The 55,783-nt window shown below is 51.8% G+C and carries 64 protein-coding genes (1 of these 64 cut by a window edge); 54 read left to right on the top strand and 10 right to left on the bottom strand.

Annotated elements, in window-relative coordinates:
- The 9 genes from EVJ30_RS11320 to EVJ30_RS11280 form a co-directional block, all read left to right on the top strand.
- Positions 1-395 carry the 3' portion of an SIMPL domain-containing protein gene (locus tag EVJ30_RS11320; protein WP_131469159.1) on the top strand. 256 nt of this gene lie to the left of the window's left edge, so only the last 395 of its 651 coding nucleotides appear in the window; its start codon lies beyond the left edge, outside the window; the stop codon is at positions 393-395.
- Positions 392-814: a hypothetical protein gene (locus EVJ30_RS11315; RefSeq protein ID WP_131469157.1), complete on the top strand. Its 423-nt coding sequence runs from the start codon at positions 392-394 to the stop codon at positions 812-814. Before EVJ30_RS11320 ends, EVJ30_RS11315 begins: the two co-directional genes overlap by 4 nt.
- A gap of 134 nt (positions 815-948) precedes the next feature.
- On the top strand, positions 949-1,419 hold the full coding sequence (locus EVJ30_RS11310) for a flavodoxin family protein (protein WP_070328611.1): 471 nt from the start codon (positions 949-951) through the stop codon (positions 1,417-1,419).
- 112 nt (positions 1,420-1,531) lie between these two features.
- On the top strand, positions 1,532-1,933 hold the full coding sequence (locus EVJ30_RS11305; protein WP_131469155.1) for a hypothetical protein: 402 nt from the start codon (positions 1,532-1,534) through the stop codon (positions 1,931-1,933).
- Positions 1,934-2,015: 82 nt separating this feature from the next.
- Entirely contained in the window at positions 2,016-3,128 is a 1,113-nt protein-coding gene (locus EVJ30_RS11300; protein ID WP_131456582.1) for a M14 family metallopeptidase, read from the top strand.
- A 91-nt stretch (positions 3,129-3,219) separates the two neighbouring features.
- Complete coding sequence (locus EVJ30_RS11295) at positions 3,220-4,020, top strand: alpha/beta fold hydrolase (protein WP_131456584.1); 801 nt, start codon at positions 3,220-3,222, stop codon at positions 4,018-4,020.
- 272 nt (positions 4,021-4,292) lie between these two features.
- Complete coding sequence (locus tag EVJ30_RS11290; RefSeq protein WP_016510664.1) at positions 4,293-4,721, top strand: CBS domain-containing protein; 429 nt, start codon at positions 4,293-4,295, stop codon at positions 4,719-4,721.
- A 99-nt stretch (positions 4,722-4,820) separates the two neighbouring features.
- Positions 4,821-5,324 carry a cupin domain-containing protein gene (locus EVJ30_RS11285; RefSeq protein ID WP_131469153.1) on the top strand — a complete coding sequence of 168 codons (504 nt, stop codon included), beginning with the start codon at positions 4,821-4,823 and terminating at the stop codon, positions 5,322-5,324.
- A complete protein-coding gene (locus EVJ30_RS11280) occupies positions 5,321-6,211 on the top strand; it encodes an aldo/keto reductase (protein WP_131469151.1) in 891 nt (296 codons plus the stop codon). Before EVJ30_RS11285 ends, EVJ30_RS11280 begins: the two co-directional genes overlap by 4 nt.
- A gap of 44 nt (positions 6,212-6,255) precedes the next feature.
- On the opposite strand, the gene EVJ30_RS11275 is transcribed toward EVJ30_RS11280, so the two are convergent.
- Positions 6,256-7,950, bottom strand: a complete 1,695-nt coding sequence (locus EVJ30_RS11275) for a M3 family oligoendopeptidase (RefSeq protein ID WP_131456588.1) — start codon at positions 7,948-7,950, stop codon at positions 6,256-6,258.
- Positions 7,951-8,156: 206 nt separating this feature from the next.
- Between EVJ30_RS11275 and EVJ30_RS11270 the strand changes: the two genes are divergently transcribed.
- Together EVJ30_RS11270 and EVJ30_RS11265 are read left to right on the top strand one after the other, a co-directional pair.
- Complete coding sequence (locus EVJ30_RS11270) at positions 8,157-8,657, top strand: PTS sugar transporter subunit IIA (protein ID WP_131456590.1); 501 nt, start codon at positions 8,157-8,159, stop codon at positions 8,655-8,657.
- Between the two features lie 89 nt (positions 8,658-8,746).
- Complete coding sequence (locus EVJ30_RS11265) at positions 8,747-9,346, top strand: helix-turn-helix domain-containing protein (RefSeq protein WP_016509316.1); 600 nt, start codon at positions 8,747-8,749, stop codon at positions 9,344-9,346.
- 43 nt (positions 9,347-9,389) lie between these two features.
- Here the strand turns inward: EVJ30_RS11265 and EVJ30_RS11260 are convergent, their stop codons facing one another.
- The 3 genes from EVJ30_RS11260 to EVJ30_RS11250 all read right to left on the bottom strand — a co-directional run bounded on the left by EVJ30_RS11260 (position 9,390) and on the right by EVJ30_RS11250 (position 11,952).
- Positions 9,390-9,815, bottom strand: a complete 426-nt coding sequence (locus EVJ30_RS11260; protein ID WP_070328620.1) for a hypothetical protein — start codon at positions 9,813-9,815, stop codon at positions 9,390-9,392.
- 63 nt (positions 9,816-9,878) lie between these two features.
- Entirely contained in the window at positions 9,879-11,072 is a 1,194-nt protein-coding gene (locus EVJ30_RS11255) for an ABC transporter permease (RefSeq protein WP_131469149.1), read from the bottom strand.
- Positions 11,062-11,952 carry an ABC transporter ATP-binding protein gene (locus tag EVJ30_RS11250; protein WP_131456594.1) on the bottom strand — a complete coding sequence of 297 codons (891 nt, stop codon included), beginning with the start codon at positions 11,950-11,952 and terminating at the stop codon, positions 11,062-11,064. Before EVJ30_RS11250 ends, EVJ30_RS11255 begins: the two co-directional genes overlap by 11 nt.
- Positions 11,953-12,072: 120 nt before the next feature.
- Between EVJ30_RS11250 and EVJ30_RS11245 the strand changes: the two genes are divergently transcribed.
- Entirely contained in the window at positions 12,073-13,017 is a 945-nt protein-coding gene (locus tag EVJ30_RS11245; protein ID WP_131456596.1) for a VOC family protein, read from the top strand.
- Positions 13,014-13,613 (top strand): alpha/beta hydrolase, encoded by a 600-nt coding sequence (locus EVJ30_RS11240; protein ID WP_131469147.1) that lies wholly within the window; start codon positions 13,014-13,016, stop codon positions 13,611-13,613. Before EVJ30_RS11245 ends, EVJ30_RS11240 begins: the two co-directional genes overlap by 4 nt.
- Before the next feature lie 5 nt (positions 13,614-13,618).
- Here the strand turns inward: EVJ30_RS11240 and EVJ30_RS11235 are convergent, their stop codons facing one another.
- Positions 13,619-14,107: a restriction endonuclease subunit S domain-containing protein gene (locus tag EVJ30_RS11235; RefSeq protein WP_070328625.1), complete on the bottom strand. Its 489-nt coding sequence runs from the start codon at positions 14,105-14,107 to the stop codon at positions 13,619-13,621.
- A gap of 250 nt (positions 14,108-14,357) precedes the next feature.
- Here EVJ30_RS11235 and EVJ30_RS11230 point away from each other — a divergent pair, with 250 nt between their 5' ends.
- The 6 genes from EVJ30_RS11230 (at position 14,358) to EVJ30_RS11205 (ending at position 19,139) form a co-directional block, all read left to right on the top strand.
- A complete protein-coding gene (locus EVJ30_RS11230; RefSeq protein ID WP_131456598.1) occupies positions 14,358-14,909 on the top strand; it encodes a hypothetical protein in 552 nt (183 codons plus the stop codon).
- A gap of 94 nt (positions 14,910-15,003) precedes the next feature.
- Positions 15,004-16,059, top strand: a complete 1,056-nt coding sequence (locus EVJ30_RS11225) for an acyltransferase family protein (protein ID WP_131456600.1) — start codon at positions 15,004-15,006, stop codon at positions 16,057-16,059.
- 90 nt (positions 16,060-16,149) lie between these two features.
- The gene (locus EVJ30_RS11220) at positions 16,150-16,467 is read left to right on the top strand and encodes an Asp23/Gls24 family envelope stress response protein (protein WP_236633343.1); all 318 of its coding nucleotides are present in this window, start codon (positions 16,150-16,152) and stop codon (positions 16,465-16,467) included.
- Positions 16,468-16,668: 201 nt separating this feature from the next.
- Positions 16,669-17,334 (top strand): beta-phosphoglucomutase, encoded by a 666-nt coding sequence (pgmB, locus tag EVJ30_RS11215; protein WP_131456602.1) that lies wholly within the window; start codon positions 16,669-16,671, stop codon positions 17,332-17,334.
- A 218-nt stretch (positions 17,335-17,552) separates the two neighbouring features.
- A complete protein-coding gene (locus tag EVJ30_RS11210; RefSeq protein ID WP_131456604.1) occupies positions 17,553-17,966 on the top strand; it encodes a Rok-like winged helix domain-containing protein in 414 nt (137 codons plus the stop codon).
- 120 nt (positions 17,967-18,086) lie between these two features.
- Positions 18,087-19,139 carry a glycosyltransferase family 4 protein gene (locus tag EVJ30_RS11205; protein WP_131456606.1) on the top strand — a complete coding sequence of 351 codons (1,053 nt, stop codon included), beginning with the start codon at positions 18,087-18,089 and terminating at the stop codon, positions 19,137-19,139.
- A 57-nt stretch (positions 19,140-19,196) separates the two neighbouring features.
- Here EVJ30_RS11205 and EVJ30_RS11200 read toward each other — a convergent pair whose 3' ends face one another.
- Entirely contained in the window at positions 19,197-20,198 is a 1,002-nt protein-coding gene (locus EVJ30_RS11200; RefSeq protein WP_131469145.1) for an LCP family protein, read from the bottom strand.
- A gap of 41 nt (positions 20,199-20,239) precedes the next feature.
- The gene (locus EVJ30_RS11195; protein WP_131469143.1) at positions 20,240-20,881 is read right to left on the bottom strand and encodes a YigZ family protein; all 642 of its coding nucleotides are present in this window, start codon (positions 20,879-20,881) and stop codon (positions 20,240-20,242) included.
- 174 nt (positions 20,882-21,055) lie between these two features.
- Here EVJ30_RS11195 and EVJ30_RS11190 point away from each other — a divergent pair, with 174 nt between their 5' ends.
- The 17 genes from EVJ30_RS11190 (at position 21,056) to EVJ30_RS11110 (ending at position 35,955) form a co-directional block, all read left to right on the top strand.
- On the top strand, positions 21,056-22,180 hold the full coding sequence (locus EVJ30_RS11190) for a sensor histidine kinase (RefSeq protein ID WP_201738337.1): 1,125 nt from the start codon (positions 21,056-21,058) through the stop codon (positions 22,178-22,180).
- Between the two features lie 22 nt (positions 22,181-22,202).
- A complete protein-coding gene (locus tag EVJ30_RS11185; RefSeq protein WP_131443248.1) occupies positions 22,203-22,898 on the top strand; it encodes a response regulator transcription factor in 696 nt (231 codons plus the stop codon).
- A gap of 95 nt (positions 22,899-22,993) precedes the next feature.
- Complete coding sequence (locus EVJ30_RS11180; protein ID WP_131469141.1) at positions 22,994-23,842, top strand: DegV family protein; 849 nt, start codon at positions 22,994-22,996, stop codon at positions 23,840-23,842.
- A gap of 15 nt (positions 23,843-23,857) precedes the next feature.
- Entirely contained in the window at positions 23,858-24,601 is a 744-nt protein-coding gene (gene treR / locus EVJ30_RS11175; protein ID WP_131469139.1) for a trehalose operon repressor, read from the top strand.
- Positions 24,602-24,804: 203 nt separating this feature from the next.
- A complete protein-coding gene (gene treP / locus EVJ30_RS11170; protein ID WP_131456618.1) occupies positions 24,805-26,253 on the top strand; it encodes a PTS system trehalose-specific EIIBC component in 1,449 nt (482 codons plus the stop codon).
- An 82-nt stretch (positions 26,254-26,335) separates the two neighbouring features.
- A complete protein-coding gene (treC, locus tag EVJ30_RS11165) occupies positions 26,336-27,970 on the top strand; it encodes an alpha,alpha-phosphotrehalase (RefSeq protein WP_131469137.1) in 1,635 nt (544 codons plus the stop codon).
- A 124-nt stretch (positions 27,971-28,094) separates the two neighbouring features.
- Complete coding sequence (locus EVJ30_RS11160; RefSeq protein WP_131469135.1) at positions 28,095-29,249, top strand: DEAD/DEAH box helicase family protein; 1,155 nt, start codon at positions 28,095-28,097, stop codon at positions 29,247-29,249.
- A complete protein-coding gene (locus EVJ30_RS11155; protein WP_131469133.1) occupies positions 29,246-29,914 on the top strand; it encodes a ComF family protein in 669 nt (222 codons plus the stop codon). Before EVJ30_RS11160 ends, EVJ30_RS11155 begins: the two co-directional genes overlap by 4 nt.
- 58 nt (positions 29,915-29,972) lie before the next feature.
- Positions 29,973-30,317: a flagellar protein gene (locus EVJ30_RS11150; protein ID WP_131456626.1), complete on the top strand. Its 345-nt coding sequence runs from the start codon at positions 29,973-29,975 to the stop codon at positions 30,315-30,317.
- A 24-nt stretch (positions 30,318-30,341) separates the two neighbouring features.
- Positions 30,342-30,593, top strand: a complete 252-nt coding sequence (locus EVJ30_RS11145; RefSeq protein ID WP_131456628.1) for a flagellar biosynthesis anti-sigma factor FlgM — start codon at positions 30,342-30,344, stop codon at positions 30,591-30,593.
- 110 nt (positions 30,594-30,703) lie between these two features.
- Positions 30,704-31,060, top strand: coding sequence for a flagellar export chaperone FlgN (flgN, locus tag EVJ30_RS11140; protein ID WP_070328643.1), 357 nt, complete (start codon positions 30,704-30,706; stop codon positions 31,058-31,060).
- A gap of 12 nt (positions 31,061-31,072) precedes the next feature.
- Positions 31,073-32,578, top strand: coding sequence for a flagellar hook-associated protein FlgK (gene flgK, locus EVJ30_RS11135; RefSeq protein ID WP_201739078.1), 1,506 nt, complete (start codon positions 31,073-31,075; stop codon positions 32,576-32,578).
- 6 nt (positions 32,579-32,584) lie between these two features.
- A complete protein-coding gene (gene flgL / locus EVJ30_RS11130; protein WP_131469131.1) occupies positions 32,585-33,535 on the top strand; it encodes a flagellar hook-associated protein FlgL in 951 nt (316 codons plus the stop codon).
- 6 nt (positions 33,536-33,541) lie between these two features.
- Positions 33,542-34,117, top strand: coding sequence for a DUF6470 family protein (locus EVJ30_RS11125; protein ID WP_131469129.1), 576 nt, complete (start codon positions 33,542-33,544; stop codon positions 34,115-34,117).
- Positions 34,118-34,132: 15 nt separating this feature from the next.
- Positions 34,133-34,570 (top strand): flagellar assembly protein FliW, encoded by a 438-nt coding sequence (gene fliW, locus EVJ30_RS11120; protein ID WP_131469127.1) that lies wholly within the window; start codon positions 34,133-34,135, stop codon positions 34,568-34,570.
- A complete protein-coding gene (gene csrA / locus EVJ30_RS11115; RefSeq protein WP_016509303.1) occupies positions 34,570-34,797 on the top strand; it encodes a carbon storage regulator CsrA in 228 nt (75 codons plus the stop codon). Before fliW ends, csrA begins: the two co-directional genes overlap by 1 nt.
- A gap of 159 nt (positions 34,798-34,956) precedes the next feature.
- Entirely contained in the window at positions 34,957-35,955 is a 999-nt protein-coding gene (locus tag EVJ30_RS11110) for a GGDEF domain-containing protein (protein ID WP_236636084.1), read from the top strand.
- A gap of 30 nt (positions 35,956-35,985) precedes the next feature.
- Here the strand turns inward: EVJ30_RS11110 and EVJ30_RS11105 are convergent, their stop codons facing one another.
- Positions 35,986-36,900 carry a YitT family protein gene (locus EVJ30_RS11105; RefSeq protein WP_236636083.1) on the bottom strand — a complete coding sequence of 305 codons (915 nt, stop codon included), beginning with the start codon at positions 36,898-36,900 and terminating at the stop codon, positions 35,986-35,988.
- Between the two features lie 120 nt (positions 36,901-37,020).
- On the opposite strand from EVJ30_RS11105, the gene EVJ30_RS11100 reads away from it, so the two are divergent.
- Positions 37,021-37,317, top strand: a complete 297-nt coding sequence (locus tag EVJ30_RS11100) for a putative quinol monooxygenase (RefSeq protein WP_131469123.1) — start codon at positions 37,021-37,023, stop codon at positions 37,315-37,317.
- A gap of 33 nt (positions 37,318-37,350) precedes the next feature.
- Here EVJ30_RS11100 and EVJ30_RS11095 read toward each other — a convergent pair whose 3' ends face one another.
- A complete protein-coding gene (locus EVJ30_RS11095) occupies positions 37,351-37,845 on the bottom strand; it encodes a hypothetical protein (RefSeq protein ID WP_016509305.1) in 495 nt (164 codons plus the stop codon).
- Positions 37,846-38,003: 158 nt separating this feature from the next.
- Here EVJ30_RS11095 and EVJ30_RS11090 point away from each other — a divergent pair, with 158 nt between their 5' ends.
- From EVJ30_RS11090 to EVJ30_RS11025, 14 genes are all read left to right on the top strand, one after another.
- Positions 38,004-38,489, top strand: coding sequence for a hypothetical protein (locus EVJ30_RS11090; RefSeq protein ID WP_236635493.1), 486 nt, complete (start codon positions 38,004-38,006; stop codon positions 38,487-38,489).
- A 58-nt stretch (positions 38,490-38,547) separates the two neighbouring features.
- Complete coding sequence (locus EVJ30_RS11085; protein WP_131456642.1) at positions 38,548-39,375, top strand: GNAT family N-acetyltransferase; 828 nt, start codon at positions 38,548-38,550, stop codon at positions 39,373-39,375.
- Between the two features lie 22 nt (positions 39,376-39,397).
- Complete coding sequence (locus EVJ30_RS11080) at positions 39,398-39,709, top strand: hypothetical protein (protein WP_370250884.1); 312 nt, start codon at positions 39,398-39,400, stop codon at positions 39,707-39,709.
- Positions 39,710-39,969: 260 nt separating this feature from the next.
- Complete coding sequence (tnpA, locus tag EVJ30_RS11075; RefSeq protein WP_131469119.1) at positions 39,970-40,371, top strand: IS200/IS605 family transposase; 402 nt, start codon at positions 39,970-39,972, stop codon at positions 40,369-40,371.
- 4 nt (positions 40,372-40,375) lie between these two features.
- Positions 40,376-41,452 carry an RNA-guided endonuclease InsQ/TnpB family protein gene (locus tag EVJ30_RS11070; protein WP_131469117.1) on the top strand — a complete coding sequence of 359 codons (1,077 nt, stop codon included), beginning with the start codon at positions 40,376-40,378 and terminating at the stop codon, positions 41,450-41,452.
- Between the two features lie 168 nt (positions 41,453-41,620).
- Positions 41,621-42,910, top strand: a complete 1,290-nt coding sequence (locus tag EVJ30_RS11065; protein ID WP_131469115.1) for a methyl-accepting chemotaxis protein — start codon at positions 41,621-41,623, stop codon at positions 42,908-42,910.
- Between the two features lie 124 nt (positions 42,911-43,034).
- Entirely contained in the window at positions 43,035-45,632 is a 2,598-nt protein-coding gene (locus tag EVJ30_RS11060) for a UvrD-helicase domain-containing protein (RefSeq protein ID WP_131469113.1), read from the top strand.
- Positions 45,629-46,273 carry a hypothetical protein gene (locus EVJ30_RS11055; protein ID WP_131469111.1) on the top strand — a complete coding sequence of 215 codons (645 nt, stop codon included), beginning with the start codon at positions 45,629-45,631 and terminating at the stop codon, positions 46,271-46,273. Before EVJ30_RS11060 ends, EVJ30_RS11055 begins: the two co-directional genes overlap by 4 nt.
- A gap of 269 nt (positions 46,274-46,542) precedes the next feature.
- On the top strand, positions 46,543-47,385 hold the full coding sequence (locus EVJ30_RS11050) for a flagellin N-terminal helical domain-containing protein (protein WP_131469109.1): 843 nt from the start codon (positions 46,543-46,545) through the stop codon (positions 47,383-47,385).
- Between the two features lie 150 nt (positions 47,386-47,535).
- Entirely contained in the window at positions 47,536-51,003 is a 3,468-nt protein-coding gene (locus tag EVJ30_RS11045) for a DUF7743 domain-containing protein (RefSeq protein WP_131469107.1), read from the top strand.
- 184 nt (positions 51,004-51,187) lie between these two features.
- Positions 51,188-51,544, top strand: coding sequence for a flagellar protein FlaG (locus EVJ30_RS11040; RefSeq protein ID WP_131469105.1), 357 nt, complete (start codon positions 51,188-51,190; stop codon positions 51,542-51,544).
- Between the two features lie 12 nt (positions 51,545-51,556).
- A complete protein-coding gene (gene fliD, locus EVJ30_RS11035) occupies positions 51,557-53,233 on the top strand; it encodes a flagellar filament capping protein FliD (protein WP_131469103.1) in 1,677 nt (558 codons plus the stop codon).
- Positions 53,234-53,247: 14 nt separating this feature from the next.
- Complete coding sequence (gene fliS, locus EVJ30_RS11030) at positions 53,248-53,622, top strand: flagellar export chaperone FliS (RefSeq protein ID WP_131469101.1); 375 nt, start codon at positions 53,248-53,250, stop codon at positions 53,620-53,622.
- Positions 53,619-53,972: a flagellar protein FliT gene (locus EVJ30_RS11025; RefSeq protein WP_131469099.1), complete on the top strand. Its 354-nt coding sequence runs from the start codon at positions 53,619-53,621 to the stop codon at positions 53,970-53,972. Before fliS ends, EVJ30_RS11025 begins: the two co-directional genes overlap by 4 nt.
- A gap of 34 nt (positions 53,973-54,006) precedes the next feature.
- On the opposite strand, the gene EVJ30_RS11020 is transcribed toward EVJ30_RS11025, so the two are convergent.
- Positions 54,007-54,390 carry a DUF3021 family protein gene (locus EVJ30_RS11020; RefSeq protein WP_131469097.1) on the bottom strand — a complete coding sequence of 128 codons (384 nt, stop codon included), beginning with the start codon at positions 54,388-54,390 and terminating at the stop codon, positions 54,007-54,009.
- Positions 54,391-54,548: 158 nt separating this feature from the next.
- On the opposite strand from EVJ30_RS11020, the gene EVJ30_RS11015 reads away from it, so the two are divergent.
- From EVJ30_RS11015 to EVJ30_RS11010, 3 genes are read left to right on the top strand one after another with little or no spacing between them, the layout of a single operon-like run.
- A complete protein-coding gene (locus EVJ30_RS11015; protein WP_016508670.1) occupies positions 54,549-54,734 on the top strand; it encodes a hypothetical protein in 186 nt (61 codons plus the stop codon).
- A complete protein-coding gene (locus EVJ30_RS15180; protein ID WP_161568838.1) occupies positions 54,735-54,890 on the top strand; it encodes a hypothetical protein in 156 nt (51 codons plus the stop codon).
- Positions 54,887-55,528, top strand: coding sequence for a DUF4352 domain-containing protein (locus tag EVJ30_RS11010; protein ID WP_131469095.1), 642 nt, complete (start codon positions 54,887-54,889; stop codon positions 55,526-55,528). The genes EVJ30_RS15180 and EVJ30_RS11010 overlap by 4 nt, the downstream gene beginning before the upstream one ends.
- Positions 55,529-55,783 lie beyond the last annotated feature (255 nt).

Raw genomic sequence — 55,783 nt, 5'->3', positions numbered from 1 at the left:
TCCGTGGCTATGTGTGTGAGCAACGAACAAAACTTGAGTTTGACCTCGACACGAAACGCTTGTCTGACGTCATTCAAAGCGTCACGAATTCAATGGCAGATCCGAAACTGTCCATCAAGTTCACAATTAAAGATTCAGATGTGGTTAGCGATGCACTCCTCGCCAGCGCGGCGGAGAGTGCGTTGCATCGGGCTGAATTGTTGACGAAAGCGGCCGGTGCGAGGCTTGGGGAATTGAAACGGATTGACTATACGTGGGGCGAGCTCCATCTTTACTCGCCAACGAATTTAGTATTCCATGAAGAGGTGTTCCATTCACAGGCGTCGATGCCAGAGCTTCAGCCGGACGATATCGATTTAAGCGATACGGCGACGTTCGTCTGGGCGATCGAATGAAACGAGTCGTCTGGCTGGTGGTGTTGCTGCTGTCCGTCTCAATGTCGGTTCACGCCTTGTCCTGGGCGTATGCGTTCGTCGTCTTGGACGGACGGGTGTATGAAGTGACGGACGAAGTCGTCGCCGAGGCGGATCTTGGTGAGGTCGTAGGAGAGGTCGAGACGTTGGCTGACGATATGACCGGCGACTATTATGGGGACGCCTCGAACATGTATCCGATCGGCACGGAATATCGTCAAGTGGAGGGGGAGTCGGTCGAAGACGTGCTCGCGGTCGAGGATGAGACGGAGTGGAAGCGGGCCAAATTCGTCCATGAGGCGCCGTTTGACAGCCGAAATCATCTAGACGTGATCGCCTATGCCGCCATCGGCTTGGGAATCGCCGTATTTTTGGGCACTAGGCTGAGGAAACGTCGATGAACTTATATAATTTTGAAGAACAGATTTCGAATCGGATTATAGAGAAAAGAGTGGATACATGATGAGCGGTCCATCATTAAGGGAATAGTCCCATGTAGACATAAGAAAGTTTTCGCTTAATGGAGGGATACGTCATGAAAATCCTCATCACTTTTGACTCGATGTACGGATGCACAGAAAAAGTCGCCCACGCCATCAAAGACGGATTCGGCGAGCTTCATCAAGTCGAGGCGGTTCACATCAGTCATATCGGCTACGGGGATCTCGCCAACCTCGATTTACTCGTCGTCGGATCACCGACACACGGCGGACGCGAGACCGAGGACGTGAAGACGTTTCTCGACGGACTGTCGGATCATGCGCTCCGCGGAGTGCGGGCCGCAGCGTTCGATACGAGCATGGCCGAAGAAGACCAAGGCTTTTTCGTCGGGAAGATCGTCAAATGGTTCGGCCACGCCGCGACCCGGATCGAACGGGCGCTTACGGAAAAAGGAGCAGAGCCGGTGCTTCAAGAATCATTCCTCGTCCTCGACAAAGAAGGACCGCTCAAAGAGGGAGAGCTCGAGCGGGCCCGTGACTGGGCGAGCCATCTGTTCGATAAGTGAACGAAGACGCGTTCCTGATGGGATGCGTTTTTTGTTGTGTTGTATGACCGAACAGCACGAGAAACGGGTAAATACAAGTGTAGCTCTTTTTCTAAAGAATGGAGGGAGAAGGATGAAAAAATGGGAACGAGATGTGCTTGTCGGGTGGATCGTCGTCTTGCTTGTGTTGATCGCCCATTACGCGATCACCGTGTCGCTCGGCAACACCTATTTTGCCGAATCGACGTTGAATCGGATGCTCTGGTTCAGTAGCTTCCCGGCCTTTTTGATCGCGTTTATCGCAGCACTCTTCCAAAAAACGAACACGATCACCCTTGCCGTCCGGCGCGCCGTCATTTGGACAGCCGAGCTCGTCGTCGGGTTTTCAGTTGTCGCCTTGTTCTTCCGCGCGTTCGAACCGTTGTTCGCAAGCCCCGGTGCGTATTGGCTGTTCGGTGCCGTCTTGCTCGCCCCGCTCGTCTACTTGTTTGCGTTCCGCCGCCAAGACCGCAGCACGAAAGCCGGAGCCCATTAATCGAAACGCCTTCCTCGGGAGGCGTTTTTAGCTTGCCTCGAAATGGGAAAGGGGTACAGAAGACATGAATGGAGGGAATCATATGAGTACTTATTTTTCATCATCTTACGACGAGTCGCGCGAGAGGTTTCTCGATTTGCTCGACACCGTCAAACAATACTACCCGAGCGCGCGGACGATGTCGCATTCAATCGGAGAAGATACAATCGACGTGATCATCGGCGAACCGGCCGGGTCACGTGAGGCGATGCTGCTCATGACGATCGGCGAGCATGGGATCGAAGGCTACGCCGGTGCGGCCGTGACGCAGCAATTCATCGAGACACAGCTCGGCAACGTCCGCCATGACGTGACAGGTGTCTGCTTCATCCATGCGGTCAACCCATGGGGGATGAAACATTTCCGGCGCGTCAACGAACATAACGTCGATTTGAATCGAAACTACGTCGTCGACCGGGAATCGCTGCCGCGAAACGTCAATAAAGAGTATGAGGTGATGCGCCACTTGTTCGTCCCGGACGGTGTCATCGACGACTATCACGAGGCGCGCGAACACATTTATTCGTTCCTCGGCTCTGGCATCAAGCTCGACGGGTTCGACGCGATGAACGAGGCGAAAGGGATGGGCCAGTACCAATTCCCGAAAGGCGTCTATTATGGCGGGGACGCCGACGAACCGTCCGCCGTCTTCATGAAAGAGATCCAGCACGATCTTCTCGACCGTTACGACCGGGTCGTCCATATGGACTGGCACACCGCGCTCGGGCCGACGAACGAAGTGACGATGCTCGTCAGCGAGCGGGACGGACGCAGCGCCGAGCAGTTAAAACAGACGTATGGGTTGAAGAACATCAAGACGTACAATCCGGATGACGTGCTTGGCGACTCGACGAACCATTTCTATTACGTCCGCGACACGCAGTATCCGGACAAGCAGCTCGTCTCGGCCTTGTTCGAATTCGGGACGTTCGGCACGTCGACGAAAGCGCTGATCCGTGAATTTTTGACGATCATTTTAGAGAATCGTCTCTATTTCGAAGGCACGAAAGACCCGGAGGCACGCAACGGCATCAAAAAAGAATTCATGGCCATGTTCTACCCGGAAGATGAGACGTGGAAGACGTCCGTGTTACGAGAAGGCGCGCAAGCGGTCGAGCATATCTTGAAGGCCGAATCGCTCTGGCGCGATGGTTGACAGGTTTTCAGTTCGCTCAAACGGGAACAGATGGGTTGTGGGCAAACGTACGGCGCACAACGCTCAACAATACGATTGGGGGTTTTGAATGATGGGGAATTACATTACAGCACATGACGGGACGTCTATTTTTGTCGAGGACGTCGGAACGGGCGACGCGGTCGTCTTCTTGCACGGCTGGCCGGCGAACAACAACATGTTCGAGTATCAGAAGAACGCGCTCTTGGAGGCGGGCTATCGCTACGTCGGCATCGATTACCGCGGTTACGGGAAGTCGGACGCACCGGCTACGGGCTATGACTACGAGACGATGGCGTCTGACGTGAACATGGTCGTCAACGGCCTCGGTGTCAAAGATTTCACACTCGTCGGCTTCTCGATGGGTGGGGCGATCGCGATCCGTTATGCGGTCGATTATCCGGACGGTGGTTTGAAAAAACTCATCCTCGCCGGCGCGGCGGCACCGGTGTTCACGCAACGGCCGGACTATCCGTACGGGATGACAAAGGAAGAAGTCGACGCCTTGATCGAAGATACGATGAAAGACCGGCCGAAGATGCTCGAAGGGTTCGGCGAGATTTTCTTCGAGAAAGAACACTCGAAACCGACGCAAAACTGGTTCCACAGCTTGTCGCTCATCGCCTCGAGCCACGGGACGATCGCCTCGGCGAAAGCGCTCCGCGACGAGGACCTTCGTGAAGACTTGCCGAAAGTCGGCGTCGAGACGCTGATCATTCATGGCGTGCACGACAAAGTCTGTCCGTTCGAGTTTGCCCTAGAGATGGAAAAAGGCATCCCGAACGCGCGCATCGAGCGTTTCGAGGAGAGCGGTCACGGTACCGTGCTCGATGAGATGGAGAAGTTCAATCAAACGATGTTACATTTTATCTGATTAGACGAGACGCCTTGATCGAAAGGCGTCTTTTTTAATGGACTCGGATGGGTAGAATCGATGCGTACAGGGTATAAATAATTGGAGTTACTTTCCAGTTTTCTGTTGATGACGTGTCACGCCGGTCCTGTTCTTGTAAAGGACTTTTTTCTGTGACAGCAACTGATGAAAGGAGGGTGAAATAATTGTGGGGTGTGGTCAACTATTGCGGTCAACCCTATGATTCATGGTACAATAGCGTGGTGGATTAACAGATTGAGGAGAGATTATATATGAACATCGCTTTCTTTTTATATCCGAAAGAAGACGTCAAATATTTAGACCCGGAGTCGACGGTGCGGCAAGCGCTCGAGAAGATGAAGCATCATCGCTTCACCTCGGTGCCGCTCGTATCCGAGAATGGCTTTTACGCCGGTACGATGACGGAAGGAGATTTACTGTGGGCACTCGCCGAACAACTTCGCGGGGAAGAAGATTACGAGAAAGTGCTCCGGACTCGCCTGAAAGACATCAAACAACGCATACGCTATAAACCGGTATCGATCACGGCCCAAATCGAGGAGCTCGTCGATGCGATCACCGACCAAAACTTCGTGCCTGTCGTCGATGACGGCAAGTATTTCATCGGCATCATCCGACGCCGTGACATCATCGAGTACTACTCGACGAAGTTGAAACAGCTCGAGAGCGAAGTACGCTAACTCAGTGGCTCGGCCCTTATTAAAGGGTCGGGTCATTTTTTTGTGTCGATTATATCCTCTATAAGTCGGGTACAGTGTCAGAGACAAGGAGGCGATCACATGGACATGTCCACATATCGGTTTAAAGATGACGGCTCGATACCGAACAACCCGTATTACCCGGTGCTGTTATACCGCCGCGTGTTCGATGAGGCGGACGGCATCCAGGCGACGTTCGAGCATAACGGTTGGGGCAACAGTTGGGTGAACGGTGTGTTCGACTATCACCACTATCACAGCAACACGCACGAGGTGCTCGGGGTGAGGTCAGGCCGTGCGACCGTTCAACTCGGCGGCGCGACCGGCGATCTCGTCTCGTTGAATGCGGGTGACGTGTTGATCCTGCCAGCAGGGACGGGACATCGTCGACTCGAGGCGAGCGATGACTTCGAAATCGTCGGGGCGTATCCGGAAGGACGCGACTATGACACGTTGACGGGTAAGCCTGAAGAACGCCCGGACAACGTCCATCGAATCGAACGCGTCGACAAACCGGCGACCGATCCCGTCTTCGGGACGACAGGGCCGTTGCACGATCAATGGATCAAGGAGGAAACAACATGAATCGAATTCCACACACACTGATTTTGGCGGCATTGAAACAACACGTGGTCAAATTGCCGGACGGGCGCGAGATGCGTGCCCTCGGTCAAGGCACGTGGCGCATGGGCGATGACGCATCAAAACATGACGCGGAGATCGAGGCGTTACAGACAGGTCTCGACTGCGGATTACACGTCATCGACACGGCCGAGATGTACGGGGAAGGCAAGTCGGAGACACTCGTCGGCGAAGCGATCCAAGACCGTCGCGAGGACGTCTTCCTCGTCTCGAAAGTGTATCCACATAACGCCGGGGGCGACAAGCTCGTACAGGCGTGCGATGCGACGCTCGAGCGGCTCGGCACCGACTATCTCGATCTTTACTTGTTACATTGGCGCGGCGACATCCCGCTCAAGGAGACGGTCGACGGGCTCGAACAGCTGAAAGCAGACGGGAAGATCCGGGCATGGGGCGTCTCAAACTTTGACGTCGACGACATGAAAGAACTGCTCGCCTTGCCGAATGGGAAGCATTGCGCGGTCAACCAAGTGTTGTACCATCTCGGCAGCCGCGGCATCGAGCACGACTTGTTGCCGTTCCTAGAAGAGCAGCGCATCCCGGTGATGGCCTATTCGCCGCTCGCCGAAGGCAGCGACGTGAAAGAGAAGATCTTCAACGACGAGACGGTGAAACGGATCGCTGAGGCGTATCATGCGTCGGTGGCTCAAATCCTGCTTGCGTGGACGGTCCGGAGCGGCAACATCATCGCCATCCCGAAAGCGGGGCAGAAAGCGCACGTCGAAGAGAACGGGGCGGCGCTGCTCCTCAATCTGACTGAAGAAGATTTCAAAGCGCTCGACGAGGCGTTCCCGCCGCCGAGCGGGAAAGAACCGTTAGATGTGATTTGAGGACAAAAAGGGTGAGCCCATGCGGACTCACCCTTTTTCTATCTTCAGTTCGCTAACGGGTGCTTCAATAGATAGTCTTCAATCTGTCCGAGCGTTTCTTTTAACACACCGTCTTCGAACGGTGACTTGAGTCCGGCCAGTTCGACGAGCTCGAGGAACGAGCGGCTGCCGCCGGCCTGACAGAGTGTGAGGTAATCGCTCCACGCCGACTCACGGTCCTCATGCATGCGCACCCAGAACTGGAAGGCACACACTTGGGCGAGCGTGTAGTCGATATAGTAGAACGGGCTCTGGAAGATGTGGCCCTGTTGATGCCACCATGCGCCCGACTCGAGGTAGTCGTTCGTCTCGTAGTCGCGGTGCGGCAAGTACACCTTCTCAAGGTCACGCCACGCCTGACGACGTTCTTCTGCCGTCATGTCGGGCTTCCGGTAGACGATGTGCTGGAACTCGTCGACGAGGACGCCGTACGGGAGGAACGTGACGCTTCCGGCCAAGTGGTTGAACTTGTACTTGTCGACCTGGTCGCCGAAGAACAGCTCCATCCACGGCCAGCAGAAGAACTCCATCGACATCGAGTGGATCTCGCACGCCTCGTACGTCGGGAACGCGTATTCCGGTGTCGTCAAATGACGGCTCTCATATACTTGGAAGGCGTGACCGACCTCGTGCGTGAGCACGTCGATGTCGCCGGCCGTGCCGTTGAAGTTCGAGAAGATGAACGGGAGACCTTCAGACGGTAAGTACGTGCAGTAACCGCCGCCGGCTTTGCCGGGCTTCGCCGTAAGATCGAGGGCGCCGCGCTCTTGCATGTACTGGAAGAACTCGTCCGTTTCGCCCGAGAGCTCACGGTACATCTTGTTGCCGCCCTCGATGATGAACGACTCGTCGCCTTGCGGTGTCGCGTTGCCGTCCGGGAAGACGAACGATTCGTCATAGTAACGGAGCGTATCGACGGCGATGCGTTTCGCTTGCTTGTCTTTTAACGTCGTCGCGAGCGGGACGATGACGTCGCGCACTTGTTTACGGAAGTTGTCGACCATCGACTCATCATAGCCGACGCGTTGCATCCGGGCGTAGCCGAGTTCGACGAACGACGGGAAGTCGAGCGCGTGCGCGATCTCGGTCCGGACGCGGACGAGTTCGCCATAGATGCGGTCGAGCTCGTCACCGTTGTCGGCGAGGTATGTATAACGCGCCTCGGACGCCGCTTTTCGTACCGACCGGTCGGGTGACTGTAAGTATGGGCCGAACTGCGACAAGTTGAGCGTCTTGCCATCGAACTCGATCTGTGCGGCCGACATCACTTTTTGATAGCTCGTCGCGAGTCGGTTCTCTTCTTGCAGTTTCGGGATGAGCGACTCGTCGAACGTTTTGAGTGCCCGTTCCGCGAGTTCGAACAATTGGCTGCCCCATTCCGCTTCGAGCTGGCTGCGGAGGTCGTGCTCCGTCAAGACGCGATAGTACGCCTGGACTTCTTTCTCGTAGACCGGCAACGCGTCGTCAAAGAACGTCTGCTCGGCTTCGTAGAACGCATCGCGCGTATCGATCGAGTGGCGGATCGCGACGAGCTGACTTTGCGTCTCGAACGCGTTCCGTTCCTGGTTGATTTGGCGAATCAATTCGTTCGCCTCTTCGAGTGTGCTCGCTTGCTGCAATTCGACTGAATAGTCCGACAATCGGCTGTTTAAAGCGTCCACGTCGGGCCGTTCGTATGACAATTTTGTGAAAGTCGTCATTGTAAGCGCCTCCATCATGTGAAATTTTTATAAAGTGTAAAAAGGGCTTGCAAAAGCGATTGCACACTCGTATTCTTACGATGTGTAAACGAATTCGCACTACCTTGATACAACTATACCGTGAATAGGGTAGGGATTGAAGTAATAGCTTTTCGGGTATAAAAGCTAAGACTTTGATTAACAGAACATGTTGGAGGGATTAAGCTATGGGATTCTTTAAAAAACTTTTTGGTGGTAAAGACGAGCAATTGAACGCGGTGTCACCACTTACAGGGAAAGTCATCGATATTACGAACGTGCCTGACCAAGTGTTCTCACAAAAAATGATGGGTGATGGTATCGCCATCGAACCGACAGACGGAAAAGTCGTGTCACCGGTCAACGGGACAATCGCGACGGTCTTCCCGACGAAACATGCGATCGGCATCAACGCGGACAACGGTGCGGAGTACTTGATCCACATCGGTTTGGATACGGTCAACCTTAAAGGTGAAGGCTTCGAGACGCACGTCACGGAAGGCCAAGCCGTCAAAGCAGGCGACGCGCTCGTCACGTTCGATCTTGACTTCATCAAAGCGAACGCACCGTCGACGATCACACCGATCATCATCACGAACCATGACAGCTTCGCTGTAAACAAACTTGTTGCCGAAGGCGACAACGTCACAGCCGGTTCATCTGAAGTCGTCGAGTTGACGAAAAAATAATTAATTCGACCACTTGCTCGGAAGCATGCGCTTCCGAGTATTTTTTTGTGGATTCGGGAACTATAATGGAAAAGAGGGGGGAGAATGCAATGGATGGTAAAAATGCACCGTACCGGGGTTATGGGGACCGGATCCGAATCTTGCGTGAGCGGACGGGTATCTCGATCGAGGCGCTCGCCGAACAGATCGGTGTCGCTCCGTACTTTATTCGCCGGACCGAGCTCAGTGAAGTGTACCCGACGATGCCTTACATAGAGGCGCTCGCCGAGGCGCTGAAGATTGACGCGAACTACTTGGCACGGCACATTTGGACGGGGGAGTCCTTGAAGGTGCTCATGAAAGGCAAAGCCCCTGAACTCGAACAGATGAAGCTCGCCTATGAAGAAGCGATGCACGGGAAGTCGACGGAAGACATGCAGCATCAGCTCGAGACGCGCATGCGCATCTTCGACTTGATGCACGAAGAGGAACTGCGCCGCATCTTTGAAGAGGACGAGGAACCGACGTCGCACCACGCGTTAGAAGCGTTGGTCGATGCCGTGCTCGACCTCGGACGGACGCATGAGGCGACACATCGCATCGTCCCGTTCGCCCGCTACGTCGATCAGCTCGTCCCGGAACAGTTCGTCGATAACTCGTTCCAATATACGGAGTTTGGCATCGTCGATAAGTCGTATAAGTTACAGTGAGCACAAAAAAGCAGCCGTTCTGAGCAGAACGGCTGCTTTTGATTTAACGCATTGGTCTTGCTTCATAACGCACTTTCGGTTTCGTCCCGGCAAGCAGGAAGCCGAGCACGATGTTGAGAATCGTGAGCACCCAGCCGATGTAACCGAACGTATAGGCGAGGCTCGCGAGCATCGTCTGCCAGTCGAGTAAGGATGCGGCATCACCGCGAACGGTGAAGCGGATGATCGTGAATCCGACGAGTGTCGTCAGCGTGATCAAAATCCCGATCCACGCGCCGCCGAACCTTGACGTCTCAGAACGTCGACTGACCGGATACCAAAACGCGAGCGTTCCGAGGAACGTGCTGCCCGCGTATGCGAGCAAGATTTGCCACAACGCGTCGGCCTCTAAGAAGACGGTATAACAGATGAACGTCGTGAGCGTCGTCATGAATGTAAAGATCAAGGCTGCGAGTAATCGTGATCGCATAGTTCGTTTCCTCCTCATTTTGCACATTCTTTAGAGTATACGAAAACGAAAATGCTGTAAACGTTATTGACGATTTTGTAATATTTGACGCCATTGTTTAATCGCGTTGTTCCCGTAGAACAGGACGCCGCCGCGATAGAACTTCGAACCGATCCAGAGAATGACACCGATCGAGCCGAGCATGATGCCGATCGACAAGGCGACTTCCCAGACCGGTACGTCGACGAGCATGACGCGGAGGAACATGAGCATTGGCGTGAAGAACGGGACGAACGACAAAATCGTGACGATTTGCGCGTCCGGATTATTCAACCCGAACATCGCGGCGAGGAAACCGGCGACGAGGAGCATGATGACCGGCATCGTCATCTGCTGCGACTCTTCGACACGGCTGACGAGCGAGCCGAGGACGGCGAACATGGCCGCATAGAGCAGATAGCCGAGCGTGAAGAACGTCAATAAGTAGATGACGGCCCGGGCGTTGCCGGCGTTGTCGATGACCGATTGGGCCATCTCATTGCTGCGGGCACTGAAGTAACCGAACCCGAGGAAGATGCCGATCTGTAACAGGGCGAGCGTACCGATCGCCGAGATCTTGGCGAGCATGTGCGTCACCGGATGCGTCGTCGAGATGATCAGTTCCATGACGCGCGACGACTTCTCGGTCGTCACTTCGGTCGAGATCATCGAACCGTACGTGATGATCGATACGTAAAGCAGCATGAGCATGATGTAGACGAACGCGAATGACGAGAACAGCTCTTCTGAGTTCTCGCCGCCACGGCCGAGGTAAGACTCCTCAATCGGGACCGGCTCGTTCAAGGCGGCGAGGACGGTCGGATCGATGTTCGACGTCTCGATCAGCTCGGCGTTGCGGACTTCGCGGAGCGCCGTCTGCAGGAGTGTCGTGAAATCGGGCTCAGGACGGTCGGACAAGACGCGGGCCGAAGCGCCGTCGGTGAAGGCGACGATCTCGTAGTCCCCGTTATCGAGCCCAACGCGCGCCTCGGCTTCGGTGATATCGGCCGATTCGACCCCTTCGTAACCGAGCGACTGCATGATTTCAGTCAGTTCGGCGTTTTGCGTGACAAGGAGCGCCTGGCCTTGATCGGTGTCCTCGAAGTTCGCGAGCAGGCGGTCGATGTTCGTGAAGCCGAGGATGAACACAATCGTCAAGATTGTCGAGATGAGGAACGCCTTCGACCGAAGTTTCGAGCGTAGCGTGAACGCGTACAATGGTTTGAAGTTATGAAACATGGCTGCCTACCTCCTTGATGAAGATGTCGTTGAGCGAGACGGGTTGGCGCATGAACGTCTTGACGGAAGCATCTGCTTGCACGAGGGCGCCGAGCACCGCGTCGCTGCCTTCGAACGAGTCGAGCCGGACGAGGTGACCGTCGCGATGAGGTTCGACCGCTTTGACGATCGGGAGTGCCGTGAGGACGTCGACGCGATCGGTCTCGATGAAGAGCACGGGCTCGGCGTAATGCGACTTGATTGTCGGGACATCGCCGCTGACGACGGCGCGGCCGCCTTTCAAGATGCCGATATGTTGGCACAGCTCTTCGACGTGCTCCATCCGGTGACTCGAGAAGACGATCGTCGTCCCTTCGTCGCGCAGGGCGAGCACTTCACGCTTCAAGATCTCGACGTTGACGGGATCGAGGCCGCTGAACGGCTCGTCTAAAATGAGCAGTTCTGGGTTGTGGAGCAGCGCCGCGATCAACTGAATCTTTTGCTGGTTTCCTTTTGACAGCTGTTCGACACGCATCAATTCGTACTGCGGGATCTCGAGTCGTTCGAGCCACGACTTGACGGCACGTTTCGCCTCAGTTGACTTCATGCCTTTCAGGCTGGCGAGAAAGACGAGCTGGTCGCGGACGGGCGACTTTGGATACAGGCCGCGCTCTTCCGGCAAATAGCCGACGATGCGGTGGTCGACGTTGCGTCCGTCCCAGCGAATCGTGCCGTCAGTCGGCTTTAAAATGTCTAAGATCATCCGGAACGTCGTCGTCTTGCCGGCACCGTTCGCCCCAAGCAGGCCGTACATCTCGCCACTAGGGACGTGAAAGCTCAAGTCGTCGACGGCCGTGAACTCCCCGAACTGCTTCGATACACGATCAATTTGTAAAGTCATATGTAAGTCCTCCCTATTTAGGTGTCTACTCCTAGCGTACGGCATTGTGAGCAAAAAGTTTCACTTTTTATCGGAAATGATTTATCTTGAAATCAAGATAATGAAAAAGGGGGATACGTCATGACGACGCACTCAGCAGGTATCCATCACATCTCGGCGATGGTGAAAGACCCGCAACGCACATTAGATTTTTACGGCAACGTCCTCGGTATCCGCTTCATCAAGCAGACGGTCAACTTCGACGACCCGGGTACGTACCACTTTTACTTTGGGGATGAAACCGGGACGCCGGGGACGGTCATCACGTTCTTCCCGATCCCGGGTATCGGGAAAGGCAGCGTCGGCAGCGGGCAGGTCGGTGTCACCGCGTATCTCGTACCAGTTGGCAGCCTCTTGTTTTGGGAGAGTCGCCTGCAAGCGCACGGTGTCGCGACGGTCGCGACCGAACGGTTCGGCGAGCCGTCACTGTTGTTCGAAGACCCGGACGGACTCGTCGTCGAGCTCGTCGCGCGGGCGAGCACGAAACAGACGGACTGGCTCGTGTCAGGTATCACGAAACAAGAAGCGATCACCGGGTTCGCCGGGGCGACGCTCTTGTCGAAAGACCCGGAGGCGACGGTGCGGTTATTGACCGAGCTGTTTGGCTTCACGAAGACGGGGGAAGACTCGGAATGGGTCCGACTCATCGCTTCGGCCGATTACGGCAACGTCATCGACGTCAAAAAGGCCGTCCTCCCGAACGGCGTGCCCGGTGCGGGGACGGTCCACCATATCGCCTGGCGCATCGCGGACGGCGACGAGTATACGACGTGGCAAGACGCGATCTTTGACCTCGGCCTCCGTCCGACCGAGGTGAGAGAGCGGCACTACTTCCGCTCGGTCTACTTCCATGACGAAGGACGCATCTTGCACGAGCTCGCGACCGACGCACCCGGGTTCCTCGTTGATGAAACGATCGACGGACTCGGCAGCGTATTGAAGCTGCCGGACTGGCTCGAAGTCGACCGCGACAAGATCACACGAACGCTACCCATCATCACAATCCCGAGAGGAGACAGAATATGATTCATCAATTCATTAAAGGCACGACCGAGACGACGCTCGTCTTGTTGCACGGTACAGGCGGGACGGAGCAGGACTTGATCCCGCTCGCCCGTGAACTATCAACTGAAGTGAACATTCTCACGCTCCGGGGCGACGTCCTCGAGAACGGCATGTCCCGGTTCTTCCGCCGTCATGCGGAAGGCGTGTTAGACCTTGAAGATTTGAAGAAACAGACGGAGCGCTTCCTCACGTTTCTTGACGAGGCGGCAGCTAAATACGGCGTTGCCCGCGACAAGATGATCCCGCTCGGCTACTCGAACGGTGCCAACTTGATCGGATCGGCCTTATACCGGGACAACGCGTTCAAGGCGTCGCTCTTGTTCCATCCGATGGTACCGGACCGCTCGCTCACGCTCCCTTACTTGACGGGTGCGACCGTGTTCATCTCGGCCGGCGAGCGTGACCCGATTTGTCCGAAACAAGAAACAGAAGAGCTGACGTCGACGCTACGGGAAGCCGGAGCGGACGTCGAGCTCTTCTATCACGGGGGCGGGCACGAGCTGCGAATGGAGGAAGTCGAAGCAGCTCGGGCATGGGTTGTGCCGTTAATCGATTGAAACGGTCAGGCCATTTTCTTCGGTTTGGACGATCTCGAGTAGACGACGAGGACGCCACGATCAATCAAATAGGCGGCGAACATACGTTTCGCTTCTTCAGCACGAACGGTTCGGTCGATTTGGATGTACAGTCGGCCGAGCTTTTTTTGTGAGGTGCGGGTCAACAACCAGATCGAGTCGAGCGTGTATTGCCAGCTCCGGAGTGTGTCCGCCCCGACATACATGTACCGGTTCGACGTGCGCTCGAGCAGGTAGTTGAGCCACCAGACGTCACGGGCGAGCTTCATGACGACACCGGCCACGAACGAGATGCCAATCAGGAACAAGACTGAAGCGACCGGATGTAAGGCGTTGAACCGTTCACGGAGCGGTTCGAAAGCGATGATGAATAAACCGATCGTAAACGCGCCGATACTCCACCAAAATCCAAAGTTAGAGAACGAACGTTTCGGGTCATGGACCACGTGATGACGGTTACGGATGACAGAAGCCATTCTCCACACCTCCTTTATTAGAATATTCTGATTATTTAGTAAAACCACTATACTATACTCTACCCACTCTCGTCCATTTGAATACGCGCAAAACCTGCTCGCGCATGAAGATTTGTTAACGATTCGGCTTGCAAGCGGCAGATACGGGGAATGATGACAATGACGTCATCATTTTTTTGTTGAATCGTAATTTCATCGCTCGTAAAAATCGGCTATGATGGGAAAGGAAAAAAATGAAGTGGGTGGTCAGATGAAGAAGCTAAAAGTCGGCGAACTGCGTGCCGAGTTGAAGCGTTTCACTCAAGATGAGTTGATTGAGCTCGTCGTCGGCTTGTATAAACAGCACAACGATGTGAAGACGACGTTGAACCGATACTTCAACGAAGGGTTCGAACAAGAAGAGGTCCACCGACTCGTCGATGCCATCCAAAAGCTAGCCGAGCCGAATCCGCGGAATCTATTCAAATTCACTCAATTACGGGAAGGGGCGAAGTTTGTCAAAGAGGCGACCGCATTCACCGACCCGGTTGCGACAAACGTTGTGCGGGTCTTTTATCTAAACTATTTCGTCGAATATGTGGAAAGGCAGGCCGATGTGATTCATTCGGTCGCGCCGGGTGAGTTGAACGCTTATTTCACCGAATTCGATAAGCTGATGAAAACGTTACAAACAGAACCCGAGCTCGTCGTCTTCGGACTGACCGAAGAAGTCGATCATTTGTTCGAGCACGTCCCGGCTGAGGACAAGGCGGTCCTGCTCAAGTGGTGGGAGCGAAAGAAACGCCAACTGAACGAAACATGATCGGTGCAGGGAACGGCTGAAATCCGGGTCGTCGCTCAGAAGCGATACGCCAACATCAAAGAGGAAAAGCAACAGGAGAACTAGAGGGGACGCTATGCGAAATCATTGGTACGACAATATTAAAGGCGTACTCGTCTTGCTCGTCGTCTTCGGTCACTTGCTGACCGATGTGCGCGGTGCCTACGACGATTTACTGCCGAAGTGGGTTTATTTGTTCTTATATACGTTTCATATGCCGTTATTCATTATGCTGAGCGGTTACTTCTTCCGGGAGAACCGTTATTTGCGTGTCATCCAGCTGTTCGTCGCCTACGTGATCTGGCAAGTCATTCTCGGCTCGTGGTTCGCCTTCACGGAAGGGGTCCCGCTCTTGTCGCTCGAGAACCCGGGACTGAACGTGCTCAAGCCGTACTGGGCGCTCTGGTATTTGATGGCCATCGTCATCTGGTACGTCATCACGCCGTACGTGACCCAGTTGAAAGGGTATGTGCTCTATGCGCTGTTGTTCGCCCTGTTGTTCGGCTTCCAAGAAGAATCGACCGGGTTCTTCGCGCTCCGGAAAGTCATCATGTTCTATCCGTTCTTCTTGATCGGCAACTGGATGAGTGAGCGCAACACGATGAACTTCTTCGAGTTGCCGAAGCGGGCCGAGCAACGGAATCGCTACCGAATCGGCGGCGCGGTCGTCTTCACCGTGCTCACGCTCGGACTGCTCGCCTCGATGAGCTTTCAAAAAGAAGGCACGTTCTATCATGTCGGCAACTTGTTCAAGTTCCGGTTCGCCTACGAGACGGCGGTGCCGGAGGCGATTTGGAGCGGTCCGTTCGCTTTCTTGATCGTCTATACGGTGTCGACGCTCATGGCCGTCAGCTTCGCGCTCATCGTGCCGGGGCGTGAGTTGCCCGTGTTCACGCGGGCAGGGAAGTATAGTCTATACGTCTACTTGGTCCATGTGTTTTTAATCGTCGCCTGGAAGGCGTTCGTGCCGGCCGGATTCATGCCGACGTCATGGCAACAGTTGCTCGTCTTGTTCGGTGTCGCCTGCCTCATCGTCCTGCTCATCATCAGCCCGCCGGCCGTCCGGATGTTGAGGCCGCTCGTCGAGATCGATGTCCGCCGCGCGCAGGACGTGAAAGACCGAAAATCGTAAACCCTTTTCTAAACGGCGGTTTTCCGCTACACTTTAGATGGAAACCGAAACTAGAGCTAAGGAAGTGACAGCATGCCATATGAAAATGGAATGAACAGTACAGAAGGAGACGTCAACGTCTCACGCCACGTCGTCGAGATGATCGCCGCGGTCGTCGTCAAAGAAACGAAACACGTGTCGTTCACACAAGAAGACACGAAACTCTCAGAACGTGCGCTCATGAAGCACGTCAAAGTCGATGAGTCGTCGGAAGGCGTCATCATCAACTTGTCGCTCTACATCGCTTACGGTCAATCGATCGTCAAGACGGTGACGGCCGTCCAAGAGCGCATCACCCAAGACATGGATACGATGCTCGCGATGACACCGCTAGCGGTGAACGTGAAAGTCGTCGGTATTCAATTGTAAAATGGTAGGAGGAGCGAAGCGCTCTTCCTATTTTTTATTTTTCTGCGAAAGCGGTTGCATAGATGAGGCGTTATCCGATATAATAGAAATCGAACAAGTGCAACCGTTTGCATCATTGACCAATCGTGCAACGGGTACTTGTCAAGTTCCCTAAATGTAGTCTGAGGACACAAACATTTGAAGGAAAGGCGGAAAGCATGTATGTCGACGATAGAAGCAGTCATTTTTGATTTGGACGGTGTCATCACTGACACCGCGGAGTACCATTACCTCGCTTGGAAACAACTCGGAGAAGAGCTCGACATTCCATTTGACCGCGAGTTCAATGAGACGCTCAAAGGCGTGAGCCGGACTGACTCGCTCGAACGCATCCTTGCGCTCGGCGGAAGACAGGACGATTTCACCCCGGATGAAAAGGCGGAACTCGCCCAGAAGAAGAACGAGCATTACGTTGAACTCATTCAGCATATCTCTTCGGCCGATTTGCTTCCTGGCATCGTTTCATTTCTTGATGAAATTAAAGAGGCCGGTCTCAAAATCGGAATGGCATCTGCTTCAAAGAACGCATTCGCGGTCGTTGACGCACTTGGTGTCCGCCATTACTTCGATCACATTGTCGATGCAGCAACTGTCGCCGACTCAAAACCACATCCCGAAGTGTTTTTGAAGGCTGCCTCTGCCCTTGGCGTGAAACCCGAACATGCCATCGGCGTTGAAGACGCAGCCGCAGGCGTGACTGCAATCAAAGCGGCAAACATGTTTGCTGTCGCCGTCGGGGAAGAGTCGATGCTTGGTCATGCAGACCTCATCGTCGCTTCGACCGATGAACTTTCGCTCCGACGCATCCTCGAACGCGCCGGCGCGTGACAGACTACGTTCATCTTCCGTGAGATGACGACTGCCCCGAACAGTCGTCATCTTTTTTTGTGGGCCAAAAGTCCTAAAAAGACAAAAATGCCCAAAAACAGATGACAAACACATTACACCTCCGTTACACTTTTAGAAGATAATAAGTAATAATTAGAAAATCTTGATTTAAAATAGGTAATCGAGAAGTTCAATTGGATGTAGAAGGGGAATTGTGTATGGAATCTACGAACATCAACGAACATATCTATCGGGAACTGATGGAGATCGAGGAGTCGTATCGTCAATTACAGCGCCGGGCCGAATACTTAATTTCTGAACTGAGCCGGGACAAACGGGAAGAAGAGCTGTCGACAGATCCATCAAAACGGCTGCGTCCGCGTCGCGTCAATCAACGTTATCCGCTCGAGGTTTACGTCCATCAGGTCACAGACCTTTTGAAAGAACGGCAGACGATGAGTGTGCGTGACATCCAGATGGAGCTCGAGCTTCGCTACCGTCACCACATTAGCAACATCTACCAATTGATGGTCAAGATCGAATCGGTCAACCCGGAAATCAAGAAAGTCGGGCGTGGACTATATACATATGCATCAGCTGAAGAAATCACGACTGAACCAGCACACGCTTGACTTTTATCCGACGAGACCGCTCGTCGGATTTTTTGTTGTAACATTTCTGATACGATTTTGGTGACGGGAAATATGCTATAATTCGCCAGAGTCTATTTTTTTGAGAGAGGAAAGTTGGCCATGTTATGGATTGCCATGTTGGTCAGTTTTGTGATGGCCATCTTGATCACGCCGCTCGTTCGCCGGTTCGCTTTTCTGATCGGAGCGGTCGATCACCCGAACGCCCGAAAAGTACATTTACGGACGATGCCGCGAATCGGCGGCCTCGCCATCTTCATCGCCTTCCTGATCGGCTACGCCTTGTTGTTGCCGACGAGCCGTTATAACGAGGCCATCTTGATCGGAGCGGTCATCATCATCTTGACCGGCCTGATCGATGACCGGTTCCAGTTGAACGCCCGCATCAAGTTGATGGGGCAGATGATCGCGACGGTCGTCGTCTTGAACGCCGGGATGCGGATCGAACTCATCAACTTGCCGTTCGACCAACAGCTCTATCTCGGCGCTTGGAGCATCCCGGTGACGTGTCTCTGGTTGATTGGGATCACGAACGCGATCAACTTGATCGACGGCCTCGACGGTCTCGCCGCCGGGGTCTCGAGCATCGCGCTCGGGACGATCGCGCTTCTGGCCATCATTCAAGGGAACGTCTATTTGACGATGATGGCGCTCTTGCTGCTCGCGAGCACGCTCGGGTTCCTCGTCCACAACTTCTACCCGGCGAAGATATTCATGGGGGACACGGGTGCGCTCTTCCTCGGCTACATGCTCGCCGTGTTCTCGCTGATCGGCTTCAAGAACGTGACACTGTTCTCGCTCGTCGTGCCGGTCCTCTTGCTCGGACTGCCGATCTCGGATACGATCTTCGCGATCGTCCGCCGGCTCGTCCAAGGGCGCCCGCCGATGTCGCCTGACAAGTCACACATGCACCACCAATTGATCGATATGGGGTTCACGACGCGCCAAGCGGTGCTCCTCATGTATGGGATGACGTTCTTCTTCGGCATCGCCTCGATTCTGTTCGCGAAGACGACGATGGTCGGTGCCGTCATCACGTTCGTCATCGTCTTGATCGTCATCGAACTGATCGTCGAGTCGACGGAGTTGATCCACCCGAACTACAAACCGATCATCCAGACGTCACGCCGCCTGCTCGGCCGGGCGAAGACGTGACTTGGATATACACATAGAAACGACCAAGGACGCCATGTCCTTGGTCGTTTTTTTAGGTCAATACGTCGTCGTCTCGCTAAAACCGTCGCCTGGGTCAGGTCCACTGTCCTCGGCCGTGACCGGAAGACCGAGCTCTGTTTTCAACAGTGCCCGCTTATCGTTCAAATCCGCCTGGTCCAACTCATAATAGTAGACACCGCCGATCGTCAAGTCGCCGCCTTCTAGCGTCTCTTGGTTGAACGAGCGGAGTGATTTCGTATACGGCTGGAGCTGGGACGCCTCGGAGAGCGACATGTTCGTTCGGATATTATTGCCGACCGCAGTCATGATCCGGTTGAGCTTCGTGAACGAATTGATCGTCGTCGCCTCGTTGATGATGGCCTCGAGCACTTGTTGTTGGCGCTTGGCCCGGCCGATGTCGCCTTCAGGGTCGTCTTTCCGCATGCGGGCATAGGCGAGTGCTTCCTTGCCGTCTAGCATCTGGACGCCCGGTTCGAGCTCGACGTTGCCGGTGGCCCGTCCTGAGATCGGGATCAACACGTCGACTTCGACGCCGCCGACCGCGTCGACGAGGTCTTCGATGCCGTCAAAGTTGATCGTCGCGTAATAATCGATCGGGATGTCAAACAGCGTCTCGACCGTGGCGATCGTCGTGTCGATGCCGCCGTACGCATACGCATGGTTAATCTTGTCCTTGAACTCGCCGTCCTCCGTGACGATATCGACGTACGCGTCGCGGGGGATACTGACGAGCGTCACTTGGCGAGATTCCTTGTTGAACGTCGCCACCATCAGTGAGTCGGTCCGTCCCTCTTCGAGCGAGGCACCGCCATCGACGCCGGCGAGCAGGACGGAGAAGTGATTTTTCGTCAAATCGATCGTGTCGTCGCGACGTTCCGATTTGTCGCCACGCGTCAGTTCGCTGTTCGTGGTCTCTGCCGTTTCGTTCGCCTTGAAAACGAAGTAGCCGAAGGCCGAACCGCCGATCAGCAGGACGAGGCCAAGCACGAGCAGACCGATTTTCCACACGGAGCGCTTCTTGCGGGAGTCTTGTTCCATGTCGTCTCCTCATTTCAGTCATTTCTTTTAGTATACGGGACCTAGCGCACAAAATCACGTTCGATGATACGGACGTCCTGGGTCTCGAGTCCGCCTTGACCATTCGTCAAATCGACGAGCCAGGCGAGCGCTTCCTCGGTCGCTTCGACCGGTACCGAGATGTGGAACGTGACGGTATCGGCATAGACAATCTCGTCAAGCAAATAAGCGGACTGGCGGAGCTCGTTCTCGACTTTCCCGATCCATCCGTAGTCGACCGTGAGCGTGAGACGTTGCATCGGCAACCGTTCGACGATCCCGACCGCATCGAGCCCGTCACTCACCGTCCCGCCGTAGGCGCGGATGAGTCCGCCGCCGCCGAGCTTGATGCCGCCGAAGTAGCGGGTGACGACGACGACCGTGTCTTTCAAATTGCGTTTACGGAGCACTTCGAGCATCGGCAGGCCGGCCGTCCCGCTCGGCTCGCCGTCATCGTTCGCTTTTTGGAATTCGTTCCGGGCTCCGATGATGTAGGCTGAACAATTATGATTGGCGCTCCAATGCGCTTTTTTGATCGTTTGGATGAACGTCTGGGCTTCCGCTTCGGTCGTGACGCGTTTAAAGTGAGCGATAAATTTTGATTTTTGTATGACGACCTCGTATTCTCCGTCTTGTTTTATAGTATAATTTTGTTCAGTAGACATTTCTGAAAATTCTCCTTTCTATTTTCATGTATTTTTTTTGAAATCGAGTAGGCGTCTGTAGATTAAGTGGCGAATTGTGAAGACAGCCTCTGATTCTTACTGGAAACGAACGCTTATACAGTCGATAATAGAAACAAATGAGGACTTACTACCGAACTATTAGGGGATGGCATCGTGAATCATATTACCGATCGTACAGCATTAGAGCATATCATAACAAATATGATTGATACGGTGACGGAGAGTAAAGAGGAGATCGTCCGTATAACTGAAAATTCAGCTAATGAGTATTCGTCGATCCAAACGGAGTTAAAAGAGTTGACGCAAAAGATCGAGTTTCACATTAAAGAGTCCGAGCGCCTCGATCTATTAGTGAAAGCGGCGAAGAATAAACTCGTTCAAGTGAGTAAGAAGTTCCATATACATAGTGAGCAAGAGATTCGCGAGGCGTATGAACTCGCCAACCAGATGCAGCTCGAGCGGTTCCTCATCCAAAAAGAGGAGATGGTGAGCCAGCAGCGCCGAAACGACCTCGAGCGGCGGTTGCTCGTCCTTCAGGATACGATGGAGCGGGCGGACCGGTTAGTCAGCCGCGTCACGGTCGTCCTCAACTTTTTACGCGACGACCTGCAGCAAGAGTATTCGGACATGATGAAGAAGCAAGAGATGGCGATCAGCGTCTTCGAGGCGGCTGAGCGTGAGCGGCGCCACCTGGCCCGGGAAATGCATGACGGCCCCGCGCAATCCCTTGCCCATATTTTGATTCGGGCCGACTTGATCGAGAAGACGTTCGACCGAAGAGGCAAGGACGAGGCGTTCGCCGAACTGCACGAGCTGAAACGGCTGATTCGTGGGGCGCTCGTCGACGTGCGCCGCTTGATTTACGACCTGCGGCCGATGTCGCTTGACGACCTTGGCTTCTTGCCGACGCTCGAGCGTTATTTACATCAGACGGAAGAGTACACGGCGATCAAGACGCGGCTCAACTACCGCGGCAACCGGGCACGTCTCTCGGAAAAACTCGAGATCAACGTCTTCCGGCTCGTCCAAGAGGCGGTCCAAAATGCGATCAAGCATTCGAAGACGACGGAAATCATCGTCAACGTCGAGCAAGCGCTAGACGTGATTCACATTCACGTGCGCGATCACGGGGTCGGCTTCGTGCCGAGTATGATCGGGCAAGAGTCGTTCGGCATCGTTGGGATGCGCGAACGGATCGAGCTTGTGAACGGCAGTATCAATATTGATTCGGAAATCGGCAAGGGGACGGTCGTCCGCATGTCGATCCCGATTTTGTAATACAGATAAAGGGGAGTGTACGATGGAAATGACAAATACAATCCGCATCGCAATCGTCGATGACCATGAGCTGTTTCGAGAGGGCTTGAAGCGGATCTTTGATTTAGAAGACGAGTTCACCGTCATCGCTGAAGGACGGACGGGTGCTGATGCGATCCGCATCGCCAAAGAGGAGAAACCGGAAATCATGATCCTCGACATCAACATGCCGGACTTGAACGGGATCGAGGCGACGAAACAGTTGACCGCGGCATCGTCGGACACGCGGGTCCTCATCCTGTCGATCCATGACGACGAATCTTACATAACGCATGCGCTTGAAGCGGGAGCATCAGGTTTCTTGTTGAAAGAAGTAGCTTCAAGCGAACTCATCTCGGCCGTCCGTTCGGTCGCGAAAGACGGGGCGTACTTGCATCCGAAAGTGACGACGAACGTATTGAAGGATTACCGCCGCCTGCTCCAGTTCAAAGGAGAACAAGCCGAACGGAACGTCGTGAACCGGATGGACGATCCCGTTTATCGGTTGCTGTCGCGCCGTGAGGTCGAAGTGCTCCACTTGCTCGCCGATGGCCGCTCGAACCGCGACATTAGCGACATGCTGTTCATCAGTGAGAAGACGGTCAAGAACCACGTCTCATCGGTCCTGCGCAAAATGGAAGTGAACGACCGGACGCAAGCCGTCGTCGATGCGATCCGCCGCGGGTGGGTCGAGATTTGACCTTGACCGATGCAATACATCGCTTTTGTGCTACAATATGGAATGGAATCTTAATTCAATTGGAAAAACGAAACGATGTAAAGTGAGGATATAGTATGGGAAACATAGCGATTTTGACCGACAGTACCGCTTATTTGCCGGCCGATTTTTGTGAGCGCCACGACGTCCACGTCGCACCGCTCAGCGTCATCTTCGGCGGAGAATCTTTCCGTGAGGCCGTCGATATCACGACGGAGGCGTTTTATGAACGGATCGAGGCGGGGAATTTGCCGACGACATCGCAACCGATCATCGGGGAGACGGTCGAACTGATCGACAGCCTTCCGGCTGAAGTGACCGACGTCGTCGCCATCACGCTCTCGAGCGGGATCAGCGGTACGTATCAATCGATGATCGCCTTGAACAACATGGTCGATGTCAACGTGCATACGTTCGACTCTGAGATCTCGTGTATGCCTCAGGCGTTTCTCGTCGAAGAGGCCGTCCATATGCGTGACGCTGGGGCCTCGGCCGAGGAGATCATGCAGCATCTCGAGAAGACGCGTGAACGGATCCGTGCCTATTTCGTCGTCGATGACCTCGACCACCTCCAACGGGGCGGACGGCTCAGCGCGGCGCAAGCGCTCGTGGGCTCGTTCCTGCAGATCAAGCCGGTCCTTCATTTTCAGGATAGACAGATCGTCCCGTTCGAGAAGATCCGGACGTACAAGAAGGCGGTCCGTCGCATCGAAGAGATGATGGACCAATCGATCGTCGGTGACGGCGCCGGCTATTGCATCGGCATCATCCACGCCAACTGCCCGGAACGTCAGGCGGAAGAGATCACCTCGATGAAACAGAAGTTTCCGCAAGCGCAAGTCACGGGCGGTCATTTCGGACCGGTCATCGGGACACACCTTGGACCTGGCGCGATCGGCATCACGTGGTATCACTGCGAACGATAAACGGAAGACGGCCAAATGGTCGTCTTTTTCGATGAAGAAAGGAGTGGGCTTGTGGCCAAGTATCGTCAAATCTACGAACGGCTCGCCGAACGGATGAAAACGGGTGAGTACGAGGCGGAGTCGAAACTGCCGTCGGAGACAGAACTCATGCATGAATACGAGGCGAGCCGAGGCACGGTCCGTAAGGCGCTCGATCTGCTCCAAGAGCACGGCTACGTCCGCAAACATCACGGTAAAGGCGTGTTCGTGCTTCGCCGTGACCAGATCGAGTTCCAGTTCAACGGCATCGTCAGCTTCTCGGAAATATATGCCAGTATGCTCGGACGTTCGATCGAGACGAGCGTCGCCTCGTTCGAGGAGATCGAGGCACCGAGTTGGCTCGCCGAGCGGATGGGCCTTGAGCCCGCCACGCTCGTCTACCGGATCGAACGGGTCCGCAACTTCGACGGGGAGAACGTCATTTTAGACGTGAACTATTTCGTCAAAGACCTCGTCCCCGGGCTGACGAAACAGATTGCCGAGCACTCGATCTATCAATACGTCGAGCACGAGCTCGGGCAACAGATCAGCTATGCGAAGCGGAAAATCGCGGCCGAGGACGTGACCGAGCTTGACCGGTCGCGGCTCGACTTGGGTCATTACGAATATGTCATCGTCATCACGAACGACACGTTTTTGTACGAGGGCCGGCAGTTCGAATACACCGAGTCCCGTCACCGGCTCGACAAGTTTCAGTTCAGCGATGTGGCCCGTCGTTAAGGCTCCTTCTTCAAGAAGGGGTCTTTTTGTCGTTTTGAATCGGGAGGAGAGGGAACAAAAATAGTGAACGCTTGTCACACAGTCGTCACGATAAACTTATATAGATAAGTTGTTGACAGGACTCGTCTATATAAGTTAAACTTTGTTTGTAATCATATGTAACCGTTCTCAACAAACGCTTTCACACAAAGGAGGCCTATCTTATGAAGGCAGATTATCGTCAAATCGCCGCGGATATCCTAGAAGCCATCGGAGGCAAGGATAACGTCGATAAAGCGGCGCACTGTGTCACGCGACTCCGTCTCTCACTGAAAGATCAGTCGCTCGTCAATGAGGCAAAAGTAAAAGAAGCCGATCTCGTCAAAGGGGCGTTCGAGAATTCGGGCGTGTACCAAGTCGTCATCGGTGCCGGGGACGTCGAGCGCGTCTATGCCGAGTTCATCAAACTCGCCGGGCTCGAGGCGGCAACGGTCGCTGAAGTCAAATCGTCCGGCGGCAAGAAGATGAACCCGCTCCAAAAACTCGTCAAAGTGTTCTCGGACGTGTTCATGCCAATCATCCCGGCCATCATCGTCGCCGGTCTCTTGATGGGGATCAACAACTTGCTCGCCTCAGAAGGATTGTTCGTCGACGATGCGACGCTCATCGAGGCGTATCCGAACTTGCAAGGCTTATGGGACCTCATCAACATGATGGCGAACACGGCGTTCATCTTCCTGCCAGCCCTCGTCGGTTGGTCGGCAACGAAGCGTTTTGGCGGCAGCGAAGTGCTCGGTATCGTCATGGGTCTACTGCTCGTCCACCCGGACTTGTTGAACGCATGGGGTTACGGGCAAGCGGCGCTTGAAGGCGATATCCCGACGTTCGACATCCTCGGGCTGTTCGAAATCGAGAAAGTCGGCTATCAAGGTCAAATCTTGCCGATTTTGGCCGCGGCCTTCATTTTGAGCCATATTGAAATGTTCTTGAAAAAACATGTTCCGAACGCGATTCAGCTACTCGTCGTGCCGATCACGACAATCGTCGTCACCGGCTTCCTCGCCCTTGCGATCGTCGGACCGGTCACACGTGGAATCGGTAACGTCATCGCGACGAGCCTCGTCAACGTGTTCGAAGCGGTACCGATTGTCGGTGCGCTATTGTTCGGTTTGTTCTATGCACCGCTTGTCGTCACGGGGATGCACCACTTGTTCATCGCGATCGACTTGCAACTCATCGCGGAGACGGGCGGCACGTTCATCTGGCCGATGCTCGCTCTGTCGAACATCGCCCAAGGTTCGGCTGCGTTCGCTATGTTCTTCGTCTACAAGCACAACGCCAAACAAAAGAGTATGGCGTCGACGTCAGCGATCTCGGCTTACTTCGGGATCACCGAGCCGGCCATGTTCGGGGTGAACTTACCGAACAAATTCCCGTTCTACTCGGCGATGATCGGATCGGCGACTGCCGCCATCTTCATCACGCTGAACGACGTCCAGGCCATCGGGATCGGCGTCGGGGGACTCCCTGGCTTCCTGTCGATCTTCACGGACAAGATCTTGCTCTTCATCGTCGGGATGATCATCGCGATCGTCGTCCCGTTCGTGCTCACGTTCGCCTTGTCGAAACGCTACATGAAAAAAGGCGAACTCAAAGAAAACAAAGTTGCATAATAGGGGAAAGACCAGGGGAGGGACGGAGGTTCTTCCCCTTTTCCTATCAAAATGAAAACTCTTACAAAAGGAGCTGTCGTTCATGACACAAACAAACTGGCGCAAATCAGTCGTCTATCAAATCTATCCAAAAAGCTTTTACAGCCCGGAAGGTAACGCTACCGGCTCGATCAAAGGAGTGACGTCGAAACTCGATTATCTGGCCGAGCTCGGTATCGAATATATTTGGATGACACCGGTGTACAAGTCGCCGCAAAACGATAACGGGTACGACGTGAGCGACTATTACGCAATCGACCCGTCGTACGGGACGATGGATGATTTGGACGAGCTCGTCCGCGAGGCCGAGGCGCGCGGGATCGGACTGATGATGGACATCGTCGTCAACCATTCGTCGACCGAGCATGAGTGGTTCCAAAAATCGCTCGCCGGTGACGAACGGTACCGGGACTATTACATTTGGCGCGATGAACCGACGAACTGGGAGTCGAAGTTCGGCGGCAACGCCTGGAAGTACGACGAGAAGAGCGGTCAGTATTTCCTCCACTTGTTCGACGAGACGCAGGCCGACTTGAACTGGGAGAACGAACAGATGCGCGAGGACGTCTACGAGATGATGCGCTTCTGGCGCGAGAAAGGCATTAAAGGGTTCCGCCTCGACGTCATCAACTTGATCTCGAAGCAACAGGACTTCCCGGAGGACGAGTCGGACGGCCGCAAGTTTTATACGGACGGACCGCGCATCCATGAGTTCTTGAAAGAGATGAACCGCGAAGTGTTCGAGGGGCATGACGTCATCACGGTCGGCGAGATGTCGTCGACGACGCTCGACCATTGCGTCCGCTACTCGAGCCCGGACGAGCGTGAGCTCAGCATGACGTTCAGCTTCCACCACTTGAAAGTCGACTACCCGAACGGCGAGAAGTTCGTCGCCGCACCGTTCGATTTCGTGCAGCTGAAAGATATCATGTCGACGTGGCAGGAAGGGATGCACGGCAAAGGGTGGAACGCCATCTTCTGGTGCAACCACGACCAGCCGCGCGTCGTCAGCCGCTTCGGCAACGATACCGACCACCGCGTCGAGAGCGCCAAGATGCTCGCGACCGTGCTCCACGGCCTACAAGGGACACCGTACATCTATCAAGGCGAAGAGATCGGCATGACGAACCCAGGGTTTGACTCGCTCGACGAGTACCGCGACATCGAGACGCTCAACATCTACAAGTTGAAGCGCGCCGAGGGCGTGTCGCACGAGGACATGATGGCCGCCATCAAACAGAAGTCACGCGACAACTCACGGACGCCGATGCAGTGGGACGCGACGCCGCACGCCGGCTTCACGAGCGGGACACCGTGGATCAACGTGGCGCCGAACTATACGGAGGTCAACGTCGAGACGGCGCTCGACGACCCGGATTCGGTGTTCTACCACTACAAGAACTTGATCTCGCTCCGCAAAGAGCTCGACGTGTTGACGGACGGGGACTATACGCTGTTGACGAAACAGGACCTAGACGTCTGGGCATACACACGGAAGACGGACGAAGAAGAAGTACTCGTCGTCGCCAACTTCTATGGGCCCGAGACGACGTATGAGATCCCGGAACGGTTCACATGCGCCGACGTCGTCAGCCATAACTACGACGTGCCACAACTTGATGGGACGACGCTGTCGCTCCGGGCGTACGAGGCGATCATGTTCCATAAACAGAAATAAGCGCAGGCCTGACTCGATCCGAGTCAGGCCTTGTTGTGTGTCGTAACACCATCCCATCCGGTGAACAAGCAAGTTCGTGCTTCGTCACGGCCCGTGCTACCGTCAAGGAAAAAAGGGGATTCGTATGGGACAACTCATCATCAGTCCGACCGGGAGACCGGCCATCCGCTTCGGCGTCTGTCAGCGCTGTCTGAGCACCGACGTCCGCGCGTTCACCTGTCATCACGGGGCATGTCAGTATTGCCGCAACTGCTTGCACCTCGGGCGGGTATGCCGCTGTGACTTTCTTGAAGATCGGGATATCATGACGTCACCTGAGTCGACAGAGCTCGTCATGCCGTTCGCACTGGCAGACGCGCAACAACGTGTCAGCGAGCAACTGCTCACGTGGTGGGAGAAACGACAGACCGGTCTCGTCCACGCCGTCTGCGGCGCCGGCAAGACCGAGATGACGTTCCCGGTCATTGCCCGCATCGTCAACGAAGGGAAGCGCGTTCTCGTCGTCTCGCCACGGCGTGACGTCGCCATCGAGTGGGCCGACCGGATCGAGGCAAGCTTCACCACCCCGGTCACCCGGCGCTACGGGGGCGGGGACAAGGAATCGATCGGGATGATCACCGTCGCGACGGCCCCGCTTCTTGTGAATTTGCGTGACGTGTTCGATTATGTCCTCGTCGACGAGTCGGACGCGTTCCCGTTCGCCTTCGACTTGTCGCTCTGGTGGACGCTCTGGCGCGCCGGGAAAGGTGTCTTCTTGTTCGTGACGGCGACACCGACGCTCTGGCAGCGCCAGTTTCCAAGCATTCACTTGTCGCGCCGCTACCACGGCCACGACTTGCCGGTGCCGCGGCTCGTCAAACAGACCGATGAGGCCATTCTCGACTTTTGCCGGAGCCATGAGGCGCCGCGCCTGTTGTTCGTCCCGACGAAACCGGACCTTGCCCGTTATGGAAAGCTACTTGAGACGGCCGGGCTCGACTACCGGGCCGTCTCGGCCGACACCGACGCGCGACCGGATGCGCTCATGTGGCTAGAGTCGACGAACGGCATCGTGCTCGCGACGTCGATTTGGGAGCGCGGCATGACCGTCCGCGGTGTCCATGTCGCCATCCTCGACAGTGACCATCGGCTGTTCTCGACGCGCGCCCTCATCCAGATGGCGGGTCGGGCCGGACGGAAGCCTGACGCGCCGACCGGGGACGTCGTCTTGTTCTATACCGAGCGGACGTTCCGGCAAGACCGGACCATCCGCGCGATCGAGGAGGCGAACCGGCGATGAACTGCCTCGTCTGCCGCCAACCGATGACGGTGCCGTGGAGTCCGGCGACGCTATTGAAATGCGACTGGGTCTGTCCGGACTGTGAAACGATGTTGACCCCGCTCGAGCCGGGCTGTCCCCGCTGCGGTCACCCGAGCCCAGACGGGAAGACGTGCCCGGACTGCGTCCGCTGGCTCGCGCTCGGTCTCGATTTGACGGTCCGTTGCCTCTACGCTTACGACGAGGCCGGTGCGACGTGGCTCCATCGCTTCAAGTTCGGCGGGGACGTCGCGCTCGTCGGTCATGTTCGGGACACGTTACGAAACGTGCGTGAGCCGGGCGTGATTTATGTGCCGATCCCGCTCGGGGAGGAGCGGCTTTTGAGGCGTCGCTTCAACCAGGCGGACGTGCTCGCCCGATCAATCGGACCGACAAAACAACTCCTTCAAAAAGAAGAGGTTTCAAGTCAGCGTGAATTTGGGAAAGGAGAAAGGCGGCACCGTCCAAACCCGTTTGCTGTACAAGCTGCGACTACATATGGGAAAATCGTGCTCGTCGATGACGTCTATACGACCGGCACGACGCTCCACCAAGCAGCGTACACACTGAAGAAAGCCGGCTATGCAGAAGTTTCTGCGGTTTGCCTGTTCCGGGCGCTAAACAAATCAAAAATGCGTCCGATATAAAGGGCAGAGGTGAATGACATTGGAAGCAGCAACTTGTCAGATGTGTGGGCGTTTGTTTATGAAACAAAGCCGCTCACCGTACTGTCCGTCATGCAGTGAAGTCGATTTCCAAAACTTCTTGAAAGTTCGGGACTTCATTCGGGAACCAGCCAACAAACAGACAACGATCGGGGCCTTAGTCGAAGCGACAGGTGTCTCCGAACTTGATATCACGCGATATATCCATGAAGGACGCTTGATCATCAAGGACAACCCAGCAATGAGCATCGCTTGTGTTCGCTGCGGCAAGGCGACGAACGAAGGAAAAGTTTGTTCGGCTTGTCAGGCGGAGATGCAGCAAGAACTACAAGGTTTACAAGCAACTGTAACCAAAACGAGCGCTCGCGCTTATCGTTTGGACTAACAACTTAGAAGAGGGGGGACACGCATGCGCATCGATTCTGCAAAGTGGGTACATTTACCGAACACTTACGAGAAGAAAACGCAAGCCGAGACGAAGCCCGAGCTAACACGCCAAACGGACCGAATATCGATATCGGCAGAAGCCCGCGCCCGGTTTGAAGAACCGGTGAAAAATCCGGACCGTCTTGAGAAGATCAGCGCCTTGAAGGCGGAGATCAACGCAGGGACGTATACACGGGACGCGCGCGACATCGCCAAACGCTTTCTACAAGGATGAATGGAAGCGAGGTCCGCTTGAGGCCTTCGCACTTATAACACGGCACGGAAGCTGACTAGACAAGGGAACCCCTTTTTAGTCAGCTCTTTTTTTGGAAAAAGGAGACCATTATGCTCACATTACATACACGTTTACTCGAACTCGCTTACGCAAAAGAACAACTGCTCATCAAAGGTGATATGCCCGCTTTCAGCGCGCTCGTTAAAGAAGAAGCGACGATTGTCCGACAAATCGGACAAAAAGAGACGGAACGACTTCAAGGTTTGCTCGTTTTGGACGATGAAGAGAAGGAAGCGCTACGACCGGTGCTGTTCGAACTGAAGCGACAGAATGAACTGAACGCGACGTTGCTCGAACAGTCGCTCCGGTATATCAATTGGCATTTGGACATGCTCATGCCAGAAGCAGACGATTTCACATACGGGCAACAGGCGTTCGAGACACGCTCGTTCAGCCGTGACGTATAAGGAGGAACATTCATGGGCTCAACATTTATGGGATTAGAGACGGCGCGACGCAGTTTGACGACGCACCAGTGGGCGCTGCAGGCGACGGGGAACAACGTCGCCAACGCCTCGAACCCGGGTTATTCGCGCCAGCGGCTGACGATCGGCATGACCGAGCAACTGAGTGTCAACTTCGGCGGAACGAAGGCCGGACAGTTCGGCACCGGTGTCCGCGGCGAGACGCTCGCCCGCATCCGTGACTTGATGGTCGACCAACAGTACCGTGACGAGACGGTCAAAAACTCGTTTTACGCGACGAAAGAAGCGGCGTTCGGCCGGATGGAGGATATCATCAACGAACCTTCTGAGAACGGTCTCGCCAAATCGCTCGACTTGTTCTGGGGATCGCTCCAAGACTTGTCGGTCAACCCGGATGACACCGGCGCTCGCAGCGTTGTTCGTCAACGGGCGATGACGCTCGCCGAGACGTTCAACTATATGTCGTCCTCACTCACGAAAGTCCAAGACGATTTGAAGTCAGAAGCTGACGTCGTCATCAAGAAAGTGAACGACCTGTTGACGAAGATCAGCGACGTCAACCGCCAAATCGGCGACGCAGAACCGCTCGGCGCGCTCCCGAACGAACTGTATGACGCACGTGACCGCTACATGGACGAGCTCGCGCAATATGTCGAGTTCGAGCGCAAACCGGTCGACTACTTGAACGGTGAGACGCGCGGGAACTCGCAGCGGATGGCCGAAGGGCGGATTGATATCGTCATCAATTTAGGCACGGAGAAAGACCCGAATAAAGTTTCACTTGTGGATACTGCATCTGGAAAAGTCGGCGTGTTTAACGGTCTTGACTTAAAACCTGCGACTGGTCCTGACGTCAAGTTGACTCATGAAACACTCCCGAACGGAAAGTGGAAAGCGCTCGTCGAGATGTACGGCGATGCGACGCCCGAGGGCGGTGGCGTTTCTGGTAAGTTCGCGAAGATGCTCACCGATTTGGACGAGATGGCGAACAAGTTCGCATCGGCGTTCAACACGGCCCACAGCATGAACAAAGACGCGTCCGGCGACCCCGGGACGGCGGACTTCTTCGAACAGACGGCTAGCGCCGCCACGATCAAAGTGAGCGACGCCATCATGAACAACCTCGACTTGATCGCCGCGTCACAGGACGGCAACATCGGGGACGGGAGCGGTGCGCTCGCCTTGGCGAACTTGAAGTCGGCGACGCTCGACTTCGACGGATCGGTCACGACGGAGACGTCGATCGGCAAGTACTATCAGAACGTCATCGGCAACATGGCGGTCGAAGCCAGTCAGAGCGGCAGTCTCGCCAAGAGCACGTTCGCGCTCATGGCGAGCTCGGACCAGCGCCGTCAATCGGTGAGCGCGGTGTCGCTCGACGAAGAGATGACGATGATGATTCAATACCAGCACGCCTATAACGCGGCGGCACGGAACATCACGGCGGTCGACGAGATGCTCGACAAAATCATTAACGGCATGGGTGTCGTAGGGAGGTAATGAGTAATGCGTGTCACACAGACGATGCTCACACAGACGAACTTGAAACATTTATCGAGCAGCTATAACACGCTTGCCCGCGTCCAGGAACAACTGATCAGCGGGAAACGGATTCAAAAAGCGTCCGAGGACCCGGTCGTCGCGATGCAAGGCATCCGTTACCGGACCGAAGTGCGCGAAGTCGATCAGTTCCGTCGTAACGTCAGCGAAGCGACGAGCTGGATGGACTTGACCGACTCGACGTTGAACGAAGTGACGGAAGCCGTCAAACGGATCCGTGAACTGACGACGCAAGCGGCGAACGACACGTACGAGTCGTCGCAACGCGAGATCATTAAGAGTGAGATCGACCAACTCGTCGAACATATCGGTTCGCTCGCGAACTCGAAAGCCGGCGAGAAGTATATTTATAACGGGACGAAGACGGATCAGCCGCTTATCGATATGGACAAGTTAAAGGGCTATTTAAAGAATGATCCTTTAAATCCGGTCACGATTGCTGAAATTTATACAGCAAACGAAATACCTGGCGATCCTGACCCGAGCGGCAAAATCGAGTTCGAAGTCTCGAAAGGGATCAAGATGCAAGTGAATATGCAACCGGAGACAGTCTTTGGACAAAAGCTGTTTGAGGGACTTCAAAAATTAAGTGGCTTGCTTGGTACAGCGACGACAGGTGGGGCCGATTTATCAGCCGAACTGGCGACGCTCGACACGCTCGGTCAAAGCTTGATCACGGAGCGGGCCGAACTCGGGGCTCGCGCCAACCGCCTCGAACTCGTCGATAATCGTCTGCAAGACCACGAGATCATCGCCAAGACGATCATGTCGAACAATGAAGATATCGATATCGAGAAAGTCATCATGGAGCTCAAGTCACATGAGACGGTACACCGGGCCGCACTCTCAGCCGGGGCCCGCATCATCCAGCCGACGCTCCTCGACTTCCTCCGGTAAGCGCGGATGAACCTGGCGAGACTTGAGATGCGGCAGACGCAGGCCGCGATCCAGATGACGTCGAACCGCCCCGTGCTCGAGATGAGACAAGGGCGGGCCGACGTGTCGATGACGCAAGGCAAGGTCGAGATGACGCAACAGACGAGACAAGGCACGCTCGAAGTCGACTCATCGGTCGCACGCAGTGAGAGCAACTTGAAAAGCGCGCTCGAACTCGGCCGCTACTTCGGCCAGCTCGGCGAACAAGGCGTGCGTGAGGCGACGAGTCAGGCGGCCCGGGAAGGCGATCAACTGATGCGGATCGAGAACGGCAACCCGATCCCGAGCATCGCCGCGAGTAAAGTGAACGACCCGTACCCGATCGTCGACATGGGCTATATGCCGAAGTCGATCGACCGCGTCAAGTTGACGTATACGCCGGCGGATGTCAAAATCGAATGGAACCTGACGCCGGCACAAATAGATGTATCGCTTACCCCGGCCGAGATTTCGTTCACACCATGGACGACGGACATCTCGCTTCGCCAAGAGGCGTCGCTCGAGATGTGGCCGGTCGGTGGCATGTATGATGAGACGCGTTGAAAGTGAGGACAATCCATGTTCATTGAGACAGATTATTTTGGCAAGATTGAAGTGAAGGAAGAAGAGACGATTTCGTTCGTCAGCGAGGTGCCCGGTTTTCCGGACTCGAAGACGTTCGTCCTCATCCCGTACGGGGACGACCTCCCGTTCTGGTCGTTGCAGTCAATCGAAGATGCGGCCTGCGCGTTCGTCGTGACGAACCCGTTTTGGCATAAGGCGGATTATGCGTTCGAACTGACGGACGGCACCAAGGAGCAGCTCGCGATCGGTGAGGCCGAGCACGTCTCGGTATACGCCATCGTCACGCTTCGCGAACCGTTCGACGCCTCGACGCTCAATTTGAAGGCACCGATCGTCATCGAGACGAAAGAGCGCCGTGGCAAGCAAGTCATCCTTGACGATGCCTACTCGGCCCGCTACCCGCTCGGCGGCCAGAAAGCGGAGGTGCGCTGATGCTCGTATTGAAACGAAAACAAGGTGAGGCGATCCATATCGGTGACGATGTGACGCTCACCGTGCTCGCCATCGAAGGCGACCAAGTCAAGCTCGGCATCGACGCCCCGCGTCACATCGACATCCATCGCCACGAGGTGTATGTGCAGATGCAAACCGAGAATGAGTCGGCCCGCGACAGTGCCAACTTGATGAAACAAATGCTCAAGAACAAGTCGGAAGCGTGAGCTTTCGGCTTTTTAGCTGGCAGAATTTTTAGATAGGCTGACACGTGTCACACTGGTACGATAGGGTAGATAGGAAGAATGGGGAAAGGATTGGGTCGATTGGGTCAGGTTGTAAATATTTTTTTCATCAATATCAGCATCATCTATTTGCTCATTTCGTTGACGTTTTATGTGATGCGTGACGTTTTGCCGATTCAAGTGTCATCACCCATCTCGATCCGCATCTGGTTCGGGCTGTCGAACGGACTGATCGCTGTGTTGCTGACGATCAACTCAATCGTCGTCGACGGGGCCAAAATCGACCTGCGGATCATCCCGTTCGCACTCGCGGCGGCATTCGCCGGTCCGGTCGGGGTGACCGTCGCCATCATCACATCTGTCGCGGCCATGTTGATGACAGAGGGATTCAGTGCGGTCATCATGAACGCCTTCGTCATGATAGGCATTTTTTGGGTGATTGCCGTCGGGCTCGGTCGCCAATCGGTGCGCCGAGGTCATTCGTTCACGGTGTACATCGCGATCGGCATGGCGCTCGTCTTCGTCCGCGTCGTCGGCAACGTCTCGCTCGATACGTTTATTGACGTGTTCATCCCGTATTTCCTGATGACATCGCTCGGGGCTTGGATGTGCTACTGGGGCGCCAAGAAGTTGGAGACCCACCTTTGGATGTTCCGTCTGCATACCCATCGGGCGACGGTCGACGAGTTGACGGGACTCCCGAACCGCTACATGACGCTCGAACGGTTGAGCGAGGTGGAACTGTCCGGTCGACCGTGGGCACTCTTCGTCATCGATGTCGACCATTTCAAGCAATTGAACGATACATATGGCCATCGTGCCGGCGACGAGGCGTTGCGTCAAATCGGTGAGACGTTACGCCTGAACTGCCCGGATGGGGGATTTGTCGGCCGGTACGGCGGTGAAGAATTTTTGATGGTCGTCGAAGGTGCAGGAGAGGCCGTCGTGGCGCTTGCCGACGCGGTCGTCGATGTCGTCCGTGAGACACCGTTCACGTTTGAAGGGGAAACGATCCCGATGACGATCTCGATCGGGGCGTCGGTCGCCGACGCCGAACCGAGCATGCTTGTGTTCGAGCGGGCCGATGCGGCGCTTTACGCGGCGAAGATGAGCGGACGCGATCAGGCACGGTTAGGATAACGCGAAAGGTCGGCCCCGGGGCCGACCTTTTTAGTGAATATTTTTCTTTTTGAACTGTCCGCCCCGGACGTCGTGGATGTTACCGATGGCGAGGAACGCCTTCTCGTCATAGTCGTCGAGGATGTCTTTCAGTTTCGTCTCCTCTAGACGGCTGATGACGGTGAAGACGACTTTTTTGCCGTCACCGGTGTAGGCGCCTTCGCCGTGAAGGTACGTCACACCGCGGCCGAGTCGGTCCATGATGGCTTGACCGACGTCGTCCGGCGACGTCGTGATGATCCACGCCGCTTTCGATTGATCGAGTCCTTCTAACACGATATCGATCGTCTTGAAGGCGACGAAATAGGTGATGAGCGAGTACATGGCCCGGTCCCAGCTGAAGACGAAACCGGCCGTGCCGAGGATGAAGATGTTGAAGAACATGACGATCTCGCCGACCGAGAACGGGAGCCGGTCCGTGAACGACACGGCCAAAATCTCGGTCCCGTCGAGCGAACCGCCGGCCCGGATGACGAGCCCGATCCCGGCGCCGAGCAAGAAGCCGCCGAACACGGTCGAGAGGAGCAGATCGTCCGTGAACGGTTCGATCGAGTGTAACAGGATCGTGAAGCCGGACATGAGTAAGATGGCGACGAGCGTGACGACGGCGAACGTCTTCCCGATCTGGCGGTAGCCGAAGTAAATGAACGGCAAATTGAATAAGACGAGCCAGATGGCGATCTTTGTTTCCGTCAGATAAGAGACGATGATCGAGACGCCGACGATGCCGCCGTCGATGATCTGGTTCGGGACGAGGAACGCCTCGAGTCCGATGGCGAAAATGAAGGCGCCGATCAAGAGGAGCAGCGCTTTTGCGAAGAGCTCGGTCGGTTTGATCGGGTTATGTTCCCGCTTTAAGCGGAGCACTTCCTCCGGGGTGGGGGAAGGCATCGGTGGACGCTGCATCGCGTATCGCCCCTTTCCTTTTTGTTTTAGTATAGCAAACCTCACAACGGATTTTACGGTCGAGGCAGGAAATCTGACACAAATTATGGAACAAGTCGAGAATCAGGAAGGAGAGATCTCATGCGTCCATATGGATTTTTCGGCAAGTTGACCGCTATTCCGGGTGAGCGTGACACGTTGCTCGCGATCTTGCTCGAGGCGGCCGAGGCGATGAAACAAGAGTCGACGTGCGCTATGTACCGGGTGAACGTCTCACTCGATGACGATTCGATTCTCGTCTACGAAGTGTGGGAAAGTGTAGACGCCCATCAGCAATCGCTCTCGCTTGAGACGACGAAGACGCTGATCGAGCGGGCGCGACCGGTCTTGGCCAAAGTCGAGCGCTTGGCCGTGTTCGAGCCTAGAGGCGGGTATTGAAAAACATCCACGTCCGCGGACGTGGATGTTTTATCAAGATTTCGTCAAACTGCCTTTGACCTGCTCATAAAACTCGTCCATCATGCCGGTACGGCTGCCGAGCTGACAGATAAGTTCGAGCGTCTCTTTATAGAACTTTTTGACGAGTCCTTTGTTTTTGACTTCCATCGACGCGAGCGTCTTGTCGAGGTTTTGGAGAATCTCCTCGATCTGGTTGTCTGAGTCCGGTTTGACGACCGTCATGTTATCCGGGATCTTGACGACTTTTTCTTGTTCCTGGTGACGGAACGAAGCACCGAAGCCAAGGTTCTCGATGAACAAGTGCGGCATCGCCTTCTGACCGAAGAATTGTTGGTGCCACTCGCTCGCTTTCATCGTGTCCATGTCTTGCTTGAACGTGGACGCCGTCGAGACGTATTTTTTAAACAGATCCGTCATGAACTTTTCGATGACCGGGATTTGCAGGGCGAAGACGTTTTTTAAGAGCGCGTCGAGCTGTGCGCGCGACAATTGGGATTCGTTTGACATGTCAGTTCCTCTTTTCTCTAATACGATATCTTTATCGTATGGGATTGGCGGACGGGCGTCAACGCATCCTAAAAAGTTTTTTCAGAATATTTAATGATTTGACGTTAATTTGTGCGATAATCGTCTCATGGCAGTCATCAAAGAGGAGTGAGTTCAACATGAATAAAACAGTAAAATGGGCCGTCGCGCTTGGCGTGACCGGTGCCCTCGTCGCAACGGTCGGTGTCGTCTCGTCACGCGGACGGACCGATGATACGTCACAGACGATCCGTGACCGCGACCTCGGCTACGAGATCATTCTCCCGTCGAAGATCGCCGAGGCGATCGAGCGCGGTGACGTCTATATCGAAAAAGCACAAGACGTCGTCGATATCGGCGATAAAAATAGCTACGGCACGTTCGACCTCTACTATAACGTCGAGGACGGGGACGACCAACTGTTGTTCCACCTTGACTTGATCGACCGTGAACTCTCGGAAGAGGCGTTCGCGACCGAAATCGGTTACGGCAACTATCTCGGCGCGAGCGACAAGACGTTCTTCTGGGTCGAGCCGACCGAGGCCGTCCCAGGCGCCGAGGCGCATACGGATGAGATCGCGGAGTTACTTGAGACGCTCCCGGAGCTCGAGTTCCGTACGTTATGAGTCAGCCCGCTTCGGCGGGCTTTTTCGATTATGCTACAATACAGTTGAGGTGATTCGTATGAATTGGACAGTAGAAGAAGCAAGACAGGCAGAACAGGTTTTAGCGCTCGAAGGAGCGGTCAACGCGCATGACGCGATCGACGTGAAAATCGGTCACGTCGCGGTCGGACAGAACGACTACGCCGTCTATGACGGTGAGACGTTGATCGGTTATTTGATGTTGTTCCCGTATCTCCCGAACGAGTATGAGGTCAATGCGCTCGTCCATCCGGACTACCGCAAGCAAGGCGTCTTCACGGCGCTCCTAGATGCAGCGAAACGCGACGCGAAAGAGAACGGTTGCGAGGCGTTCACGTTCGTCATCGACCGCAAGTCGAAGTCGGGTAAGGCGGTCGTCGACCACCTTGGCGCGGCGTATCAGTTCTCGGAGTACAACCTCGTCTTGAAGAAAGCCGAGTTGTTCTTGAAACCGAACGAAGTGTCGCTCCGTGAGGCGACGGACGCTGACCGTCCCGTCATCATCGAGACGCTCAGTGAGGCGTTCGGTGACCCGGTCGACGTGACCGAGAACATCTACAGCCAAATCGACACGCCGGACCGCGTGACGTACATCGGTGAAGTTGAAGGGCGTCCCGTCGGTGTCATCCGCGCGCTGTTGTCAGGTGACGATGCCGCGAGCATCCACGCGTTCGGCGTGCGGGCGAGCGAACAAGGCCAAGGCTACGGCACGAAGATGCTGAAGCAGATGGTCCAACAGCTGTTCCGTATGGGCCGCACGAAGCTCGAACTCGATGTCGAGACCGAAAACAAGGCCGCACTCGAGATTTACAAGCGGGCCGGATTCGCTGAGAACGGCGGCTATGAGTTTTACTTACTAGAACTGTGAGGTGGAGACGATGGTTCGGAATTTGAAATGGTTAGGTGCCGCGTTTGAGGCGTTGCTCGGCATCCCGCTACTCGGTGGACTGTTCATCATCAGTATGGGTTATTCACCGCTCGGATTCATGCTCGTGTTTCACATCGTCGTGTTGATCCTGTCGGTATCGCGGCTGAACAAAGTCTCGTTCGGCCCGATCGTCGGGATTACGGCGTCGGTGCTCGGCTTCATCCCGTTCGTTGGCATGATGTTGCACTGGGTGGCGGCGATTGCTCTTGCGATCGATGCGCTCACGACGACCCGTGAACGGACACATGTGATAAAAGAAGACGACCGCTTTTAACGGACGCTCTCGAATTCGAGGGCGTTTTTTTCATTGACCAAAACTTCAAGTGAAAACGCTATACAAAAGCTTCCAAGTGGACGATATAGTAGGTGATGAATTACAGAATTTACGAACGAGAAAGCCCATCCCTTTAGTCGTGGGATGAAAGTGAGCTTGATTTCGGAGCCCTGATTGATGGGGCTTCAGAAATTAACCATTTTATGTCGACTTTTAGACAACAAATTGTATCGGTTCATGATAATTAATGATACAATTGAATCATGAACAACTACAGAAAAACTAAAACCACCACATCTATGATCCATTATCACTTCGTCTTTTGTCCGAGGTATCGTCGGAAACTGTTCGATGACGAGGTGTTCGAGAAACGCTTCAAGGAAATCGTTCGAGACGTCTGTGAAGAACTTGATATCCTGGTCATCGCGATCGAGTGCGACCGCGACAACACGCAGATGTTCTTGTCGGCGTTGCCGTCCATCAGCCCGTCGGACATCATGGCCCGAATCAAGGGCGTCACCTCGAAACGACTACGGGAGGAGTTCCCTTATCTCCAGCATCTCACGAGCTTATGGACGAGATCGTTCTTTGTCTCCACCGCTGAAAACGTGTCTAATGAGTTGATCCGACAATACATCGACCAACAGAAGACGAGGGGGTAAAACGATGTCCCAGACGTTGACCGTGAACATCAAGCTGCATCCGACCAAAGCGCAACAGGCCACCTTCGAGGCGATGTCGAGGACGTATATCGCGACCGTCAACCGGATCGTGTCCGACATGGTCGCGGCCCAGACGATGCTCGACCTGACAAGCAGGCATGTCGTGGCGGACCTGCCGAGCGCCGTGAAGAACCAGGCCATCCAGGATGCGAAGAGCGTGTTCAGGAAGGCGAAGAAGAAGGACTTCCGGGTCGTCCCGTTCCTGAAGAAGCCGTATTGCACCTGGAACAACCAGAACTACTCGTTCGACTTCGAGTCAATCGCGTTCCCAGTCATCATCGACGGGAAAGTGGCGAAGGCCGCAATCCAAGCGGACATGGTCGACCCAGACAACCGGAACGCCGAGCTCCTCGCGCACAAGCTCGGGACGCTCCGGATCACGATGAAATCGAACAAATGGATTGCCCAGATCGCCGTCACCATCGACACGATCGAGAAGACGGGCACGAGAGTGCTGGGCGTCGACCTCGGGCTGAAGGTGCCCGCCGTCGCCGTCGCGGAAGGGGGGAAGACCAAGTTCTTTGGCAATGGTCGACAGAACAAGTACGTGAAGCGCCAGTTCCGGACGAAACGGAAAGAATTAGGCCAGAAAAAGAAACCAAATGTGATCAAGAGTCTGAACAACAAAGAACAACGTTGGATGAAAGATAAAGATCACAAGGTCAGCCGCAAGATTGTCGACTTCGCAAAGGAAAACAAAACCTCTGTCATTCGCTTAGAAAAATTAGCGAACATCCGGCAGACGGCAAGAACAAGCCGTAAACACAACAAGAACCTGCACACCTGGTCGTTCTATCGCCTGGCCACGTTCATCATGTACAAAGCAAAGCTCGAAGGCATCAAGGTCGAGTACGTCGACCCGGCATACACCTCGCAGACATGTCCTTCTTGCGGCGAACGGAACAAGGCGAAAGACCGGACGTATACGTGTGCGTGCGGGTTCACAAAACATCGAGATGTGGTCGGTGCGATGAACATTCGATACGCATCTGTGGTGGATGGTCACAGTCCATCAGCCTGAGAACCTATAGGGTCTGTCTCAGGAGGGGTGATGGCACACCCTCATCTGAAGGCTTGAACAAAACAGAAATGGACTGCGTTCGCACAAGCATTTCAGAATCCCACTCACCCTTAAGGTGTGAGCTAGCGGCTTCAGCCGTGAGAGTGTCAAACAGAGGAGGAACTCATAGTGAACGTATTTAAAAACTTTACGACTCAACTGCTCGCCTGGATTTTGGTCACGTCCTTCATTACAGGCGGCGCGGTCGGGTTCATCACGCTTCAATTAACTGAGCTTGAACTAGCTAAGGGTCAGGTCATGCTCGTCGGGACGGCTGTGGCCTTGCTCATTTCAGTACTAGGTGGGGTCGTCATTTACTTGATCGCCCGTCGCCCGCTTAAAGCGATCGAGTTAGCGTCAGACAAGGCAGTCGAGGTCGGCAACGGCGACTTGACGGTCGTGTTCGCGAGTGAGACGACGAGCGACCGTTCGGAGATGGGGCGTCTGCTTCTGTCGATGGACAACATGGTCGAACACTTGCGGGAACAAGGGACGAACATGCGCTATACAGCGGACCAATTGACGGGTTCCGCGCAAGAGATTGCGGCAGCGGTCCAAGAAGGCAACACGGCCGGCGAAAGCATCCGCTCGGCGATGAACGCCTTGAACAAGATGCTCGAGGATAACGTCAACGCGACGTACAGCTCGATGGACCTGCTCGGTGCCGTCGCCCGGACGATGGAGAACATCCGTAAAGAGATGGGTTCGGCGCTCGAATCGGCGAGCGAGATGCAACAAGAAGCCGAGAGCGGGAAAGGTTTGGCCTCGTCGTCGGTCGATGCGATGCATGCGATCGCTGGGAAAGTCGAACAGTCGTCGACACTCAATAGTCAATTGACGGAGAAGACAGGTGAGATCTCGCGCATCACGGACGTCATCAGCGACATCTCGGCGCAGACGAACTTGCTCGCGCTTAACGCGTCGATCGAGGCGGCGCGGGCCGGTGAGCACGGACGCGGTTTCGCGGTCGTCGCGGCAGAAGTCAAAAAGCTCGCCGAACAGACGGCGAACTCGACGCAAGAGATCACAGATTTGATCGTCGACGTCAAACGTTTGGTCGGCGACACGTCGTCATCGATGGCGAACGTGAAAGCGGAAGTCGAGACGGGTGTCGGGCTCGTCGAGAAGGCAGGCGGTGCGTTCGCGACGATCCACAGTTCGGCGAACGAAGTGTACAGCCACGTCCATTCGGTCGATGCACTGTTGGATGAGTCACGCGGACAGATCGACTCGGTCGTCACGAACTCGGCCGGCATCGTCGGTATGGTCGAAGAGGCGTCACGCTACGCGACGGAAGTCACGTCGGCGGCGAGCCAACAGGCGGCGAGCCTCGGCGAAGTGAACGGTGCGATGACGGAGCTCGTCCGTGTTGCCGAGAGTTTGCAGAATGAGACTGAGCAAGTGAAAGTGGAAGTGTAAAAGCTATTTGAAGGTATAAAATCCTTAAAGGATTTTATACCTTCTTTTGGTTTTAATGTATTTTTTTGTAACATAATTAGTGATATGGTGAATACAGTGTTAATTAGACTGAGGGGTCAGTAATATGAAATTATTTATTGAAGAAAAATTTTATAAAACCGTTCCGATTGAAAAAAGAGAAGAAGTAAACAAACGAATCAGCTATTTGCTCGAATCGCTACATAAAGAAGATTTTAACTTTAACAAATTACCTGCAGGTCTTGATTTTAAAAAAGTCCAAGCACTAGACAAAGTTATTTACAAATTTAGAGTTAATAGTGGAGATCGCATCTTATGCGCTCGTTCTGAAGATTTATATTCACAATTTCATGAAGAAGACCAAAATTCTTTAGTTTTGTTGGAATATTGTACGCATGATACTCAAATTCGCGTGGCTAAAGCAAAAAATCTTTCTAATCAAGCACATTTAAATGTATCAGTTTTACCTGTTGAAATTTTAAAACCGAATCTTCCGAGTTACTTAGTAAATTATTCTTTGTCTACATCGCATTCATTTATTAAGAATTTTGAAATAGATTCAAAAGAATTGTTGGATATTTTTGGGGACGAAGCTGTATTTTACTGTTTAGATGAAAGACAGAAAGATATTGTGCAAAGTGAGCAAAAAACGCAATTCATTTTCGGATCTGCCGGGAGCGGAAAAACAACGCTTAGTATTTATCGGATTCTCCAATTATTAAATAGTATGGATGGAGAATCTACTAAAATTGCGCATTTTACTTATTCATCTAAACTGAAGCAGCAAACTGAAGCTCTATTTATGAAAATAGCAACTAAGATGTCGTTACTCAACGAACAAGAATTAAAAAAACGAGTCAATTTTTTTACGGTGGAAGAATACATTGAAAAAACACACAGCGATAAAACCAGAATTATTACATTTGAAATGTTTAAAGAATGGTACATCAAACAGAAGAACTTACCAAAATTAGATTTACCTGCCCTATGGAAAGAGCGAAGAGGGATTCTACAAGGTTCACTTGGGACAAGATGGCAATATGAATTAGAAATTCCAATCATTCAAGAAGGCTATGACCTATTAAAACAACTAGAGAATGAGTCATTAATCAGCTTTTCCGAGAAAGAAAAAACTTTTACGCTCCGTTCAGAATTTGTGAATATCCAAAAGAGATTGCAACATGAACCAATTTTTTTGAATAAATTTAAAGAACAAATGATTATTTCTCTGAATGCCAATCTAGTTGGCACACCATCACTGAATGCAGAAAAATATTTTCAATTAAAAAATCGTGACAGTATATTTACACTCGAGGAAAGAAAAAAAGCTATTACCATATTTGAAAAATTTGATATCTATACAACCCATTTAAATAAATCAGATTATTTTGAGGAAGGAGCATTAATTAGAGCGGTATTAGAGAGCAGCGTGGCGCCATTCAATTATATATTGATTGATGAAGTTCAAGACTTAACGGAACTTCAATTTTATTATTTGTTACAACAGATATACTCTACTGACAATTTATTTGTTTGTGGAGATTTGCATCAAACAATTAATCCCACTTACTTTAACGTAGGCCGAATACAAAGTCTTTATCGATTTGTCAGTGGGAACGATTTGATTGAAGATAAAATACTGGATCGTAATTATCGATCGAGCGAAAGTATTGTTAACTTTGCCAACGAACTTTCTCAATTTCGTAGAGAGTTATTTTCGACTAACCACGAGTGGGATTACATTGAAGTACCACAGCGTAGACCCACAAAACCTCCATATCTTTTTAAAGGGGAGGTGGATAATCTCTTTCAGCATATAAAAGATAAGGACTATGTATATGTCATTGTGGTTAATGAACAAAACAAAGAAAAATTATTGGTTCAATTTCCCGACTTGGAATCTCGTGTACTGACAGTATCTGAAGCAAAAGGGATTGAAAATAAACATGTAATCACTTATAACGTATTTTCAAGTTATGTAGAAGAATGGAGAAATATATTCTTAAAAAAAGATCATAAGCTCAAATTAAATACAGAACTTTATCGTTATTATTTTAATATTGTATATGTGGCAATTACGAGAGCGCGGGATGTTTTAGGGATGGTAGAGGAAAATCTGTCTCCTGATTTAGAAAGATGGCTATCTGAACATATGGAGATTATGACAGAATTTGATGAAGATGCACTTGATCTTGCCCAACAATCATCTTCAAGTGATTTATTAAAGAGTGCCATACAGTTGGAAACTAATGAAAACTATGCTCAAGCAATAGCGACGTATCGTTTAATTCAAAATACAGTACTGTCAGTGGAAGCGATTAGAGGAATAGTGCGTTGTAACATTAAGGAAGAATGCCAAAGAACAAAGGATTATCTAACATGTGGAAGAGCGCTAGTTACGCACGAAGAACATGAACAGGCTATACCTTATTTAAAGCGTGCCAAAGATGAATTATTTTTGCTGAAAGCAATACTAAGTATAGACCAAGAAAAGAATTTAACGCTAATCAATGAGGAGTTGCGCAGTCTCGTTGGAAATCCTCTAGTTTTTTTGAATGAGTTGGGCGAAACCGAATTGATTTCAAGGTATGCCAACTTAATGCTATTACCAACAGAAATGCGCTTCAACAAGTTGTTGGACACATCAAAAAAACTAGTCAGATCAAGTCGGGAAACCAGTAAAATAGTGAGGTTAAAAATATGAGTGCCACAACTGATAACAAAGCAATGGATGTATTATTAGAAAGATTCTTAGAGACTTCAGAACAGTCTAAAGTGCTTGAAAATACGATTGATAATTTTGCTCAAGTTATGAAGGATTTCCAAGAAACAGTCGTTTCAATTGATGAAACGATTGATATGAGGAGCCTTTCTGATTTGTCTAAAGATGCTCAGGCTAAATTTCAAGAAATAAAGAACTTTAATTCTGCTGAAGTTGTTCTACGTCTTGAAAATACGATTGAGCAACAGCTATCAAATCACATAAAACAGGTTCAAAAGACGATGCAAGCGAATAAAAAAACAGATATGACTACTTTGGAAAATAGAATCGAAAAAATATTAAGTGAAGGTAATCAAGCAAATTCTGAAGAACTTCGCGCACAGCAAGACAATCACTATGCAAATCTTCTACAACATTTCAATAATCTCAACACGTCGTCTTATAGCAGTTCATCGACTTCAAATTCTGAAGAAGTAACCAAGTTAAGACAATTGGTAAGTAGCCTCCATACAAAAGTTAGACGTTTAGAGGAGGATATGAATGAGAGAATGGATGTATTGGAACAATCTTATCAAGTGAAAATAGATTTATTGGAAAATGAAATTCGGTTATTACAAAAATGAGGACTTGAAGAATGGCGCAAATGGATTTTTAGTGAAGAAGATCGGCCCAGTGATGGGTCGTTTTTCTATTCAAATTGAAGAGCAGTAGTCAAAATGTGTAACTTTTTTTGAAAAAGACTAAACAGAATCGAGATGACTCCGATATAGAGTATGGAAACGCAAAAACGTTACCAACTAATACAAGGTGAGGGGCCGGCCTAAACCTTGTATGCTCGGACAAACGGATTTGGAAGAGCAGAAAAAACTTAAACCTATGGAGGGAAATTACAATGATTATTAACCACAACCTTAACTCGATGAACGCACACCGTAACATGTCATTCAACACAGCACAAACAGGCAAAGCAATGGAGAAATTGTCTTCAGGTCTTCGCATCAACCGTGCTGGTGACGATGCTGCTGGTCTTGCAATCTCTGAAAAAATGCGTGGACAAATTCGCGGTCTTGATATGGCTTCGAAAAACGCACAAGATGGTATCTCGATGATTCAAACAGCTGAAGGCGGGTTGAATGAAACTCACTCAATCCTTCAACGTATGCGTGAACTTGCTGTTCAAGCATCAAACGACACGAACGTTGCAGTAGACCGCGGAGCAATTGGCGATGAATTGACTGAACTTGGAAAAGAAATTACACGTATCAAAGACAACACAGAATTTAACGAACAGAATCTTTTAAATGGAACTGCGGGTAACGCAGGTACAGTTACTTTCCAGGTCGGTGCTAACACAGATCAGACGATGGCCGTAGATTTCACAACTGCCGGGATTGATTTGACTGATATCGAAACTGCTGTAGGGACTCTTGATGCTACAAGTGTAGCTGACACAGTAGCTGCTACTGCATTGATCGATACGATTTCGACTCAAATCGAAACAGTTTCAAAAGGACGTTCGCTTTTAGGTGCAACACAAAACCGTCTTGAGCACACTATCAACAACTTGAGCACTTCAGCTGAGAACCTTCAAGCTGCTGAATCACGTATCCGTGATGTAGATATGGCGAAAGAGATGATGAACTTTACAAAAAATAACATCCTCAACCAAGCTGCGCAAGCTATGATGTCGCAATCTAATCAGCAACCTCAAGCAGTGCTCCAACTCTTACGTTAATCTTCAAAGTTAACTATTAAGAAAAAAGTCACTATTTCTTTTTTAGAAATAGTGACTTTTTTCTTAATTTTTTTCATTACCATCCGATACTACTAATGGAATATAATTCTTTATTAAATTATAAAATTACAAATTAAGGAGTTTGATGTTATGAGTGGCCAAATTAAAAAAGTTTTATCCTTGTTATTAGTTTTTTTAATGATATTTTCGCCGATAGTTCAAGCAATGGATATAATTATCGAAGATCCAACACCAGATACCACACCTCCACTAATTAAGGAATTGATGCCATCAGTTGAAAAGGAGGTATCACCAACACAATCACAAACGTTTAGAATAAAAATAACTGATGATTTATCAGGAGTAAAAAGTGTTTATGTTTATTTCCAACATGAATCGGGAGCTTTAGTGTTAGTTCCCATTAAGACTTTAGCTGACGATTTATTTGAAGGCACATTCTCTGTTAATAAATACGGAAAATCTGGAGAATGGAAATTATATAGTGTAAATGTAACAGACAAAAAGGAAAATAATACTACGTATTATTCTATGGACACAGGCTATTCTCAAGTATTTGACTTTTCGTCAATTATTTACCTGGTTTCAGGAACTGAGGAGCAACCAACGAGTGAACCTCCAGTACTACAGTCTATGGCGATAAGTACATTTTCCGAGGATAATACCGCTTCTCCATTAGAGCCTGCTACTTTCACGGTGAAGGTTTCAGATGATAATTTAGATGATAGTAGCGTCAGTGTAAGAGTGAGGTCAAGTAGTGGAAGGACTTATTCTACAAGCTTAACGTACAACCCTACCACCCAAATTCATAGTGGTAAATTTCATGTGAGTCAATATGGGTCTCTCGGAGAGTGGGTAGTAGAGTCTATTACAATGTTTGATGGATTCAACAATATCACTGCCTACAATAGCAGATTAGGATTAAATCAAGAAAAAGAATTTACATTCGAAAATGATAGATTTAATGTAGTTGGAACAACGCCGGATTTTGTCTTACCTTCTTTGGACACTTTGGAAAGATCACTTATTCAGGTTTCTTCAAAAAAAGCAATATTTAGATTGGGAGCTACTTTTTCTGATAATCTTTCTGGGGTATCGTATGCATCTGTGGGCTATCTTCGCCCTAATAAGAGCCGATTTAGCGTGCCGTTTGTTAAAGGGATAGATGGGAAATACTTCGCCGAAATTCCAATTGACCAATATGACCAATTAGGAAAATGGGAACTTGAATATATTAGCGTAGGCGATAGAAATTCTAATTCCTCATCCATTTATAATTCTGCAATAGCGCCATATGCTCCTATTAGCAAAGATTTTAGCGCATATAGTTTTACCGTGAGAGGTCTAATAACTATTGAACCGGTAGTGCCATTTGGAATTGATACAAACTTCACAAAAATTGAGTTAGTACCAGGAGAGCGTAAGTCTCTTAAGACAAAACTTACATATTCTGACGGTAATTATAAGGATGTTAGTGCTACATCAACTGGAACGACATACTACTCTAACACTGAAAAGTTAAGAGTGGAAATGGATGGTACTATTGTTGCAAGTTCAGATATTATTCCTGGAGAATATTATATTGATGTAAAACACGGGGCTTTTTATAAGCAAATCAAAGTTTTAATACCAGGAGAGTTTTCTAAAAACAATCGACTAATAGTCTCTCCATCAAATCTATCACTTCCGAAAGGTTCAGCACACCGTTTAAGTATTTCAGCTGAAATTGATGGTAATCTTTACGATATTAGTGGGGCGGGTAATGGAGTAACATATGTAAATGAATATCCCCAGTTGGTTTCTGTAGACTCTAATGGATTAGTAAAGAATTTAACAGATGCAATTTTAACAACAAAATTAGAAGTACACTATAAAGATTTGAAAACTACAGTTGAAATAAAACTAGACGGGCCGCCAAAAATAGAGGAAATCATTAGTTCTCCTTCAGAAATTGAATTATATAGAGGCACCAATATTCAAATTAATAGTAGAGCGTTATTTTCAGATGGATCTTCAGAAAATATTACTAATTCTTTAAATACTACTTACACCAGTTCAATAGCGAGTAGAGTTGCAGTTGATGAAAATGGATTGATTAAGGTACCTTTAGATGCTTCCTATGGTTACTCTACAATTACAGTGAAAAATGGCGCAAACTTTTCGAAAGTTTTAGTCAAAGTAATAGAGGATTTAAGCAATGTAATGTTTGGGATTGAAGCAGTAGGTCCAGATTCTATAATGTATCATGAAGATACATATCAGCTCGAGGTAATGGGAACTTACCCAACGTATCAGAAAAACATCACATCGAGTAAGGAAGGGACGACATACGTAAGTTCCGTACCGAGCCGAGTGAGCGTGGACGCCGAGGGGCTGTTGACAATACCTGCAGGAGCGACGTATGGAGATGCGACAATCACGGTGAAGAACGGGACGTTCGTCCAAAAGCTGGCGGTGACGGTCGCGGAAGACACGAGCAAGGTGCTCGGTGGGATCGAAGTGACGGGACCAGGGACGTCGCTTGAACGAGGTGCGACGCACCAGCTCGAAGTGACGGGTGCATACCCGGCAGGGCAGAAAGACATCACATCGAGCACAGAGGGGACGACATACGTGAGCACCGTGCCGAGCCGCGTGAGCGTGGACGCCGAGGGGCTTTTGACGGTCCCGGTGGGAGCGGTGTACGGAGATGCGACGATCACGGTGAAGAACGGGACGTTCGTCCAAAAGCTGACGGTGACGGTCGCGGAAGACACGAGCAAGGTGCTCGGTGGGATCGAAGTGACGGGACCAGGGACGTCGCTTGAACGAGGTGCGACGCACCAGCTCGAAGTGACGGGTGCATACCCGGCAGGGCAGAAAGACATCACATCGAGCACAGAGGGGACGACATACGTGAGCACCGTGCCGAGCCGCGTGAGCGTGGACGCCGAGGGGCTTTTGACGGTCCCGGTGGGAGCGGTGTACGGAGATGCGACGATCACGGTGAAGAACGGGACGTTCGTCCAAAAGCTGACGGTGACGGTCGCGGAAGACACGAGCAAGGTGCTCGGTGGAATCGAAGTGACGGGACCAGGGACGTCGCTTGAACGAGGTGCGACGCACCAGCTCGAAGTGACGGGCACGTACCCGACGGGCCAAAAAGACATCACATCGAGTGCGGAGGGGACGACATACGTGAGCTCTGTGCCGAGCCGTGTGAGCGTGGACGCCGAGGGGCTGTTGACGGTCCCGATGGGAGCGTCGTACGGAACAGCAATCATTACCGTGAAAAATGGGGTTATGAGCTACAAAATTACTGTGACTGTTTCAGAGAACCCTTACAATGTATTGCAAGAATTATTGGTAACTGATTTTGCGATTTATCTTAGAAGAGGAGAAACTTATTCCCTCTCTGTAGAAGGTGTCTACTTATTAAGAACTGAAGATTTAACTTTAGGATCAACTGGTACCACTTATTTAAGCTCGGTTCCTAATAGAGTAATAGTAAATACCAACGGTATTTTATCGGTTCCGTCTAGTGCAAGTATTGGATCATCTGTTATCACCGTCAAAAATGGGAAAAAGTACGTAAAGAAAACTATCCAAATTATCAATTGAAACCAAGAAACCTAATTGTATAGTTCAAAAAATGGAAGCAATCATGAAACGATTGTTTCCATTTTTTAAGCTTGTTTTGAAAAACTTTGACTTGTACATGCTACAAAAAGACTTGATCAATAAGTTAAGAGTTTTGTAGTTAATGCCGATACTAGTAATGAATATAGTAAAGGGGAGTATTTAAATGAGCTCTACGATTTCGGAAATTCGCCTTCATTTGCCATCTTCAGTGCTACCGTATGAACAAACAAAAAACATGTTCACTGAGGGTTCTCAAAAACGTTTAGCTGATGAGGGGATTGTAGTTTTGCCAACTCCTCAGCATGTTACAAAACTAGAAACAGCCATTGAGAAAGCTAACCAATCATTAGATTTGCAACGAACTGGATTAAAGTTCGTTAAACACGAGAAGTTAAATGATTACTACATTCAAATTGTAGATACTAATAACGAAGTGATTAGAGAAATTCCCAGTAAAAAATCGCTCGATTTTTTTGCAGCTTTTCTGGAATTCAATCGATTGTTCGATGAACGCGTTTAAAGGAGGAAAACTATGACATCACCCATCCGGTTTGGCGGACTCGCCAGTGGAATCGATACGGATACAATTATTAAGCAATTAATGCAAGTCGAACGGGCACCGGTCGACAAACTCGAACAAAAAAAGCAAGCGACTGAATGGAAACGCGATGCATACCGTGAAATTAACCGATCGCTCATGACACTCCGTAATAGTGCGGTCGATCTCATGTTCAGCCGTAACTTCTATGCGAAGACGTCTAGCTCATCTGACGAATCACGCGTCTCAGTCGTAGCAGGGCCGTCAAGCGGGAACACAGCGATTCGAATTGAATCAGTAAGCCAGCTTGCGACCGCGGCTACTCAAGTCGTGGAACCTGTTGATAAAAACGGAGTTAAGGTAACGAAGGCAACAAAAGTGGCAGACATGAATTTACAATCTGCGATACAAGAAATTAAATTAAGTACGGCTACAAAAGAATGGACGCTCTCCCCGAAACCGAGAACGGGAGAAGCCGTTGCGTTAAAAGATGCGACGAACAATCCAATTGACGTGAATAGTTACACTTACGATGAGGCGACCGGGAAAGTTACGATGAACGACGGATCGGATGTCCCTACAGGTACGACAGCCACCTATACATCTGGCTACCAAATCCAAATCCGCTCTGTCGAGGGTGGAGACTTCAAAACAATCAAAGTGGCAGAAGACGCAACGATGGAAAACTTGGTCACTGCCTTAAACGGAAAAGACTCTGGGATTTCTGCTTTCTTCGAACCGATTTCTGGAAAGCTATCACTCACTCAAAAACAGACTGGCGAAAAATCAATCATTGAATTTGATGCCACAACAAAAGCTGCTTTTAAGATAGATCCGGTAGCTCTTCCGCAAACAGGTGGAGACGCTAGCTTTGTGGTCAACGGAATTCCGATGACACAAAGTTCGAATACAGTCACGATTGATAATATGACCGTTACGCTAAAGTCATCTTTTGCGGCCGGTAATCCGGTCACATTGTCTGCTGCCACCGACACGCAAAAAATCTTTGAAAATATCAAAGGCTTCGTCGACAAATATAACGAGACGATTGATCTGATGAATAAGAAAGTCAAAGAAGATCGCTTCCGTTCATTCACACCGCTCACACAAGCCCAACGCGATGAATTATCTGATGATGAAATCAAGAAATGGGAAGAAAAAGCGATGAGTGGTATGCTGCGTGGCGATACGATCGTTCGCAGTGCGATGGATGCGTTGCGAGGTAAATGGTCAAGCACGACTGCTTCGACAAACGATATCGAAATGAAACAACTGTTCCAAATTGGTCTTTCGACCGGTGCTGACTTCACAAACGGCGGGAAAATCGAGCTGAATGAAGAAAAGCTCAAGGCCGCCATCGAGAAAGACCCTGAGCAGGTATATCAATTATTCACAAACACTGAAAACGGGTTACTTTTAAAAATTCGTGATGCCGCTACCGGTTCACGTTCTTCCATTACACGTATCGCTGGAGCCGATGGTTCCGGAGCCCCTACCTACTCGATGGGTCGTGAAATGACAGAAATAGATACTCGAATTAGACGATTAAATGATTTATTAGTTGGTAAAGAGAACGCATACTACCGTCGCTTTACAGCAATGGAGACGGCGATGAACCAGGCAAACTCGCAAGCAGCATCACTGCAACAGTTCTTAGGCGGAGGCATGTAAGAGGAGGAATTTAAATGGTAGCCAACCCATATGCAGCATATCAAAACAGTGCGGTAACGACCGCGAATTCACAGGAACTCACGCTCATGCTGTATGACGGGGCGCTCAAGTTCACGCGTCTCGCCAAACTCGCGCTCGAGCAAGGTAATCCTGACTTGAAGAACACGAATATCCAAAAGACGCAAGCGATCTTCCAAGAGCTTCGTCTAACTTTAAATAAAGATATCGCCATCTCGGCGAACTTGGACTCGCTCTACGAGTACTTATGGCGCCGTCTCGTCGATGCGAACGTCAAGAACGACACGATGATCCTCGACGAGGTGCTCGACTTCACGACTGAACTCCGCGATACGTGGAAGGAAGCGATGAAACTCGCGAAACAAGAATGAGGCCGATCGATGAGATCATTCTCAAAACGCAACGGCTGAAAGATCTGCTCGCGCAAGTGCCGGAAGAGCCGACGTACGACACGTGGATGGATCAGATACATGAACTGCTCGACGACCGCGAACAGCTGCTGTCGGCGCATGGTCCCGACTTAGCAGCGGCCGATCAGACGGTCATCCGTCAGCTCGTCGACGACAGTCAAAAGATCGCCCGGCTAATCGAGGCCGAGCATCAACGGCTCGGGATGACGCTCGGGACGACGCGTCAAGAGCGGAAGACGGTCAAGTCGTACGTCGACCCGTACGAGGACGTCGACTCGAACTTTTCTGGACTATTCGACCAGCAGACATAAACGAGCTTGGGGATGCCCCAGGCTCGTTTTGTGTTCAGTCTATTTTGACTGGCTTTCGGTACCTTAGTAATTTTGAGATGAAGAACGTGGTGGTAAATAAGATGAACCCTGTCAAATTGAACTGTATGTAGACGTGAAGTAAGTCTTGAAGTGAGTTTAACGGATAGAAGCCGCTCAACAAGGTAGTCGGTAATACGGTCACATGCATCGCACCATAATGGGCGAGAATCTGTTTCGAGAAGCGCCAATCTTGGATTTGGTAGATGACACTCGTCAGTCCGAGGAAAAAGGCGATGACTCCATAAAACAGAAAACTGCGAGCCGCACTGTCATCACCATTCAAGTTCTGCCATAGTGCAAGGATGAGAAAGCCCGCAAACAGTCCACTTCCTCGAATCAGTCCTGTTTTGAATAACATACGTCCAGCCCCTTCGTTTTATTGTTTCTCTTTATACGGAAAAAGTCGCATAAACGTTTCAACGAATGACGAGGATGCGTCCATGTCTGTTTTGTTGTAATATCGGGTAAATACCACTATACCCGTTGCTTCTGTTCTGGAAAGAGGAGGGAAACGAGATGAGTGAGAAAAAGGTAAAACCTAAGTCATCGAAAGATCGTCGTTACTTCGTCTACGGTCCAGAAGGGGCGTACGATGAATACGTGGAACGGGACCCGAAACTCGAAGCGTACGTCGAAGACGACGCGCCGATCGAGGAGAATCCTGACCCGTATGAAGAGGAAGACTTAAAAGCCAGAGGATAGATGTCAAGACCGAACAAGGCTCAATCGCGAGCCTTGTTTTTTATTGTGATGGGGTATGAACCTGTTACTTTTTATTGCCCCGGTCAGGTGGATGAATCCGTTATGCTCGTTGTATCAACCACAACTCGTCAATTGAAAAGGAGAGATTTTGAATGAACATGAAACGATACGGATTCCTATTTGCCTTGCCACTCGCGCTACTCGTCGGCTGCGGAGAGGCGGATGAATTGAAAACGACGGCAACCGATACAGAAGAAGTCGCGGTAGCAGAAGAAGCGAAAGAATCCGCTGCACAACAAGAAGTGGAAACGAAAGATGAGGCTGAAGTGCAAGACAGTGAGCTCGGGACGAACACGATCTACATGAAGAACAAAGCGCTCGACATTCAAGAGACGATCGCTTCCCTGACGTTTACCATCGATAAAGTGCAGACATCACGGCTCCAAGTCGCAGAAGCGTATCGTGATTCGTTCGACGGCCAAGACGAAGTGACGGTCGTCGCCGTCAACGCCATCGTTGAAAACACGGTCGACGATACAGTCAGTTTCCATCCGAACCAAGCGACGCTCGTCACGAACACAGGGGAGCAAGTGACGGCCGACATGTGGTTCTCGGATGACGTCGGTGGCGAGTTCCTCGGCAAAGTGAAGAAAGAAGGGAACGTGCTCTTCTTCGTCAAGGCGCTGCCGGAAGAGTTGACCGAATTGAAACTTGTCGTCGATGGACCGTTCGATGCGGACTATGCGCAACTTGCAGAGGACCGTTATGAATACACGATTGATGTGACGAAATGAGCATGGCGTGCCGAGCATTGACTCGGTACGCTTTTCGCATTCATAAAATGATTGCGTTCACGGGAATGGCCGTGAGTAAGATGTGGACCGCTTTTATAAAGAAGTGTATCGGCTGTCTGCTTCCCTATTGTAATCAACGCTGTTAAAATCCCTTATATCAACGTATTAAAAATCCCTCAAATTAACGGATAATGATTCTGACAACCTGAAAATGGAGTGTGAGACATGATCCGAAGTGAGGGATTTTTTATGATT

The sequence above is a fragment of the Exiguobacterium sp. SH5S13 genome (assembly GCF_004337085.1).
GTDB classification, from domain to species: Bacteria; Bacillota; Bacilli; order Exiguobacteriales; family Exiguobacteriaceae; genus Exiguobacterium; species Exiguobacterium aurantiacum_A.
This window is presented reverse-complemented; position numbering and strand designations above follow the sequence as displayed.

Coding starts and splice junctions, on each gene's coding strand:
- EVJ30_RS11305 (WP_131469155.1), top strand. CDS start 1,532: ATGAAAAAATGGGAACGAGATGTGCTTGTCGGGTGGATCGTCGTCTTG.
- EVJ30_RS11100 (WP_131469123.1), top strand. CDS start 37,021: ATGCGTCCATATGGATTTTTCGGCAAGTTGACCGCTATTCCGGGTGAG.
- EVJ30_RS11015 (WP_016508670.1), top strand. CDS start 54,549: ATGAGTGAGAAAAAGGTAAAACCTAAGTCATCGAAAGATCGTCGTTAC.
- EVJ30_RS11090 (WP_236635493.1), top strand. CDS start 38,004: ATGAATAAAACAGTAAAATGGGCCGTCGCGCTTGGCGTGACCGGTGCC.
- flgK (WP_201739078.1), top strand. CDS start 31,073: ATGGGCTCAACATTTATGGGATTAGAGACGGCGCGACGCAGTTTGACG.
- EVJ30_RS11205 (WP_131456606.1), top strand. CDS start 18,087: ATGTTATGGATTGCCATGTTGGTCAGTTTTGTGATGGCCATCTTGATC.
- EVJ30_RS11200 (WP_131469145.1), bottom strand. CDS start 20,198: ATGGAACAAGACTCCCGCAAGAAGCGCTCCGTGTGGAAAATCGGTCTG.
- EVJ30_RS11040 (WP_131469105.1), top strand. CDS start 51,188: ATGAGCTCTACGATTTCGGAAATTCGCCTTCATTTGCCATCTTCAGTG.
- EVJ30_RS11315 (WP_131469157.1), top strand. CDS start 392: ATGAAACGAGTCGTCTGGCTGGTGGTGTTGCTGCTGTCCGTCTCAATG.
- pgmB (WP_131456602.1), top strand. CDS start 16,669: ATGTCGACGATAGAAGCAGTCATTTTTGATTTGGACGGTGTCATCACT.
- EVJ30_RS15180 (WP_161568838.1), top strand. CDS start 54,735: ATGTCAAGACCGAACAAGGCTCAATCGCGAGCCTTGTTTTTTATTGTG.
- EVJ30_RS11275 (WP_131456588.1), bottom strand. CDS start 7,950: ATGACGACTTTCACAAAATTGTCATACGAACGGCCCGACGTGGACGCT.
- EVJ30_RS11210 (WP_131456604.1), top strand. CDS start 17,553: ATGGAATCTACGAACATCAACGAACATATCTATCGGGAACTGATGGAG.
- EVJ30_RS11155 (WP_131469133.1), top strand. CDS start 29,246: ATGAACTGCCTCGTCTGCCGCCAACCGATGACGGTGCCGTGGAGTCCG.
- EVJ30_RS11225 (WP_131456600.1), top strand. CDS start 15,004: ATGCGAAATCATTGGTACGACAATATTAAAGGCGTACTCGTCTTGCTC.
- EVJ30_RS11125 (WP_131469129.1), top strand. CDS start 33,542: ATGAACCTGGCGAGACTTGAGATGCGGCAGACGCAGGCCGCGATCCAG.
- EVJ30_RS11060 (WP_131469113.1), top strand. CDS start 43,035: ATGAAATTATTTATTGAAGAAAAATTTTATAAAACCGTTCCGATTGAA.
- EVJ30_RS11095 (WP_016509305.1), bottom strand. CDS start 37,845: ATGTCAAACGAATCCCAATTGTCGCGCGCACAGCTCGACGCGCTCTTA.
- EVJ30_RS11235 (WP_070328625.1), bottom strand. CDS start 14,107: ATGGCTTCTGTCATCCGTAACCGTCATCACGTGGTCCATGACCCGAAA.
- EVJ30_RS11195 (WP_131469143.1), bottom strand. CDS start 20,881: ATGTCTACTGAACAAAATTATACTATAAAACAAGACGGAGAATACGAG.
- EVJ30_RS11180 (WP_131469141.1), top strand. CDS start 22,994: ATGGGAAACATAGCGATTTTGACCGACAGTACCGCTTATTTGCCGGCC.
- fliD (WP_131469103.1), top strand. CDS start 51,557: ATGACATCACCCATCCGGTTTGGCGGACTCGCCAGTGGAATCGATACG.
- EVJ30_RS11300 (WP_131456582.1), top strand. CDS start 2,016: ATGAGTACTTATTTTTCATCATCTTACGACGAGTCGCGCGAGAGGTTT.
- EVJ30_RS11010 (WP_131469095.1), top strand. CDS start 54,887: ATGAACATGAAACGATACGGATTCCTATTTGCCTTGCCACTCGCGCTA.
- EVJ30_RS11240 (WP_131469147.1), top strand. CDS start 13,014: ATGATTCATCAATTCATTAAAGGCACGACCGAGACGACGCTCGTCTTG.
- EVJ30_RS11105 (WP_236636083.1), bottom strand. CDS start 36,900: ATGCAGCGTCCACCGATGCCTTCCCCCACCCCGGAGGAAGTGCTCCGC.
- EVJ30_RS11020 (WP_131469097.1), bottom strand. CDS start 54,390: ATGTTATTCAAAACAGGACTGATTCGAGGAAGTGGACTGTTTGCGGGC.
- EVJ30_RS11160 (WP_131469135.1), top strand. CDS start 28,095: ATGGGACAACTCATCATCAGTCCGACCGGGAGACCGGCCATCCGCTTC.
- EVJ30_RS11260 (WP_070328620.1), bottom strand. CDS start 9,815: ATGCGATCACGATTACTCGCAGCCTTGATCTTTACATTCATGACGACG.
- fliS (WP_131469101.1), top strand. CDS start 53,248: ATGGTAGCCAACCCATATGCAGCATATCAAAACAGTGCGGTAACGACC.
- EVJ30_RS11310 (WP_070328611.1), top strand. CDS start 949: ATGAAAATCCTCATCACTTTTGACTCGATGTACGGATGCACAGAAAAA.
- EVJ30_RS11290 (WP_016510664.1), top strand. CDS start 4,293: ATGAACATCGCTTTCTTTTTATATCCGAAAGAAGACGTCAAATATTTA.
- csrA (WP_016509303.1), top strand. CDS start 34,570: ATGCTCGTATTGAAACGAAAACAAGGTGAGGCGATCCATATCGGTGAC.
- EVJ30_RS11220 (WP_236633343.1), top strand. CDS start 16,150: ATGAACAGTACAGAAGGAGACGTCAACGTCTCACGCCACGTCGTCGAG.
- treR (WP_131469139.1), top strand. CDS start 23,858: ATGGTCGTCTTTTTCGATGAAGAAAGGAGTGGGCTTGTGGCCAAGTAT.
- EVJ30_RS11025 (WP_131469099.1), top strand. CDS start 53,619: ATGAGGCCGATCGATGAGATCATTCTCAAAACGCAACGGCTGAAAGAT.
- EVJ30_RS11045 (WP_131469107.1), top strand. CDS start 47,536: ATGAGTGGCCAAATTAAAAAAGTTTTATCCTTGTTATTAGTTTTTTTA.
- EVJ30_RS11245 (WP_131456596.1), top strand. CDS start 12,073: ATGACGACGCACTCAGCAGGTATCCATCACATCTCGGCGATGGTGAAA.
- EVJ30_RS11270 (WP_131456590.1), top strand. CDS start 8,157: ATGGGATTCTTTAAAAAACTTTTTGGTGGTAAAGACGAGCAATTGAAC.
- EVJ30_RS11255 (WP_131469149.1), bottom strand. CDS start 11,072: ATGTTTCATAACTTCAAACCATTGTACGCGTTCACGCTACGCTCGAAA.
- EVJ30_RS11050 (WP_131469109.1), top strand. CDS start 46,543: ATGATTATTAACCACAACCTTAACTCGATGAACGCACACCGTAACATG.
- EVJ30_RS11150 (WP_131456626.1), top strand. CDS start 29,973: ATGAAACAAAGCCGCTCACCGTACTGTCCGTCATGCAGTGAAGTCGAT.
- EVJ30_RS11230 (WP_131456598.1), top strand. CDS start 14,358: ATGAAGAAGCTAAAAGTCGGCGAACTGCGTGCCGAGTTGAAGCGTTTC.
- EVJ30_RS11055 (WP_131469111.1), top strand. CDS start 45,629: ATGAGTGCCACAACTGATAACAAAGCAATGGATGTATTATTAGAAAGA.
- EVJ30_RS11285 (WP_131469153.1), top strand. CDS start 4,821: ATGGACATGTCCACATATCGGTTTAAAGATGACGGCTCGATACCGAAC.
- EVJ30_RS11265 (WP_016509316.1), top strand. CDS start 8,747: ATGGATGGTAAAAATGCACCGTACCGGGGTTATGGGGACCGGATCCGA.
- EVJ30_RS11070 (WP_131469117.1), top strand. CDS start 40,376: ATGTCCCAGACGTTGACCGTGAACATCAAGCTGCATCCGACCAAAGCG.
- EVJ30_RS11295 (WP_131456584.1), top strand. CDS start 3,220: ATGGGGAATTACATTACAGCACATGACGGGACGTCTATTTTTGTCGAG.
- flgL (WP_131469131.1), top strand. CDS start 32,585: ATGCGTGTCACACAGACGATGCTCACACAGACGAACTTGAAACATTTA.
- fliW (WP_131469127.1), top strand. CDS start 34,133: ATGTTCATTGAGACAGATTATTTTGGCAAGATTGAAGTGAAGGAAGAA.
- flgN (WP_070328643.1), top strand. CDS start 30,704: ATGCTCACATTACATACACGTTTACTCGAACTCGCTTACGCAAAAGAA.
- EVJ30_RS11085 (WP_131456642.1), top strand. CDS start 38,548: ATGAATTGGACAGTAGAAGAAGCAAGACAGGCAGAACAGGTTTTAGCG.
- treP (WP_131456618.1), top strand. CDS start 24,805: ATGAAGGCAGATTATCGTCAAATCGCCGCGGATATCCTAGAAGCCATC.
- EVJ30_RS11185 (WP_131443248.1), top strand. CDS start 22,203: ATGGAAATGACAAATACAATCCGCATCGCAATCGTCGATGACCATGAG.
- EVJ30_RS11280 (WP_131469151.1), top strand. CDS start 5,321: ATGAATCGAATTCCACACACACTGATTTTGGCGGCATTGAAACAACAC.
- EVJ30_RS11250 (WP_131456594.1), bottom strand. CDS start 11,952: ATGACTTTACAAATTGATCGTGTATCGAAGCAGTTCGGGGAGTTCACG.
- treC (WP_131469137.1), top strand. CDS start 26,336: ATGACACAAACAAACTGGCGCAAATCAGTCGTCTATCAAATCTATCCA.
- EVJ30_RS11145 (WP_131456628.1), top strand. CDS start 30,342: ATGCGCATCGATTCTGCAAAGTGGGTACATTTACCGAACACTTACGAG.